Annotated in this window: 55 protein-coding genes (2 of these 55 cut by a window edge); 22 read left to right on the top strand and 33 right to left on the bottom strand. The window is 71.6% G+C overall.

The window, feature by feature from the left end; translation table 11 throughout:
* The 3 genes from ACIBI4_RS23285 to ACIBI4_RS23275 all read left to right on the top strand — a co-directional run.
* Positions 1-928, top strand: partial view of an alpha/beta hydrolase gene (locus ACIBI4_RS23285; protein WP_399205914.1) — the 3' portion only. Its footprint begins 617 nt before the window's first position; only the last 928 of its 1,545 coding nucleotides appear in the window; its start codon lies beyond the left edge, outside the window; its stop codon occupies positions 926-928.
* Between the two features lie 133 nt (positions 929-1,061).
* The gene (locus tag ACIBI4_RS23280) at positions 1,062-2,690 is read left to right on the top strand and encodes an alpha/beta hydrolase (RefSeq protein ID WP_399205913.1); all 1,629 of its coding nucleotides are present in this window, start codon (positions 1,062-1,064) and stop codon (positions 2,688-2,690) included.
* Positions 2,690-4,255, top strand: a complete 1,566-nt coding sequence (locus ACIBI4_RS23275) for an alpha/beta hydrolase (protein ID WP_399205912.1) — start codon at positions 2,690-2,692, stop codon at positions 4,253-4,255. The genes ACIBI4_RS23280 and ACIBI4_RS23275 overlap by 1 nt, the downstream gene beginning before the upstream one ends.
* A 79-nt stretch (positions 4,256-4,334) precedes the next feature.
* Here ACIBI4_RS23275 and moeZ read toward each other — a convergent pair whose 3' ends face one another.
* The 7 genes from moeZ to ACIBI4_RS23240 all read right to left on the bottom strand — a co-directional run bounded on the left by moeZ (position 4,335) and on the right by ACIBI4_RS23240 (position 13,314).
* Entirely contained in the window at positions 4,335-5,513 is a 1,179-nt protein-coding gene (gene moeZ / locus ACIBI4_RS23270; protein WP_399205911.1) for an adenylyltransferase/sulfurtransferase MoeZ, read from the bottom strand.
* A 61-nt stretch (positions 5,514-5,574) separates the two neighbouring features.
* Positions 5,575-6,327 (bottom strand): spherulation-specific family 4 protein, encoded by a 753-nt coding sequence (locus tag ACIBI4_RS23265; protein ID WP_399205910.1) that lies wholly within the window; start codon positions 6,325-6,327, stop codon positions 5,575-5,577.
* A complete protein-coding gene (locus ACIBI4_RS23260) occupies positions 6,315-7,268 on the bottom strand; it encodes an NAD-dependent epimerase/dehydratase family protein (RefSeq protein WP_399205909.1) in 954 nt (317 codons plus the stop codon). Before ACIBI4_RS23260 ends, ACIBI4_RS23265 begins: the two co-directional genes overlap by 13 nt.
* Before the next feature lie 167 nt (positions 7,269-7,435).
* On the bottom strand, positions 7,436-8,716 hold the full coding sequence (locus ACIBI4_RS23255) for a hypothetical protein (protein WP_399205908.1): 1,281 nt from the start codon (positions 8,714-8,716) through the stop codon (positions 7,436-7,438).
* Complete coding sequence (locus tag ACIBI4_RS23250; protein ID WP_399205907.1) at positions 8,713-10,398, bottom strand: DUF3492 domain-containing protein; 1,686 nt, start codon at positions 10,396-10,398, stop codon at positions 8,713-8,715. Before ACIBI4_RS23250 ends, ACIBI4_RS23255 begins: the two co-directional genes overlap by 4 nt.
* 244 nt (positions 10,399-10,642) lie before the next feature.
* Positions 10,643-12,088 carry a DUF3152 domain-containing protein gene (locus ACIBI4_RS23245; protein WP_399205906.1) on the bottom strand — a complete coding sequence of 482 codons (1,446 nt, stop codon included), beginning with the start codon at positions 12,086-12,088 and terminating at the stop codon, positions 10,643-10,645.
* 254 nt (positions 12,089-12,342) lie between these two features.
* Complete coding sequence (locus tag ACIBI4_RS23240) at positions 12,343-13,314, bottom strand: alpha/beta fold hydrolase (RefSeq protein WP_399205905.1); 972 nt, start codon at positions 13,312-13,314, stop codon at positions 12,343-12,345.
* A gap of 147 nt (positions 13,315-13,461) precedes the next feature.
* On the opposite strand from ACIBI4_RS23240, the gene ACIBI4_RS23235 reads away from it, so the two are divergent.
* From ACIBI4_RS23235 to ACIBI4_RS23220, 4 genes are all read left to right on the top strand, one after another.
* Positions 13,462-13,671 carry a hypothetical protein gene (locus ACIBI4_RS23235; protein WP_399205904.1) on the top strand — a complete coding sequence of 70 codons (210 nt, stop codon included), beginning with the start codon at positions 13,462-13,464 and terminating at the stop codon, positions 13,669-13,671.
* Positions 13,672-13,857: 186 nt separating this feature from the next.
* Positions 13,858-14,502 carry a TetR/AcrR family transcriptional regulator gene (locus ACIBI4_RS23230; protein ID WP_399205903.1) on the top strand — a complete coding sequence of 215 codons (645 nt, stop codon included), beginning with the start codon at positions 13,858-13,860 and terminating at the stop codon, positions 14,500-14,502.
* Positions 14,503-14,672: 170 nt separating this feature from the next.
* The gene (locus tag ACIBI4_RS23225; RefSeq protein ID WP_399205902.1) at positions 14,673-14,900 is read left to right on the top strand and encodes a DUF3107 domain-containing protein; all 228 of its coding nucleotides are present in this window, start codon (positions 14,673-14,675) and stop codon (positions 14,898-14,900) included.
* A 194-nt stretch (positions 14,901-15,094) separates the two neighbouring features.
* Positions 15,095-15,355 (top strand): hypothetical protein, encoded by a 261-nt coding sequence (locus ACIBI4_RS23220; RefSeq protein ID WP_399205901.1) that lies wholly within the window; start codon positions 15,095-15,097, stop codon positions 15,353-15,355.
* 13 nt (positions 15,356-15,368) lie between these two features.
* Here the strand turns inward: ACIBI4_RS23220 and ACIBI4_RS23215 are convergent, their stop codons facing one another.
* Positions 15,369-16,136, bottom strand: a complete 768-nt coding sequence (locus tag ACIBI4_RS23215; protein ID WP_399205900.1) for a ferritin-like fold-containing protein — start codon at positions 16,134-16,136, stop codon at positions 15,369-15,371.
* A 538-nt stretch (positions 16,137-16,674) separates the two neighbouring features.
* Between ACIBI4_RS23215 and ACIBI4_RS23210 the strand changes: the two genes are divergently transcribed.
* Entirely contained in the window at positions 16,675-18,363 is a 1,689-nt protein-coding gene (locus tag ACIBI4_RS23210; RefSeq protein WP_399205899.1) for a DEAD/DEAH box helicase, read from the top strand.
* 100 nt (positions 18,364-18,463) lie between these two features.
* On the opposite strand, the gene efeU is transcribed toward ACIBI4_RS23210, so the two are convergent.
* From efeU to efeO, 3 genes are read right to left on the bottom strand one after another with little or no spacing between them, the layout of a single operon-like run.
* Entirely contained in the window at positions 18,464-19,330 is an 867-nt protein-coding gene (gene efeU / locus ACIBI4_RS23205; RefSeq protein WP_399205898.1) for an iron uptake transporter permease EfeU, read from the bottom strand.
* A 3-nt stretch (positions 19,331-19,333) separates the two neighbouring features.
* A complete protein-coding gene (gene efeB / locus ACIBI4_RS23200) occupies positions 19,334-20,617 on the bottom strand; it encodes an iron uptake transporter deferrochelatase/peroxidase subunit (protein ID WP_399205897.1) in 1,284 nt (427 codons plus the stop codon).
* Between the two features lie 9 nt (positions 20,618-20,626).
* Positions 20,627-21,781: an iron uptake system protein EfeO gene (efeO, locus tag ACIBI4_RS23195; protein WP_399205896.1), complete on the bottom strand. Its 1,155-nt coding sequence runs from the start codon at positions 21,779-21,781 to the stop codon at positions 20,627-20,629.
* Positions 21,782-21,946: 165 nt separating this feature from the next.
* On the opposite strand from efeO, the gene ACIBI4_RS23190 reads away from it, so the two are divergent.
* Positions 21,947-22,831: an alpha/beta fold hydrolase gene (locus ACIBI4_RS23190; RefSeq protein ID WP_399205895.1), complete on the top strand. Its 885-nt coding sequence runs from the start codon at positions 21,947-21,949 to the stop codon at positions 22,829-22,831.
* A gap of 26 nt (positions 22,832-22,857) precedes the next feature.
* Here ACIBI4_RS23190 and ACIBI4_RS23185 read toward each other — a convergent pair whose 3' ends face one another.
* Both ACIBI4_RS23185 and ACIBI4_RS23180 read right to left on the bottom strand, forming a co-directional pair.
* Positions 22,858-23,502 carry a PepSY domain-containing protein gene (locus ACIBI4_RS23185; protein ID WP_399205894.1) on the bottom strand — a complete coding sequence of 215 codons (645 nt, stop codon included), beginning with the start codon at positions 23,500-23,502 and terminating at the stop codon, positions 22,858-22,860.
* 145 nt (positions 23,503-23,647) lie between these two features.
* Entirely contained in the window at positions 23,648-24,547 is a 900-nt protein-coding gene (locus tag ACIBI4_RS23180; RefSeq protein WP_399205893.1) for an NYN domain-containing protein, read from the bottom strand.
* A gap of 181 nt (positions 24,548-24,728) precedes the next feature.
* Here ACIBI4_RS23180 and ACIBI4_RS23175 point away from each other — a divergent pair, with 181 nt between their 5' ends.
* The gene (locus ACIBI4_RS23175; protein ID WP_399205891.1) at positions 24,729-24,881 is read left to right on the top strand and encodes a hypothetical protein; all 153 of its coding nucleotides are present in this window, start codon (positions 24,729-24,731) and stop codon (positions 24,879-24,881) included.
* Positions 24,882-24,965: 84 nt separating this feature from the next.
* Here the strand turns inward: ACIBI4_RS23175 and ACIBI4_RS23170 are convergent, their stop codons facing one another.
* The 4 genes from ACIBI4_RS23170 to ACIBI4_RS23155 form a co-directional block, all read right to left on the bottom strand.
* Entirely contained in the window at positions 24,966-25,571 is a 606-nt protein-coding gene (locus tag ACIBI4_RS23170; RefSeq protein ID WP_399205890.1) for a MarC family protein, read from the bottom strand.
* A 52-nt stretch (positions 25,572-25,623) separates the two neighbouring features.
* Positions 25,624-26,487: a PHP domain-containing protein gene (locus ACIBI4_RS23165; RefSeq protein ID WP_399205889.1), complete on the bottom strand. Its 864-nt coding sequence runs from the start codon at positions 26,485-26,487 to the stop codon at positions 25,624-25,626.
* Positions 26,488-26,626: 139 nt separating this feature from the next.
* Complete coding sequence (locus ACIBI4_RS23160; RefSeq protein WP_399205888.1) at positions 26,627-27,268, bottom strand: DUF6758 family protein; 642 nt, start codon at positions 27,266-27,268, stop codon at positions 26,627-26,629.
* Positions 27,269-27,363: 95 nt separating this feature from the next.
* The gene (locus ACIBI4_RS23155; protein WP_399205887.1) at positions 27,364-27,963 is read right to left on the bottom strand and encodes a suppressor of fused domain protein; all 600 of its coding nucleotides are present in this window, start codon (positions 27,961-27,963) and stop codon (positions 27,364-27,366) included.
* A gap of 527 nt (positions 27,964-28,490) precedes the next feature.
* On the opposite strand from ACIBI4_RS23155, the gene ACIBI4_RS23150 reads away from it, so the two are divergent.
* Positions 28,491-29,603: a magnesium and cobalt transport protein CorA gene (locus ACIBI4_RS23150; RefSeq protein WP_399205886.1), complete on the top strand. Its 1,113-nt coding sequence runs from the start codon at positions 28,491-28,493 to the stop codon at positions 29,601-29,603.
* A 47-nt stretch (positions 29,604-29,650) separates the two neighbouring features.
* Positions 29,651-30,163, top strand: coding sequence for a hypothetical protein (locus tag ACIBI4_RS23145; RefSeq protein WP_399205885.1), 513 nt, complete (start codon positions 29,651-29,653; stop codon positions 30,161-30,163).
* Between the two features lie 14 nt (positions 30,164-30,177).
* On the opposite strand, the gene ACIBI4_RS23140 is transcribed toward ACIBI4_RS23145, so the two are convergent.
* Positions 30,178-30,915, bottom strand: a complete 738-nt coding sequence (locus ACIBI4_RS23140) for a hypothetical protein (protein ID WP_399205884.1) — start codon at positions 30,913-30,915, stop codon at positions 30,178-30,180.
* Between the two features lie 176 nt (positions 30,916-31,091).
* Between ACIBI4_RS23140 and ACIBI4_RS23135 the strand changes: the two genes are divergently transcribed.
* From ACIBI4_RS23135 to ACIBI4_RS23125, 3 genes are read left to right on the top strand one after another with little or no spacing between them, the layout of a single operon-like run.
* Entirely contained in the window at positions 31,092-32,384 is a 1,293-nt protein-coding gene (locus ACIBI4_RS23135; RefSeq protein WP_399205883.1) for a magnesium transporter MgtE N-terminal domain-containing protein, read from the top strand.
* Positions 32,381-32,968 carry a DUF1003 domain-containing protein gene (locus ACIBI4_RS23130; RefSeq protein ID WP_399205882.1) on the top strand — a complete coding sequence of 196 codons (588 nt, stop codon included), beginning with the start codon at positions 32,381-32,383 and terminating at the stop codon, positions 32,966-32,968. The genes ACIBI4_RS23135 and ACIBI4_RS23130 overlap by 4 nt, the downstream gene beginning before the upstream one ends.
* Positions 32,969-33,010: 42 nt before the next feature.
* Positions 33,011-34,159, top strand: coding sequence for an Mrp/NBP35 family ATP-binding protein (locus tag ACIBI4_RS23125; RefSeq protein ID WP_399205881.1), 1,149 nt, complete (start codon positions 33,011-33,013; stop codon positions 34,157-34,159).
* Between the two features lie 111 nt (positions 34,160-34,270).
* On the opposite strand, the gene ACIBI4_RS23120 is transcribed toward ACIBI4_RS23125, so the two are convergent.
* The 5 genes from ACIBI4_RS23120 to sigE all read right to left on the bottom strand — a co-directional run bounded on the left by ACIBI4_RS23120 (position 34,271) and on the right by sigE (position 39,551).
* Positions 34,271-34,885 carry a hypothetical protein gene (locus ACIBI4_RS23120; protein ID WP_399205880.1) on the bottom strand — a complete coding sequence of 205 codons (615 nt, stop codon included), beginning with the start codon at positions 34,883-34,885 and terminating at the stop codon, positions 34,271-34,273.
* A gap of 217 nt (positions 34,886-35,102) precedes the next feature.
* Entirely contained in the window at positions 35,103-35,546 is a 444-nt protein-coding gene (locus ACIBI4_RS23115; RefSeq protein WP_399205879.1) for a sec-independent translocase, read from the bottom strand.
* A 158-nt stretch (positions 35,547-35,704) separates the two neighbouring features.
* Positions 35,705-37,726 (bottom strand): trypsin-like peptidase domain-containing protein, encoded by a 2,022-nt coding sequence (locus ACIBI4_RS23110; protein ID WP_399205878.1) that lies wholly within the window; start codon positions 37,724-37,726, stop codon positions 35,705-35,707.
* A gap of 191 nt (positions 37,727-37,917) precedes the next feature.
* The gene (locus ACIBI4_RS23105) at positions 37,918-38,859 is read right to left on the bottom strand and encodes an anti-sigma factor family protein (RefSeq protein WP_399205877.1); all 942 of its coding nucleotides are present in this window, start codon (positions 38,857-38,859) and stop codon (positions 37,918-37,920) included.
* On the bottom strand, positions 38,856-39,551 hold the full coding sequence (sigE, locus tag ACIBI4_RS23100; protein ID WP_399206083.1) for an RNA polymerase sigma factor SigE: 696 nt from the start codon (positions 39,549-39,551) through the stop codon (positions 38,856-38,858). The genes ACIBI4_RS23105 and sigE overlap by 4 nt, the downstream gene beginning before the upstream one ends.
* Before the next feature lie 302 nt (positions 39,552-39,853).
* Between sigE and ACIBI4_RS23095 the strand changes: the two genes are divergently transcribed.
* Positions 39,854-40,513 (top strand): O-methyltransferase, encoded by a 660-nt coding sequence (locus ACIBI4_RS23095; RefSeq protein WP_399206082.1) that lies wholly within the window; start codon positions 39,854-39,856, stop codon positions 40,511-40,513.
* An 81-nt stretch (positions 40,514-40,594) separates the two neighbouring features.
* Here ACIBI4_RS23095 and ACIBI4_RS23090 read toward each other — a convergent pair whose 3' ends face one another.
* Entirely contained in the window at positions 40,595-40,762 is a 168-nt protein-coding gene (locus ACIBI4_RS23090) for a DUF3117 domain-containing protein (RefSeq protein WP_003966491.1), read from the bottom strand.
* Between the two features lie 342 nt (positions 40,763-41,104).
* Here ACIBI4_RS23090 and ACIBI4_RS23085 point away from each other — a divergent pair, with 342 nt between their 5' ends.
* Positions 41,105-41,905, top strand: a complete 801-nt coding sequence (locus ACIBI4_RS23085) for an enoyl-CoA hydratase/isomerase family protein (protein ID WP_399205876.1) — start codon at positions 41,105-41,107, stop codon at positions 41,903-41,905.
* Positions 41,906-41,922: 17 nt separating this feature from the next.
* On the opposite strand, the gene ACIBI4_RS23080 is transcribed toward ACIBI4_RS23085, so the two are convergent.
* Together ACIBI4_RS23080 and ACIBI4_RS23075 are read right to left on the bottom strand one after the other, a co-directional pair.
* Positions 41,923-42,507 carry a DNA-3-methyladenine glycosylase I gene (locus ACIBI4_RS23080; RefSeq protein WP_399205875.1) on the bottom strand — a complete coding sequence of 195 codons (585 nt, stop codon included), beginning with the start codon at positions 42,505-42,507 and terminating at the stop codon, positions 41,923-41,925.
* Complete coding sequence (locus tag ACIBI4_RS23075) at positions 42,504-43,043, bottom strand: DivIVA domain-containing protein (protein WP_399205874.1); 540 nt, start codon at positions 43,041-43,043, stop codon at positions 42,504-42,506. The genes ACIBI4_RS23080 and ACIBI4_RS23075 overlap by 4 nt, the downstream gene beginning before the upstream one ends.
* 106 nt (positions 43,044-43,149) lie before the next feature.
* On the opposite strand from ACIBI4_RS23075, the gene folP reads away from it, so the two are divergent.
* Positions 43,150-44,019 (top strand): dihydropteroate synthase, encoded by an 870-nt coding sequence (folP, locus tag ACIBI4_RS23070; RefSeq protein ID WP_399205873.1) that lies wholly within the window; start codon positions 43,150-43,152, stop codon positions 44,017-44,019.
* Between the two features lie 58 nt (positions 44,020-44,077).
* Here the strand turns inward: folP and ACIBI4_RS23065 are convergent, their stop codons facing one another.
* Both ACIBI4_RS23065 and dapE read right to left on the bottom strand, forming a co-directional pair.
* A complete protein-coding gene (locus ACIBI4_RS23065; RefSeq protein WP_399205872.1) occupies positions 44,078-44,824 on the bottom strand; it encodes a TIGR00730 family Rossman fold protein in 747 nt (248 codons plus the stop codon).
* A 146-nt stretch (positions 44,825-44,970) separates the two neighbouring features.
* Positions 44,971-46,095 carry a succinyl-diaminopimelate desuccinylase gene (gene dapE, locus ACIBI4_RS23060; RefSeq protein WP_399205871.1) on the bottom strand — a complete coding sequence of 375 codons (1,125 nt, stop codon included), beginning with the start codon at positions 46,093-46,095 and terminating at the stop codon, positions 44,971-44,973.
* A gap of 73 nt (positions 46,096-46,168) precedes the next feature.
* Here dapE and ACIBI4_RS23055 point away from each other — a divergent pair, with 73 nt between their 5' ends.
* Positions 46,169-47,092, top strand: a complete 924-nt coding sequence (locus tag ACIBI4_RS23055) for a heavy metal transporter (protein WP_399205870.1) — start codon at positions 46,169-46,171, stop codon at positions 47,090-47,092.
* 371 nt (positions 47,093-47,463) lie between these two features.
* Positions 47,464-47,979: an ATP-binding protein gene (locus tag ACIBI4_RS23050; RefSeq protein WP_399205869.1), complete on the top strand. Its 516-nt coding sequence runs from the start codon at positions 47,464-47,466 to the stop codon at positions 47,977-47,979.
* 94 nt (positions 47,980-48,073) lie between these two features.
* On the opposite strand, the gene dapC is transcribed toward ACIBI4_RS23050, so the two are convergent.
* Positions 48,074-49,201: a succinyldiaminopimelate transaminase gene (gene dapC / locus ACIBI4_RS23045; protein WP_399205868.1), complete on the bottom strand. Its 1,128-nt coding sequence runs from the start codon at positions 49,199-49,201 to the stop codon at positions 48,074-48,076.
* A gap of 99 nt (positions 49,202-49,300) precedes the next feature.
* Positions 49,301-49,621 carry a ferredoxin gene (gene fdxA / locus ACIBI4_RS23040; protein ID WP_018089397.1) on the bottom strand — a complete coding sequence of 107 codons (321 nt, stop codon included), beginning with the start codon at positions 49,619-49,621 and terminating at the stop codon, positions 49,301-49,303.
* 140 nt (positions 49,622-49,761) lie between these two features.
* On the opposite strand from fdxA, the gene ACIBI4_RS23035 reads away from it, so the two are divergent.
* Positions 49,762-50,766, top strand: coding sequence for a GNAT family N-acetyltransferase (locus tag ACIBI4_RS23035; protein WP_399205867.1), 1,005 nt, complete (start codon positions 49,762-49,764; stop codon positions 50,764-50,766).
* Between the two features lie 4 nt (positions 50,767-50,770).
* Positions 50,771-51,598, top strand: a complete 828-nt coding sequence (locus ACIBI4_RS23030) for a transglutaminase-like domain-containing protein (protein ID WP_399205866.1) — start codon at positions 50,771-50,773, stop codon at positions 51,596-51,598.
* Between the two features lie 47 nt (positions 51,599-51,645).
* On the opposite strand, the gene ACIBI4_RS23025 is transcribed toward ACIBI4_RS23030, so the two are convergent.
* From ACIBI4_RS23025 to ACIBI4_RS23015, 3 genes are all read right to left on the bottom strand, one after another.
* Positions 51,646-52,287, bottom strand: a complete 642-nt coding sequence (locus ACIBI4_RS23025; protein WP_399205865.1) for a response regulator transcription factor — start codon at positions 52,285-52,287, stop codon at positions 51,646-51,648.
* 13 nt (positions 52,288-52,300) lie between these two features.
* Entirely contained in the window at positions 52,301-53,395 is a 1,095-nt protein-coding gene (locus ACIBI4_RS23020) for a sensor histidine kinase (RefSeq protein WP_399206081.1), read from the bottom strand.
* Positions 53,396-53,611: 216 nt separating this feature from the next.
* Positions 53,612-55,477 carry the 3' portion of a hypothetical protein gene (locus tag ACIBI4_RS23015; RefSeq protein WP_399205864.1) on the bottom strand. 312 nt of this gene lie beyond the right edge of the window, so only the last 1,866 of its 2,178 coding nucleotides appear in the window; its start codon lies beyond the right edge, outside the window; the stop codon is at positions 53,612-53,614.

The raw sequence follows: 55,477 nt of genomic DNA, 5'->3' as shown, positions 1-55,477 counted from the left end.
CAAGGACATGGACCTGATGCGCCAGGTCCTGGGCGACGACAGGCTGTACTACTTCGGGATCTCGTACGGGACCGAACTGGGCGGTGTGTACGCCCACTTGTTCCCGGACAAGGTGGGCCGTGCCGTCTTCGACGCGGTCGTCGACCCCACCGAGAACCCCGAACAGGGCTCGCTCGGCCAGGCCGCGGGCTTCCAGCTCGCGCTGGAGAACTACGCGAAGGACTGCACCTCGAAGGTCGAGGACTGCCCGGTGGGCGACACCCCGGCGGAGGTCCAGGCGAGGATCGCGAAGCTCCTGAAGGACCTGGACGAGAAGCCGATCCCGGGGCTCGGGCAGCGCGAGCTCACCCAGTCCGCCGCGACCAGCGGGATCGTGCAGACCCTGTACTCGAAGGACTTCTGGGAGTACCTGACGGAAGGGCTGCAGCAGGCGTACGACGGCGACGGCAGGATCCTGCTGACGCTCGCGGACGCGATGAGCGGCCGCAATCCGGACGGCACGTACCGCAACATCCAGGCGGCGAACGTGGCCATCAACTGCGCCGACGAGAAGCCCCGCTACACCGTCGACGACATCAAGGAGAAGCTGCCGCAGTTCCGCAAGGCGTCGCCGCTCTTCGGCGACTCGCTGGCCTGGGGCATGGCCGGCTGCAAGGGCTGGGCGGTGGACGGTGCAGCCGACCACCCGGACGTGAGCGCACCGGACTCCGCGCCGATCGTCGTCATCGGCAACACCGGCGACCCGGCGACGCCCTACGAAGGGGCCCGCAAGATGGTGGAGTCCCTGGGCGAGGGCGTCGGCATCGAGGTGACGTACAAGGGCGAGGGGCACGGCGCGTACGACAGCGGCAACGCGTGTGTACGCGACGCGGTGGACGGCTATCTGCTCGACGGCAAGGAGCCGCGGACGCGGACGGTGTGCTCGTAGGCCGGGCCCACCAAGTCCTCGGCGCCCCCATCGGCGCCACGGACAGGTCACGATCGTCGCCCGACCGCAACCACCCCTGGCATGGGCCCGCCTTTAGGATGACGGCACAGTTGCTCGAGGGGGGACGTCGTACATGGCAAGCACGTCAGGGGACCGGGCCGCAGGGCGGATAGGCACCCGCCCGTCCCAGGGCCGCCCGTCCCACGCACGGCCGACCGTCGTCGCCGTGGCCGCACTCCTCGCCGGCTCGCTCCTCGCGGGCTGCAGTGATGACGGCGGCGGATCCGACAAGGGCGGCGGTGACTCCTCCGCGTCGGCGAGCGCGCCCGCCAAGTCGCCCGGGAAGACGGACGATTCAGGTCTGCCGGCGAAGCTGACCGGCCAGCAGCTCAGCTGGGGCGAGTGCGAAGGCGGCGGCGCGGGCGCCTCCGACAGCGCGTGGAAGTGCGCGACGCTCAAGGTGCCGCTGGACTACGAGAAGCCGGACGGCAAGACGATCGGGGTGGCGCTGATCCGCAGCGTAGCCCGCGACAGCACCAAGCGGATCGGTTCGCTCCTGTTCAACTTCGGCGGTCCTGGCGGCTCCGGCGTCAGTACGCTCCCGGCGGCCGCCCCCGGCTACGGGGCGCTGCAGGAGCGCTACGACCTCGTCGGCTTCGACCCGCGCGGGGTGGAGCGCAGCGGCAAGGTGGAGTGCCGCGACGACGAGGCGACGGAGAAGTCCTTCACCACGATCGACATCACCCCGGACACGGCCGCCGAGGAGAAGGCGTACTTCAAGGACGCCGCCGCGTTCGGCGCGGGCTGCCAGGAGAAGTCCGGCGAGCTCCTCCCGTATGTCTCGACGGCGAACGCCGCGCGCGACATGGATCTGATGCGGATCGTTCTCGGCGACGACAAGCTGCACTATCTCGGTTACTCCTACGGCACCGAACTGGGCGGCACCTACGCCCACTTGTTCCCGCAGCGCGTGGGCCGGCTCGTGCTCGACGCGGTGGTCGACCCGAGCGCGGACATGGTCGGGCACGCCAAGAACCAGACGCGCGGCTTCCAGCGCGCCCTGGAGAACTACCTCAAGGACTCCGGCGAGGACCCCGAGGACGGCACGCAGAAGATCGCCGCGCTCCTGAAGTCCCTCGACCGCAAGCCGCTCCCGGCGGCGGGCGGCCGCGAGCTCAACGAAGGTCTCGGCACCACGGGCATCACCCAGGCCCTGTACTCGGAGAGCATGTGGCCGCAGCTGACGGCCGCGCTGCAGGCCGCCGAGGACGGCGACGGCTCGCCGCTGCTCGCGCTCGCCGACGAGTACAACAACCGTGACGCCTCCGGGCGTTACAGCACCCAGATGCACTCGCAGCGCTCGATCTCCTGCGTCGACACGAACGTGCGGCCGACGCCCGCGCAGGCGAAGAAGCTGCTGCCGGAGTTCCTGGAGATCTCGCCGGTCTTCGGCGGATTCCTCGGCTGGGACGCGGCCGGCTGGTGCCACAAGTGGCCGGTCCCGGGCGAACACAAGACGCCCGAGGTGAGCGCGGAGGGCGCCGCCCCGATCCTGGTGATCGGGACGACGGGTGACTCGGCGACCCCGTTCGAAGGCGCGCGGCGCATGGCCGACGAACTCGGCAAGGGCGTCGGCGTGCACCTCACGTTCAAGGGCGAGGGCCATGGCGCGTACGGCGGCGGCAACCCCTGCGTCGACTCGACCGTCGAGGACTATCTGCTCGACCACAAGGTTCCGCAAGACGGAAAGGTCTGCTCGTAATGCCCCGCAAGTCCCGCACCTCCCCCTCCATACCCGGTCAGTTCCGTGACCCGGCCGCCCCACTGCTCGTGGTCGCGGCCCTGCTGCTCGCCGGCTGCACCACCGGCGGCGGGAGCGACCCGGACGACTCCGCCTCGAGGGGCGGCGGCAAGGGCGTACCGGACACGAGCACCGTCGACTGGACCCGCTGCAAGGCGCCGACCCCGAACCAGGGCATCGGCAAGGCGCCGGGCTCCAAGTGGGAGTGCGGGACGCTTCAGGCGCCGCTCGACCACGAGAAGCCGGACGGCGAGAAGATCAAGATCGCGCTGATCCGCAAGCCCGCCACCGAGCCGGACCGCCGGATCGGCGCGCTCCTGTACAACTTCGGCGGCCCGGGCGGCTCGGGCATCTCGACGCTGCCGCAGGCGGCGGGGGACTACGGGGATCTCAACGAGCGCTATGACCTGGTGAGTTTCGATCCGCGGGCGGTCGGTGAGACGGCGACGGTGCGCTGTGTCGACGACAAGGAGATGGACCGTCTCTCCCAGGAGGACGACGGCCCGCCCGAGACCCCGGCCGAGGAGGCCGAGGACACCGCCGAGTCGCGCGAGCAGATCGAGGCCTGCGAACAGAAGGCCGGCAAGCTCCTTCCGCACGTCGGCACCACGGACACGGCCCGCGACATGGACCTGATCCGCGAGGCGCTCGGCGAGAAGAAGCTCAACTACTTCGGCATCTCGTACGGGACCGAACTGGGCGGCGTGTACGCCCACTTGTTCCCGTCGAAGGTCGGCCGGACGGTCTTCGACGCGGTCGTCGACCCGACGCAGGGGCAGATCGAGAGCGGTCTCGCGCAGGCGAAGGGCTTCCAGCTGGCCCTGGAGAACTACCTGAAGGGCACGGGCAAGGACCCGCAGAAGGGCGCGGCCCAGATCACGGAGCTCCTGGAGAAGGCGGAGGCGCGGCCGCTGTCCACCAGCACCCCGGGCCGCAAGCTGACCCGCGGCCTCGCCGAGACGGGCATCGCGGCCGCGCTCTACAGCGAGGAGACCTGGCCGTATCTGACGCAGGGCCTCCAGGAGGTCGAGAACGCCGGCTCGGGCTCGATCCTGCTGCTCCTCGCCGACGCCTACAGCGGCCGTGACCCGCAGTCCGGCCGCTACAACAACATGGCGCAGGCGAATGCGGCGATCCGCTGCGCCGACTCCAGCGAGCGCTTCGGCTTCGCCGACGTCAAGCGCGCGATGCCCTCGTACGAGAAGGCCTCCCCGGTCTTCGGCGCCTCGATGGTCTGGGGCCTGATGTCCTGCACGGACTGGCCGGTCGACGGGGAGCGCAAGACGCCCGAGGTCTCCGCGAAGGGCGCCCCGCCGATCGTCGTCATCGGCAACACCGGCGACCCCGCGACGCCGGTCGAGGGCGCCGAGAAGATGGCCGAGGCGCTGGGCCCGGACGTCGGGGTGAACGTGACGGTCGACGGCGAGGGCCATGGCACGTACGGCGTGAACGACTGCGCGACCGAAACGGTGGACGCGTTCCTGCTGGACGGCAAGGTGCCGGACGACGGGAAGACCTGCAAGTAGGCGTGGATACGGCAGCGGGGTCCGCCTCTCGGAAGAGGCGGACCCCGCTGTCGTACGTACCGTCCGTGGACGGACTGTCCTAGTAGATCGGCTTCTCGGGCTCGATCTGGTTGACCCAGCCGATCACGCCGCCGCCGACGTGGACCGCGTCGGCGAAGCCCGCGGACTTGAGGACGGCAAGGACTTCCGCACTGCGGACACCCGTCTTGCAATGCAGGACGATCTTCTTGTCCTGCGGCATGTCCTGGAGCGCGGCGCCCATGAGGAACTCGTTCTTCGGGATCAGCTTCGCGCCCGGGATCGAGACGATCTCGTACTCGTTCTGCTCGCGGACGTCGATGATCTCGATGTTCTCGCCCTCGTCGATCCACTCCTTGAGCTGCTTGGGAGTGATCGTCGAGCCGAGGGCCGCCTCCTGGGCCTCGTCGGAGACGACGCCGCAGAAGGCCTCGTAGTCGATGAGCTCGGTGACGGTCGGGTTCTCACCGCAGACCGCGCAGTTCGGGTCCTTGCGGACCTTGACCTGGCGGTACTGCATCTCCAGGGCGTCGTAGATCATCAGGCGGCCGACCAGCGGCTCACCGATGCCCGCGAGGAGCTTGATGGCCTCGTTGACCTGGATCGAACCGATCGAGGCGCACAGGACACCGAGCACGCCGCCCTCGGCGCAGGACGGGACCATGCCCGGCGGGGGCGGCTCCGGGTAGAGGCAGCGGTAGCAGGGGCCGTGCTCGGACCAGAAGACGGACGCCTGGCCGTCGAAGCGGTAGATCGAGCCCCAGACGTACGGCTTGTTGAGCAGCACGCACGCGTCGTTGACGAGGTAGCGCGTGGCGAAGTTGTCCGTGCCGTCGACGATGAGGTCGTACTGGCTGAAGATGTCCATCACGTTCTCGGCCTCGAGCCGCTCTTCGTGAAGGATCACGTTCACATACGGGTTGATGCCCTTGACCGAGTCGCGCGCGGACTCCGCCTTGGAGCGGCCGATGTCCGCCTGGTTGTGGATGATCTGGCGCTGCAGGTTCGACTCGTCGACCTCGTCGAACTCCACGATGCCGAGCGTGCCGACACCTGCGGCGGCCAGGTACATGAGCGCGGGCGAGCCGAGGCCGCCCGCACCGACGGCGAGCACCTTGGCGTTCTTCAGCCGCTTCTGCCCGTCCATCCCGACATCCGGGATGATCAGGTGGCGGGAGTACCTGCGGACCTCGTCGACGGTGAGCTCTGCAGCAGGCTCGACCAAGGGTGGCAGCGACACGGGGACTCCGTAAATCGGTATGCGAACAGTGGTTCTTCCCGTAACGCTGCCACAGCCTTCTTCATTCCGAGACACCCCGTCCGATACGCGAGACGATTTCGTCCCAGTACCCGGGCAGCGCCTCGAAGGGGTCGACCGTGCGGTGCTGGTCCGTGCGGTCCGTGAACCAGATCGTGCCCGCTCCCTGCCAGCGGGCGATGCGCAGGGCCTCCTCCAGGTGACCGAGCGGCATGCCGTGCACGAAGTGGCAGAACTTCTCGGGCTCGTAGTCGGCCGTCCACTCGGCGACCTGCGACCAGCGGTAGTCGCTCCACGAGCCGCTGAAGGTCACCAACTGGTCGGCGTTCTCGGCGTATCCGGGGTGCGGGTGGGCTCCGTGGCCGAAGACCAGGTGGCCGTCGGGCAGGAGCGCCTTGAGGGTGGCGGCGATCCTGCGGGTCTCGGGCAGCGCGGCCCGCTCGGTGGGGGCGCGGTCCGCGTAGAAACCGTCGACCTGGTACCAGTCGAGGTAGCGGTGCGCGTCCGAGACCAGCTCGCCGAAGGAGCGGGCGCCGAAGGCGAGGTCGAGGTGACCGAGGACACGCGTGCCGGCGTTACGGAGCTTTCCGGATGCTTCCAGACAGTGCGGATCGGGACGGGCGCCCGGCCCATTGGCGACATTCAGCACAGTCCAGTGCAGTGGAATGCCGGGACGGGTCAGGGTGGCCCACTCCATGGGGGCCACCAGCGGGTGGGCGTAGCCGGGCACGCCCAGGCCCATGGTCGTGCCCTCGGTCTGCTGCGGTGTACCCGTGGTGGTGATCAGATGCGACATGCCGCCTCCATCCAGATGTCGGCGAGGGACTCTTCGAGGTTGATCCGGGGCCGCCAGCCGAGCCGGTCGCGCGCGGTGCGCACATCGGCCTGCTGCCAGCTGCCGCAGCCGTCCGGGTAGGGGTAGGCCGCGGGTGCCGTATCGGATTCGGTACGGGGGTGGCCGATGGATGGCCGTCCGCCCGGTCCGCCGTCCAGTTCGTGCAGGGCGCCGCCGTATCCGGCGACGCGGGCGAGCACGGCCGCGGCGTCGCGCAGCTTCACGGCCCGCCCGGACCCGATGTTGACGACGCCTTGCGCCGCCGAGAGCGAGGCGGCGTGCACCGCCCTGGCGACATCGCGTACGTCCACGAAGTCGCGCTGCACGCCGAGGCCCGCGAGCTTGAGCTCGCCGTCACCGGCCTGCATGGCGCGGCGCATGGCCTCGGCGAGGCGGCCGAGCGGGGAGCCGGCCGGGGTGCCGGGCCCGGCGGGCGAGAACACCCGCAGCACCACGGCGTCGAGACCGGCGCCGAGCACCAGCTCGGTGGCGGCGAGCTTGCTCACGCCGTACGGGCCGCCGGGCCGCGGAATCGCGTCCTCACCGGTCGAGGACCCCGGCTGGCTCGGCCCGTACTCGGCCGCGCACCCCAGCTGCACCAGCCGGGCCCCGCAGCCGCTCCTGCGTAACGCCTCGCAGACGGTGGCCACGGCGACGGTGTTGTGCCGTGTCAGGTCCCGGGCGCCGCCTCGGGTGGCCCCCGCACAGTTCACCACGACACCGGGATGCACGGCATCGAGAAACCTGGTCAGGGCGCCAGGACTCCCACTCGCGAGATCGAACCGCACATCGGCGTCGTCCCCACGCCCGAGCGCGGTCAGCTGCACGGCCGGATCGGCCAACAGCCGATCAGCCACAAACCGCCCCAGATACCCATTGGCCCCGAGCAACAGAACCCTCATCGCCCGCCTCCACCGTTCCGTTCCTCACACATGCACATCGTTGGTACTCCTCAGGGCTGTTCGGGTTGGGGGAGGTTGGTGGGGTGGGGTGGGGTGGGGCTCGGGTGCGGGAAGCCGGCGGTGGGCTGGTGGGGCCGGCTTGGTGGGCGGGGCCCCCACGACCGGCCTCACCGCACCCCCTCCGCATGCGCCGACGCCCGCGTCATCCGCCGCATCGCATGCACCAGCAGCACCCCCGCCGCACCTCCGCACGCGAGGACCGGAACGGCCCCCGGCCCCCACGCCCCGACGAGGGACGAGACGGGCGCGCCAAGGAAGTCGAAGCCGGGCAGCCGCCCGCCGAGAGAGGTCGCCAGCGCCAGCCCTTCGGCCGCACAGGCTGCGCCCAGCATGAGCGCCCCCGCGTCCGGGAAGCCGTGCACCTCCAGCAACCGCGCGAGCAGCAGCAGCGCCCCGAGCGCGACCGCGGGACCGATCCCCCGCGCTCCCTCCCCCAGCACCGCCCCGGTCGCGAGCAACAGACAGAGCAGCGCCGCGAGGAACACCGCGAACACGCCGCCGAGCAACGGCCGCACCGCGTCAGCGAAGTCGTCGAGCCCCCGGCTCGCCGCGAGCGTCCGCGCGCTCTGCACCGCGAACATCCGCGCGCACCACGCCGCGGGCAGCACGGCGAGCGCGAGCCCGAGCACGGGTGCCGTATGCACCGGCCAGGGCCCTTCGGGCCCGCCGCGGAGAATCCCGGAGAGCAGCCCTTCGCCGAGGAGCGCGTACGCGATCAGACAGCCGGTCCACATCCGCGTGGCCCCGACCTGCCGCCCGAGCACCCGCAGCGGCCCCTGCCGCAGCGCGACCCGGAGCGCGATCCCCACGGCCAGCGCACCGAGCGCCCCCGCGACAAGCTTCCCCGTACCGGAGGTGAGGTCGAGCGCGGCCACCGCCATGGCGCACACCGCGCCGGGCAGCATCGCGAACACGGCCCATCCGACGGGGACTTGGGGCCCGGCCACCGGAGGGGCGGGCACCAGGACGGGCGCCGCTTCCTCGTCGCGCGCGGCCCGTGCGTACATCTCCTCGGCGAGCGAGAACACATCGCGGTGCCGGAACCGCGCCGCCGTACGGTCCGTGACGCCGTGGGCCTCAAGACCGGCGGCGATCTCCAGCGGATCCACGGCCTGTTCGCACAGCTCGCGGTGCCGGTGCATCAGCGCCTTCACGGGGTCGACCCCGCCCCGGCGCCCGCCGGGCCTGCGCGCTTTCCCTTTCACCGCCGACACCTCCGCGGCACGTGAGCCGCCGGACGCATCCGTATGTGAACCCCCGGCTGCGTCCGTACGCGAGCCCGTGAGCGCGGCCCCGGCGAGCACTTCCTCGGACCGTGTGTCCCAACTCCCGGGCGTCACCGGGGTGGTGGGCCCATCCGCCTCCGCGGGCGTACGGTTCTCGCTCACCGCTCCCCCTCGACGACGGCCACGGCCCCCACGGGCTCGTCCTCAACCGGAGGTGAAGCCGGCGCGGCCCATGTGGGCCCCCGCTCGGGCCCGGCGGTCCACCGCCCGGGCACGAACACCTCGGCCGGATTGGCGAACGGCTGCGGCTCCCCGGCCTCGTCCAGCGCCTCCCTCCGTACGGGATGGTGCGAGACGATCTCCAGGTAAATGCTGTGAAATGCCGCGATGTTCTGGTCCACCGTGAAGAGCTCCAGGGCGCGCGCCCGCGCCGCCGCGCCCAGCCGGTCCCGCCGTTCGGGATCCCGCAGCAGCGCCAGGCAGGCATCCGCGAGCGCCCGCGGATTGCGCGGGGGCACCACGAGCCCCGTACCGCCGATGACCTCGACCACCGCGCCGACGTCCGTCGACACCGTGGCCCGGCCGCAGAACATCGCCTCGACCAGGCTGATCGGGAAGCCCTCGACCACGCTGGACAGGACGACGACACTGCCCGCCCCGTACGCATCGGCGAGCTCGGGCACCTCGGGCCCGCCGATCTCCTCGAAGGAGACGGGGTTGTCGCCGACCGCGTGCACCCCCTCCGCCTCGTCGGGGAAGAGCTGCGCCGCGAGCGCCTCGCAATGCGCGAGATACGTGGCCGCCTCGGGCCCGTCCGCCGGGGCGCCGACGATGCGCAGCCGCACCTTCGGCTCCTCCTTGCGGATCTCCGCGAAGGCGTGGAGCAACGCGATGAGGTCCTTCGAGGGCTCGATCCGCCCGACCCACACCAACGTGTCGGGATCGGCGAGTTCGGTCGACTCGCCGACCTCCGCGAAGCGCGAGGACTCCATCCCCGGATACACCGTGCGCAGCTTGGCCCGGTCGGCGCCGCAGCGCTCCTGCCAGCGGCGCGCGTGCGTATTGCCCGGGGTGATCAACTCGGCCTGCCGGTAGACCTCTTCGGCGAGCCGGCCGTGGAAGCCCGCGAGCAGCGCACGCGCGGGCGCGCTCAGCGTGCCCGCGGCCCCCAGGTAATGCGCCCTCAACTGCACTCCGTACTCCGTGACGAGGAGCGGCACGCCGAAGAAGCGCTTCGCCAGCAGCCCCGGCAGCGCCGCCGCGCCCCCCGACGCGGCATGGCACAGGTCGACGGCACCGAGGCCGCCCTCGACCTCCTCGTACCAGTCGAGCGTGAGCGGCCGCAGTGTGCGCTCGATCAGCCCGGCGACGGTCAGCAGATCGGCCACCCGCGCCTGGCGCGCGGCCCGCGGCGCACCGGCCGCGCGGCTCGCCTTCTCCAGGACGCCGACGGCCGCCTCGGAGCGCAGCGCGGCGGCGAGCCCGCCCTCCTCGCGCTCCAGGTCGGCGAGCCCGTAGAGCCCGTTGGCGAAACGGTCCGCCCCGGCGCTCCCCTCGGCACAGACGGCCGCGGCCAGCTCCCCCCAGTGCTCGGCGAAGCGGCGCCGTGCGCGCCTGCCGTACACCACCCCGTCGTCCTCGGCCGTCCACAGCGGAGCCGTGCGCACCCGGTGCACCTGGGGCGGCAGCTGGATCCACCCCTGCTCCTCCTGGTGCGCGCTGCGGCTGAGCGCGAAGATGTCGAACTCATGCCGGTCGAGCCCGCGCACGAGGCGATCGCACCAGAGTCTGGCCTCACCCGTCACATACGGATAGCCACCCTCCGTGAGCAGTCCGATGCGCACGAGTACACCCCCGATCTTCCCTTGACTGGGGCTCCGCGATCCCGTGTGGTCCCGGTGGCCCCCCGCGAAACGAACGTATGCGGATATGCCGGTGGCGCGATGGACGGTTGTCCATCGCGCCACCAGAAGGGGTGAACGGCCGTAACTTTCCTGGCCGGGTAGCGTTTCGTCGCGCTAGGCGCGCAATCGATTACGCATGGTCAGACCCGGCCCATGGCTTGCGCCGCACAACAAGGTGTGCGGCTCAACTCCGGGGGTACGCCCAGGGGTTGGCCCGGCACGAGATGCCGTCGGCCTCCAGGAACTTCGTCTGCTGCTGCATCACGGGCGCGAGCGCCCCGTCGGCGCTGCACGTGACGTGGTTGAAGCCGAGCCGGTGGCCGACCTCGTGATTGATGAGCATCTGCCGGTACGCGAAGATCGCGTCGCCGTACGTCTCGGCGCCCTGCGCCCACCGGTCCGCGTTGATCATCACGCGGTCCGTGGCGGCGGAGTCGCAGGAGACGTTGTCCACCGTCGTGTCCAGACCGGACTTCTTGCACCACTCGGCGGTGGTGCCCCGGCTGGCCAGCGTGATCACGAAGTCCGCGTCCCCGTCGGCGACCCGCTCGAAGGTCCGCTCGCCCTTGTGCGCCCAACTCCGGTCGTCGTTCAGGGTCTTCTGCACGGCCTCGGCGAACAGCCCGCCGTCCAGGCCGAGTCCCTTCTCGACGTCCACGCGGTAGGTCCACTTCCGCCCGGCGCCCGGCGCCTTCGCGGCCCCGCCGACCGCCTCGAACTCGCCGCTCGCCCGCTTCGGCGGCAGGTCGTTCCGCTTGGCCATCTTCTGCTCGTACGTGAGCGGCGTGGGCGCGGACTCCCGCTCGTCGGACCGCGAGGCCTCCGAGGCACCGCCCCGTTCACCGCCCTTGGCGTCGGCGGCCTGCGCCTGCGGGTCCTTGTCGCGCCCGTCGGTGACCTGCCCGGCGACGACCACCGCGAGCACGGTGGTCACGGCGGCGGCCGCGATCCCGGTGAAGGTGCGCCCCTTGGTGTTCTTCTGCGGCGGATCCCGCCGGACGGGCGCGGCCTGCGGCGCCTCGTCCGCGGCCAGCTCGTGCCGGTAGTCGGTGACGGCGGCGTACGGATCACGGGAAGGCCGGCGGGACGCCGGGTCGAAGAGATCCGGGTCGTCGGCGAGGGGATCGAGCCCGTCGGCCCCGTCGAAAGCGGAGACGTACTCCTGACGAGGCCCGGGGATACGGGGCTGGGGGCCGGTCTGCGTGATGCGGGGCTGGGGTCCCGTGTGGGTGACGCGCGGCTGCGGTCCGGTCTGCGTGATCCGAGGCTGCGGTCCCGTCTGGGTGACGCGCGGCTGCGGTCCCGTCTGCGAGATACGAGGCTGCGGCCCGGTCTGAGTGACGCGCGGCTGCGGTCCCGTCTGGGTCACGCGCGGCTGCGGACCCGTCTGCGAGATACGAGGCTGCGGACCCGTCTGCGTCACCCGGGGCAGCGGCCCCGTCGACGTGACGCGCTGCTGCGGGCCGCCGGGTATCGCGCCCCAGCCGCCCCCGCCCTCACGCTGCTGCGGATGCGCCCGCCCCGCGGAGGGCGGTGGGACGCGCGGGGTGCCGTGCGGCGGGGTCATCGCCGGGCGGCCCTGCGGCGGCATCCCGGGCCTGGCCTGCGGCATCCCGCGCGGCGGTGTCATGTCGGGGCGCGCCTGCGGCACGCCTCGCGGCGGGGTCAGGTCGTGACGGGGCGGGCCGGCGGGCCACCCCTGCGCCCCGGCCGGGTATCCCTGCGGCGGCGGCCCATCGGGGCCCGGGCGCCGACGGCGCCCCGTCCCGTCCGCGGATCCCGTGGGGACGACGGGTATCGCCCCGGTGTCCCTCGCATCCCCCGAACCCCTCGCGTCCCCGGCGTTCTTCCCGCCTTTGCGCGCATGCCTGCCCACGGGCCGCCTCAGCTCTCCACCGTCAAGTCGCCTTGCGCGGCGAGCAGTTCACGTACGGCCGTGGCCACCACGTCCGGATACTCCATCATCGCCACATGCCCCGCCTCGGGCAGCGACAGCAGCCGCGAGCCGCGGAACGCGCGGGCGGCCTTGCGTGCCATGCGGTACGAGACCAGCTGGTCCCGCCCGCCGTACACCAGCAGCGTCGGCGCGAGCACCCGCTCGGCCTGGCGCCACAGTCCGTGCTGGCCGCCGAGGGTGTACGCGTCCACGATGCCGCGCGCCGAACGGGCCATCGCGTCCCAGAAGTACGGGAGCTGAAGGCGTCGCTCCATCTCCTGCACCGCGTGCGCGAAGCCCTCGGGGGTGACCCGCCCGGGGTCGCCGTAGCAAAGGGACATCACGCCGCGCGTCCGCATCTCCGGCGTCCAGTCCTTCGTCAGCTTCGCGAAGAGCTGGGCGACGCCCGGCAGCGCGACCAGCGCGGTCGGCATCGCGGTGCGCTGCACCCGGATCTCGGGCAGTGCGGGCGAGACAAGGGTGAGGGTCCGTACGAGATCGGGCCGGACCGCGGCGATCCGGGTGGCGACCGCGCCGCCCATCGAATTGCCGAACAGATGCACCGGCCCGCGGCCGCTCGCGTCGAGCAGCCGGATCACCGCGCGGGCGTGCCCGGTCACCGAGTAGTTGCTGTCGTCCGGCGGCGGCGAGTCGCCGAAGCCGGGCAGATCGACCGCCTCGCAGTCCACGACGTCCTCGAGCAGCGGCATCAGCGCCGACCAGTTCTGCGAGGAGCCGCCGAGCCCGTGCACGAACAGGGCGGGCGGCAGACCGGCACGGACCGGCGGTCTCGAGCGCACCGCGAGCGTCAGCCCCGGAAGGGACACCTGGCGCAGCTTCTCGCCCTCGGCGACCCGCACCGGCAGCGTTTTCGGGGTCGCCGCGGCGGCGACGGCACCGGGCAGCTCGGTCGAAGACATAGAGCGATGTTACGAGACGATCACGCGTTGGATCACGTGTTCGCGGTCACACGATCGCGTAGCGCCCGGAAACGGACTCTCCTACGCTCATGAGGGAAGGGCATTCGCCCTGTCCCCTGCCTTTTCTTCCCAGAGAGGGAGGCAGTCATGACGGTCGACCCCACCGAGCCGGACACCTTCGAGCAGGATCTCGCCCTCGATCCGGATGCCCCGGAGGCCGACGCCGCCGAGCAGCGGACCGAGCTGCGGCAGCACCAGGACGACTCCGCGGAAGGTTTTGATCCCGCGGCCGCAAACGCCGCGGATGTCGCGGAACAGGCCAGGGTGGTGGATCTTGACGAGGAGGACTACCGCTGATTCCCGCTGATTACCACTGACCGGGTGCGGAATGCCGCAGATCATGCGAACAACGGTGAACACCGCTCAACAAGTCGCCGGTCCGTGAAATTCTGCCTCCGCACCGCGCACACCACGGTTACCGAAAAGTACGATGGCGAAGCGGCAGCACACCGCACAAGGAACGTTCATGTATGGGGAGGCGGCGTGACAGCCACCGAGCAGACCGAGGCCGCGGCTCGCCCGCGGGGCACCCGCCTGCCGCGCCGGGCCCGCCGCAACCAGCTTCTGGGCGCGGCCCAGGAAGTCTTCGTTGCGCAGGGTTACCACGCGGCGGCGATGGACGATATCGCCGAGCGCGCGGGTGTCAGCAAGCCGGTGCTCTACCAGCACTTCCCCGGCAAGCTCGACCTCTATCTCGCACTTCTCGACCAGCACTGCGAGTCGCTCCTGACCTCGGTGCGCACCGCGCTGGCGTCCACGACGGACAACAAGCTGCGCGTGGCCGCGACGATGGACGCGTACTTCGCGTACGTACAGGACCAGGGCGGCGCGTTCCGTCTTGTCTTCGAGTCGGACCTCACCAATGAGCCGGCCGTGCGCGAGCGGGTCGAGAAGGTGACGCTGGAGTGCGCCACCGCGATCAGTGAGGTCATCGCCGAGGACACCGGCCTTTCGAAGGACGAGTCGATGCTGCTCGCCGTCGGTCTGGGCGGTTTCGCCCAGGTCGTGGCGCGCTACTGGCTGCACAGCGAGTCCAAGGTCGACCGCGACAAGGCGGTCGGTCTGCTGACGTCGCTGGCGTGGCGGGGTGTGGCGGGCTTCCCGCTGCACGGCACCGACCAGCACTAGGGCCTGTCCGGCGGGGCACCGGTCGCCCTTGGGTGACACGGCCGCGTATTCCTTCCTGATGTTCGCTGCGAGCGTGCACGGCGGCGCGCTGCCGAGTCCCCTCACCGGGCTAATGTTGGCGCGTACGGCGCGGACGCCCGCGCATCACTGACCGTCGGAGGGACAAAGCCGTGGAGGTCAAGATCGGCGTGCAGCACGCGCCGCGCGAGATCGTTCTGGAGAGCGGCCAGACCGCCGCAGAGGTCGAGAAGGCGGTGTCCGAGGCGCTGAGCGGCAAGTCTCAGCTGCTCACTCTCGAGGACGACCACGGCCGCAAGGTCCTGGTGCCGGCCGACCGGCTCGCGTATGTCGAGCTCGGCGAGCCGACCGCCCGCAAGGTGGGTTTCAGCGCGCTCTGATCCGCGCCGCCGAAGATGAACGGGACGGGCCCCGGAGGTGAACTCTCCGGGGCCCGTCCCTTTGGTTCGCGCCGTGTTCGCGCCGTGTTCGCGCAGGGCTCAAGTCGCCTGCCGCGCGGGAGGGTTGCATTCCGCGCACCCCGGGTAGGACCGGCTGTGACCGTTTTGCACCCCGGGCCGCGCAGGAGGACCTCATGATCCTGGAAGCACTCGCCTCCGCTCTGCTGGGGCTCGCGCTCGCCCTCCTCGCGTCCCACCGCCTGCCGAGCCGGCTGCCGTCCCGCCGGCTCGTCCTCGCGACCGGCGCGAGCGGAGCGGTCTTCGGCGCCCTGATCACGCACTCGTCCCTGGGCCCGGGCCACGCACCGGCGACGCTCGGCGGCGCGGTGGTGGTGGCCCTGGCCTCGGTGTCGCTCCTGGTGCGCTCAGGGAAGTTCAGCCCCGCCGGCATCTGAGGCGGAGCCCGCCTTACGCAGCGAGCCCCAGCGCAGCCATCCGCTTCGTGTGCGCCTCGGTGATCCGCGAGAACATCCGCCCGACCTCCGCGAGGTCGAACCCGTCCGCGACCCCGCCCACGAGCATCGTGGAGAGCGCGTCCCGGTCCGCCACGACCCGCTGCGACTGCGACAGGGCCTCGCCCATGAGACGGCGGGCCCACAGTGCGAGACGGCCGCCCACGCGGTGGTCGGCGTCGATCGCGGCGCGCACCTTCTCCACGGCGAACGAGGCGTGGCCCGTGTCGTCGAGGACGGCCAGCACCAGGGCGCGCGTATCGCTGTCGAGGCGGGCCGCGACCTCGCGGTAGAAGTCGGAGGCGATCGAGTCGCCCACGTACGCCTTGACCAGGCCCTCCAGCCAGTCCGACGGGGCCGTCTGCCGGTGGAAGCCGTCGAGCGCGGCGACGAAGGGGTCCATCGCCTCGGTCGGCTCGGCGCCGATCGCGGAGAGCCGGTCGCGCAGCTGCTCGAAGTGGTGGAACTCGGCCGAGGCCATCTTCGCCAGCTCGGCCTTGTCGGCCAGCGTCGGCGCCAGCTTCGCGTCCTCGGCGAGGCGCTCGAACGCGGCGAGCTCACCGTAGGCAAGGGCACCGAGGAGGTCGACGACCGCGGCGCGGTACTGCGGGTCGGCGCTCGCCGTGGCCCAGTCCTGAGCGGCGATTCCGGTGGGAGCCGGGGTCTCGGTGGCCGCGTCCGTGCTGCTGTCAGTCGTCTTGTCAGGCGTCTCCATGAAGCGCACAATAGCCCGCCCGCACCGCCTGGTAAGCCCCTGCTCAACGGCTGTGACCAGCGTGACGTGAGGAATTTGACAGACACGCCTGCGGGTACTCGGGGTACAGTGGTAAAGCGCCCGCTGAGCCGTGGCCGGATTACTGCTGCGTACGAGAGGTACGAAGCGGTTCGGCCGCCTCGACGGGCCATCCGAATGAGGATGCCCGGTCGGTGGCCCGATCGGCTCCGACCCGACAGCCCTCAAGTGCGTACGTGCATGTACGTCCCGGAGGGGCCCCTCAGCGGCATGAGCGCTCGAGCGACGGCTGTGGTCCCGCGCCACCCGGCCTGCGCCTAGCAGCCGGAAGCTACCGGCCGGCCACCGGCGGACTGGACATTTTCCAGGTCCCGCCCGGTCAGACCCCCAGCGTTCGCCTCGTGCCGCGTCTCACAGAAGAGGCAGCACCCTGAACACGCCCACGACTTTCCGAGAGCTCGGGATCCTTCCCGAGACCGCCGAGGCCCTTGAGGCCGTCGGCATCGTCAATCCGTTCCCGATCCAGGAGATGACGCTCCCCGTCGCGCTCTCCGGGACCGACGTCATCGGCCAGGCCAAGACCGGCACGGGCAAGACGCTGGGCTTCGGCCTGCCGCTGCTCGAGCGCGTCACCGTGCCCGCCGACGTCGAGGCCGGCCGCGCCAAGCCCGAGGACCTCACCGAGGCGCCGCAGGCGCTCATCGTCGTCCCGACCCGCGAGCTGTGCACCCAGGTCACCAACGACCTGCTCACCGCGGGCAAGGTGCGCAACGTGCGCGTCCTCGCCATATATGGCGGCCGTGCCTACGAGCCGCAGGTCGAGGCCCTCAAGAAGGGCGTCGACGTGGTCGTCGGCACCCCGGGCCGTCTTCTCGACCTCGCGGGCCAGAAGAAGCTGAACCTGTCGAAGGTGAAGTGCCTGGTCCTCGACGAGGCCGACGAGATGCTCGACCTGGGCTTCCTGCCCGACGTCGAGAAGATCATCAACATGCTTCCGGCGAAGCGCCAGACCATGCTGTTCTCGGCCACCATGCCGGGCGCCGTCATCGGTCTCGCCCGCCGCTACATGTCACAGCCCACGCACATCCGCGCCACGGCGCCGGACGACGAGGGTGCGACCGTCGCGAACATCGCGCAGTTCGTCTACCGCGCGCACAACATGGACAAGCCGGAGATGGTCTCGCGCATCCTGCAGGCCGACGGCCGCGGGCTCGCGATGATCTTCTGCCGTACGAAGCGCACGGCGGCCGACATCGCCGAGCAGCTGGAGAAGCGCGGCTTCGCCTCCGGCGCCGTCCACGGCGACCTGGGCCAGGGCGCCCGCGAGCAGGCGCTGCGCGCGTTCCGCAACGGCAAGGTCGATGTGCTGGTGTGCACCGACGTCGCCGCGCGCGGTATCGACGTCGAGGGCGTCACGCACGTCATCAACTACCAGTCCCCGGAGGAGGAGAAGACCTACCTCCACCGCATCGGCCGCACCGGCCGCGCGGGCAACAAGGGCACCGCGATCACGCTGGTCGACTGGGACGACATCCCGCGCTGGCAGCTGATCAACAAGGCGCTCGAGCTGGACTTCAACGACCCGGCCGAGACGTACTCCTCGTCCCCGCACCTCTTCACCGACCTCGGTATCCCCGAGGGCACGAAGGGTGTTCTGCCGCGCGCCGAGCGCACGCGTGCGGGTCTGGACGCCGAGGAGCTCGAGGACCTGGGCGAGCCGGGCGGCCGTAACGGCCGTGGGCGCGGCCGTGGCGGCAGGACCGCCGAGAAGACCGAGGAGCGCCCGGCCCGTACGCGCACGCCGCGTCAGCGCCGCCGTACCCGCGGCGGTGCCTCCGTGGACGGAGCCGCCGAGGCTCCCGCCGCGACCGAGGGCACGAAGGACGCCGCGGAGTCCGTGGAGGAGTCCGCGGTCCGTACGCCGCGCCGCCGGCGCCGTACCCGTACGGGTGCCGGTGCGTCGGAGGCCGCCGCCGCGCTCGAGACCGCCGAGGTCACCCCGGCCAAGGGCGAGGACTCCGCGGAGGAGGCGGCCGCCAAGCCGCGTCGCCGCCGGACCCGTAAGACCGCCGAGTCCGCTCCGGCGGCCGAGGCCAAGCCCGCGGCCGAGAAGGCCCCGAAGGCCGAGGCGAAGGCCGACGGCGAGGGCGAGGCCAAGCCGCGCCGGCGCCGCACGCGCAAGGCGGCCGCTTCGGCCGAGCAGCCCACCGAGGGCTGAGCACACAGCAGAAGGCCGGTGGCCCGCACTCCTCGTCCGAGGGGTGCGGGCCACCGGCCTTTGCGCGTAGGGCGGTTCAGCCCTGTCCGACCCTGCCGGTTCAGCCCTGTTCGGCCACCGGAGCGTCCTCCGCCTTGGCGGCGGGTGCCGCTGCCTGCGCCGTACGCGACGCCCGTACCGGCATCAGGAACAGCGCCAGCGTCGGGATCAAGTACAGGGCCCAGACGGCGACTTGGAGCACCGTCGGGTCGGGCTGGAAGTTGAAGATGCCCTTGAGCAGCGTGGCGTGCCAGGTGTCCGGCGGGTAACTCTCGCTGATGTCGAAGGCCTTGTCCGCGAGTCCGCCGAGGAAGCGTGCCTCCTGCAGGTCGTGGACGCCGTACGCGAGGATGCCCGCGGCCACGACGACCAGCATGCCGCCGGTCCACTTGAAGAACTTCGCGAGGTTGATGCGCAGGGCACCGCGGTAGAACAGCCAGCCCATGACCACGGAGGTCAGCAGGCCGAGGACCGCGCCGATCAGCGGGTCCCAGCCGCTGTCGGCGGCGTCCACCGCGCTCCACACGATGAGCGCGGTCTCCAGGCCCTCGCGGCCCACGGCGAGGAACGCCGTGAGGACCAGGGCGCCGGTGCCGAGCGCGAGCGCCGAGTCGAGCTTGCCGTGAAGTTCGGCCTTCAGGTGGCGGGCGGTGCGCCGCATCCAGAAGACCATCCAGGTCACCAGGGCGACGGCGACGATCGACAGGCCGCCGCCGATCAGCTCCTTGGCCTCGAACGTGAGGTCCTTCGTACCGAATTGGAGCGTGGCACCGAACGCGAGACTGACGGCGACCGCGATCCCGACCCCGGTCCAGACCGGCGTCAGCGCCTTGCGGTGGTCGGTCTTGACCAGGTACGCGACCAGGATGCAGACGACGAGGGAGGCTTCGAGGCCTTCACGCAGCCCGATCAGATAGTTGGCGAACATCGCTCACGCCTTCCCGGAGCCGGTGAACAGGGCGCTGCCCCACCAGTCGTCGTCACCGCTCACGCCCGGCGGGACGGCGAAGACTGCCGAACCGACGTGCTGGATGTACTCGTTGAGCACGTCGCGCCGGGCCAGCTGCAGCTGCACGGGGATGAACGCGTCGCGTACGTCGCGCTGGTACGCGAGGAAGAACAGGCCCGCGTCCAGGCGGCCGAGGCCGTCCGTGCCGTCGGTGAAGGAGTAGCCGCGGCGCAGCATCATCGCGCCGCCGTTGGAGTCGGGGTGGGCGAGGCGGACGTGGGCGACCTCGGGCATGGCCTTGAGGTTCGGCTCGTCGTGCTCGCGCTTCTTCCCGTACGCGGCGCCTTCGCCCTTCGTCCGGCCGAAGATGTCCTCCTGCTCCTTGAGCGAGGTGCGGTCCCAGGTCTCGATGTTCATCCGGATCCGGCGCGCCACGAGGTAGGAGCCGCCGGTCATCCAGTCCGGGCCGTCCTTCTCGCCGACCCAGACGTGCTTGGCGAGGTTCTTCTTGTCGGTGCCTGCGATGTTCCGGGTACCGTCCTTGAAGCCCATCATGTTGCGCGGGGTCTGCGCGTCGGGCGTCGTGGACGAGGTCTTGCCGAAGCCCAGCTGGGACCAGCGCACGGCGACCTTGCCGAAGCCGATCCGGGCGAGGTTGCGGATGGCATGCACCGCGACCTGCGGGTCGTCGGCGCAGGCCTGGATGCACAGGTCGCCGCCGCCGCGGGCCGCGTCGAGGTTGTCGCCGGGGAACTTCGGCAGGTCGACGAGCGCCTCGGGGCGCCGGTCCTTCAGGCCGAAGCGGCCGTCGAAGAGCGAGGGCCCGAAGCCGACGGTCAGCGTCAGCCGCGAGGGCTTGAGGCCGAGGGCCTCGCCGGTGTCGTCCGGGGGCGCCTCGGCGAGACCGCCGTACGCGCCCTCGCCGACCGGGTGGCCCTGGGTCATGAGGGCGGCGGCCTCGGTCCAGTCCTTGAGGAGCCGGATCAGCGCCTCGCGGTCCTCGGTCTTCACGTCGAACGCGGCGAAGTGCAGCCGGTCCTGGACCGCGGTGGCGATACCGGCCTGGTGCCTGCCGTGGAACGGTACGGCCGCGCCGGCCTCGCCGACGGGCACGGTGTTCTCGCCGCCGTCGAGCGCGAAGGCCGCGCCGCCGGCCGCGGCGGCGCCGAGCGCGAGGCCCGCGCCGCCCCAGCCGAGCAGCGAACGGCGGCTCGGGGCATCCGCCTGAGGGGCATCCGTCTGAGGGGATATGGGCTGGTCAGTCATCTCCGCCCCTTACTTCACGACCGCGGCGGCCAGCTTCGAGAGCGGCTCGGCGAGGGCGTTCACCCCGTCGGAGAGCTCCTTGGTGTCGGCCTTGCTGAGCTTGTCGTAGGACACGAAGTCGTACGACGTCTTGTCCTCGCGGTACTTGTCGAGCAGCGTGTTGAGCGCCTTGAACTGGCGGTCGAGCTCCTTGGTGAGCTCCGCGTCGTTCTTCTCGGCGACCGGCTTGAGCAGCGCGTAGGACTTCTCGGCGCCCTCGACGTTGGCCTTGAAGTCGACGAGGTCGGTGTGCGAGTAGCGCTCCTCCTCGCCGGTGACCTTGCCGGTGGCGACCTCGTCGAGGAGTTCCTTGGCGCCGTTCGCCATCGAAGTGGGCGTGATCTCGGCCTCGTTGACCCGGTCCTGCCAGGCCTCCAGGTCCTTGATCAGGAGGTCGGCGAGTTCCTTGTCGCGGCCGGTGATCTTCTTGTCCTGCCAGAGCGAGCGCTCCAGGCGGTGCCAGCCGGTCCAGTCCTTCTCCAGGTCCTGGCCCTCTTCGAGCCCGTCCTCGCGCAGGTCGACCTTGGGGTCGATGTCGCCGAAGGACTCGGCCACGGGCTCGGTGCGCTCCCAGCCGATACGGGACGGGGCGTAGGCCTTCTTCGCGGCGTCCAGGTCGCCGGCCTTCACGGCCTTGGCGAACGCGCGCGCGAGCGGCAGCGTCTCGTCGGCCTGCTCCTGTACGTACTTGCGGTACTCGGCCACGGCGGCGTCAAGCTTCGGGTCGCGCTTGGCAGTCTTGCCGCCGCCGGTGGCCTTGACCTGCTGGCGGATGCCGTCGCCCTTCATGCCCGGCTTGCAGGCGATCTGGTACGAACCGGCCTTCACCTCGGCGGTGACCTTCTGCTTGGTGCCGGGGCCGATGTTCTCGCGCTCGGTGACGATGCGGTCGTCCGGGTAGAGGACGTAGACCTCGGTGACCTTGGAGCCCTTGTTCTCCACGGCGAGCTCGATGTGCCCGGCCGGGAACTCCTTCTTGTCGACCTCGCAGGTGTCGTCGGTCGCGACGACCGAGATCAGGCCGTCGTCCCCGGCCTTCCCCTCGGACTTCTCCGTGCAGCCGGTGGCCACGACGGCAAGAGTCACGGCGGCGGCGGAGGCGACGGTTATACGGGTGGCGCGCATCAAGGCTCCAGAAGGTCAGGCCGGGCGAGGGTTGGTCAGGCCGGTGAAGCTGCCCGGCCAGGTGAGGCTGCCCTAACTTATCCAAGCCTTATCTCACCGAGACCACGGGCTGGTCAAGGGCAGGTCAAAGCGTTGGAGCCGATCCGCCTCGTCTAGCCTCGACGCATGAGCCGGCCGCCGACGTTCACCCCGCCGCCCTGCGCGCACGCCACCACCTTGAGCACGGATCGCGGGGCGTTCGCCGTGATCGATGCGCGCCCCGAGGGCACCCCGAAGGCCACGGTCCTGCTGCTGCCCGGCTACACCGGCAGCAAGGAGGACTTCATCGCGCTGCACGAGCCGCTGGCCGCCGCCGGGTACCGGAGCGTGGCGGTGGACGGACGGGGGCAGTACGCGTCGTCCGGGCCCGGTTCGGACGGGGAGCCGTATCGCCAAGGCGACGAAGCGACGTACCGGCAGAGCGAGTTGGCGGCGGACGTGCTGGCGCAGCAGGCCGCGCTCGGCGGCGAGCGGGTGCATCTGCTCGGGCACTCGCTCGGCGGTCAGATCGCGCGCGCGGCGGTGCTCACCGACGCCGCGCCGTTCCGCTCCCTGACGCTCATGTCGTCCGGGCCCGCACAGATCTCGCCCTCACAGCAGCAGCGCGTCAAGCTGCTGCTCGACGCGCTGTCCGTGATGGGGATGGCACAGGTGTGGGAGGCGATCCAGGCGCTCGACGCCCCCGAGGAGACCGATACGGACGACGAGCTGCGCGCCCGCTGGCTGCGTCACAGCCCGGCCCAGCTCGCCGCCACCGGACGCCAGTTGATGACCGAACCGGACCGTGTGGCCGAACTCGCCGCCACGGGTCTGCCGCTGCACGTCGTGTCCGGCGAACGGGACGACACCTGGCCCGTACCGCTGCTCGACGCCATGGCGGGGCGGCTCGCCGCGGCCCGCACGGTCATCGCGGGAGCGGAACACTCCCCCAACACCGACCGGCCCGGGCCGACGGCCGCGGCGCTCACCGCCTTCTGGGACGGCCTGCCCGGCCAGGGGCAGGCCCAGTAGGGGATCTCAGCCCTCAGGAGACGCGCTCAGTCGTCGCGGTCGGTCTCCTTGGAGACGACCTCTCCGCTCTTCGCGTCGATGTCCATCTCGTGCTGGACGGTGCCGTCCACGACCTCGACGTCCCAGGTCGGGCGCTGTTCCGTGCCCTCGATCGAGATCTTGGAGACATAGCCGCCACCCGCCTCCTTGAGCGCCCGGCCCGCCGCTTCGTCGAGCGAGACGGTCGCCGCGTCCAGCTTGGCCAGCGGGAACTTCAACCGGTCGCGCTGGTCGTCGGGCATCCGGTCCTCATGGGCGCGTACGACCTTGCCGGTGGTCGCGTCGACGGTGACGTTGTGCGCGCGCGGCTCGGCGGTGACGAGGTCGACCTCCCAGTCCCCGTCCTCGTCGTCGTACTCGGCCTCGGTGACCTTGGCGTCGGGGACTTCCTTCTGTGCGGCCTCGATCGCCTTGTCGTACGTGACCTTCGGGGCGGCCTGCGCGGGTTCGGTCTGCGCGGCGGGCGCGTCGGCCTTCTCCGCGTTCGCGCGCGCGGCCGCCGTGCGCTTCTCGCCCGACTCCGTGCCGCTGTCCGAGGAGCACGCCGAGACCGAGAGCACCAGCGCCCCGGCCAGTGCCCCCGTCGTCCACAGCGTGCGGGTACGGGTCGAAGGTCGGCGGTTGCTGGTCATCAGAGGCGCTCCATCGCGTCGTGGGAATGGCTGCCGCCGACACGGGAGTGCGTCGGCTCCCCCACCATCACACAGGCACCTGAAGTCCGCCTGAAGAGGACAAAACACCCTCGCCCGCCGCCGGCTGCCACATGACCGGCGGGGACTACACCTGCCCCTGAAGGTGGTCCCAGAACCCGTCCCGCAGCGCCCGCCGCAGATCCGCCTGCCCGCGCAGCGAGTACTGGAGCAGCCGCTCGGCCTCGACGAGCAGGTCCTGGTCGACCGGGCCCGGCAGATACGGATGGCCGGGCAGCAGCTCGACCATCTGCTCGCGCCCGCGCGAGCCCAGCCAGGTCGCGGCGATCTGCGCCCCGACGAAACGGACATCGTCGCGCGCGGGCCGCGGGGCCGCCGGGTCGTAGGCGGTGGCGGTGCGCCGGGCCACGTACGGCTTGATGAAGTCGAGGTCGAACGTGCGCTGGCTGTCGACCTCCCACAGGAGCGGCTCGGCCTGGTTGCGCCCGTCGGGCGCCTCGATGCCCCACAGGTGGACGCGCGCGCCGTACCCCTGGGCGGCCTCGACCGCGGAGACAAGGTCCTCGTCGCCGCCGATCAGCGCGGCGTCGCTGATGGCGCGGTGCCGGGCGAGCGACTCCAGATCACTGCGGATCAGCGAGTCGACACCCTTCTGCTGGTTGTTGGCGTTGAGGTTGCCGAGGCGGACCTTGACGTCGGGGAGCTCGGCGATCGACTGCTGCTCGGAGGTGTGGATCCGGCGGCGCGCGCCGTCGTACCAGTAGACGCGGAGCAGCCGGCTGTCCGCGAAGATCGTGCGGGCCTTGTCGATCAGCGCGTCGATCAGGCCCTCGGCGTCGAGGTCGAAGGACCGGCGGTCCTCCGTGCCGGCGACGAGCCGCCCGGCGGCGGCGTACAGATATCCGGCGTCGACGAAGATCGCATGGGTCGACGGGGTCTTCGCCACCTCCGCGAGCATGCGCTGCAGCAGCTCGTTGGTGTGATCGATACGGGTCGACAGGACAGCGGCCAGCTCATCTTCGTTCATAGGGCAGTCATTCTCGGTCCGGTCACGCTGCGAACACAAGCCGTTCCGCTACTCGCGGGTAATTAGCCTGTGAAAAAATTTCCTTAGCGTAGGGAATGTTTGTAGCGTGCAAGCCGTTGGACCCCTACGTAAGACACACAGTTCTCCTCAGGAGGATCACCCGGACGAAGGGAGAAGCCCTATGCGCTTCGAAATCATGCGCCTGGACGATGTCAACGGAACCGCCGTGGACAGCACCGTCGTGGACGCCGCCTCCGTCAACCGGATCGTGCAGCAGGCCGCCGCTCGCGGCCAGCGCATCTATATCCGCCCGGCCACCGCCGCGGACTCATAACACTGACGCAGTACGTACGAGGCCCCCGCGCACGGATGCGCGGGGGCCTTTCGCGTACGCGGGCAGCGGGCAGCCGGCAGCGGGCTAGGAACCCTGGATGACCTGGGTGACACCGTTGATGATCTGCTGCACCGCGATGGCGGAGAGCATCATGCCCGCCAGGCGGGTGACCAGGACGACGCCGCCGTCCTTGATGACACGGATGATCACCAGCGAGTAGCGCATCACGACCCAGAGCACGACGTGCATCGCGACGATCGCGGTCCACACCGAGAACTGCCCCTTGAACCCGTCCGCGTTCTGCACGGCGAGGATCACCGACACGATCGCGCCGGGCCCGGCGAGCAGCGGCATGCCGAGAGGGACGAGGGCGACGTTGACGTCCTTGGTCTGCTTCGGCTCGTCCGTCTTGCCGGTGAGCAGGTCGAGCGCGATGAGCAGCAGGAGCAGTCCGCCCGCGATCATCAGGGCGGGGACGGAGACATGCAGGTAGTCGAGGATCTGATGCCCGACCAGACCGAACACGGCGATCACTCCGAAGGCCACGCACACGGCCTGGAAGGCCATGCGGCGCTGGACCTTGGCAGGACGGCCCGCGGTCAGGGCGAGGAAGATCGGGGTGACCCCGGGCGGGTCCATGATCACGAAAAGGGTCAGGAAGAGGGAGCCGAAAACGGCGACGTCGAACACGGTGATGCCTTGCGGGTGTCGAGGGGGGAAAGGGGACGGGTGCGGCGCGTGGTTACGCGCGCACTCCCCCGGTACCGGGCACGGGGAACGCGCCGGTCGCGCGGCGGATGATCTCGCCGTAGACCTCGGGGTCGGTGGTGTACTCGCCGAGCGAGCAGGTCTTGCGGCTGCCGTGGTAGTCGCTGGAGCCGGTGGCAAGGAGCCCCAGTTCGGCCGCGAGCCCCTTGAGCCGGGCCCGGGTCTCGGGCTCGTGGTCCATGTGGTCGGCCTCGATCCCGTCGAGACCGGCGGCGGCGAGCTCGGCGATGGCCGACTCCGGCACGACCTTGCCGCGCTTGACGGCGAGGGGGTGCGCGAAGACGGTGACGCCGCCGGCCGCCTTGACCAGGCGGATCGCCTCGAACGGGTCGAGCTCGTGCTTCGCGACGTACGCGCGGCCGCCGTCGGCGAGCCAGTCGGCGGTGAAGGCGTCGGAGACGGTCGGCACGACACCGCGCTCGACGAGCGCCTCGGCGATGTGCGGCCGCCCGAGGGAGCCGTCCCCGGCGATACGGGTCACCTGGTCCCACTCGACGTCGACGCCCAGCTCCTGGAGCTTGCCGACCATGGCGCGGGCGCGCGGGACACGGTCGTCACGGACGAGTTCGCGCTCGGCGAGGAGGGCGGGCTCGTCGGCGTCGAAGAGGTACGCGAGGAGGTGGAGGCCGGTGCCATCGAGACGGCACGACAGCTCGGCGCCGGTCACGAGCGTGAGCCCCTCGGGGACCGCAGCGGCCGCCTCCTTGTGCCCCCGCGTGGTGTCGTGATCGGTCAGCGCGACGACGTCCAGACCCTGGGCGCGCGCCTTCCGGACGAGCTCGGCCGGGCTGTCGGTCCCGTCGGAGGCCGTGGAGTGGGTGTGCAGATCGATACGCACGACTACTCCTCACGGCGTCCGGGGCTGGGGTGACGCTCCAGGATAGCGGGCGGTTTGGGGTGCGTTGTCGGGTGCGGGCACAGCGGCCCCGCTCACACCCCGGGAAGCGGCCCGCACGCGCCCCGGGAAGCAGCCCCGCTCACACCCCGAGAATCCGGGGCGACAAGGCCCCGCACGGCAGCAGCTCGACCTCCGCGCCCGCGTCCCGCAGGTCCGTCAGCACCAGCTCGTCGTACATCAGGAGGCCCGACCGTTCGGGCCACACCACGGCCCACAGCCAGAGTCCGCGTGCCTCGCCCGCGAACACCGCCCGGTCCGCGGGTGCGTCGCGGACGTGCCACAGCGGGGTGGGGCGGCCGGCCGCGTGGACCTTGGCGGACGGTGGTCCTGAGACGTCGAGGTGGGGGCCGGGGTCGGGGCCGGGGATGCCGGCGTAGCGGGCGCCGAGGCCGACGCCGAGTTCCTCCGCGACCAGGATCAGCTCGCCGCTGCCGCCGAGCGGACCGGGTCCGGAGCAGGCGACGGCCGTGGCGCGGCCGCCGCTGCGGTCGTCGCCCGCGCACGCCACACCGGTGAACAGCCAGCCGACGGGCAGGGGCCAGGGCATCCAGACCGGGACGTGCGAACGGTGCACGACGACGGAGAGCGCCTCGACGCTCGGCGGGACCACCGGCTGCAGCGGGTGCACGATGCCGTGCACATCACACTGCCAAGCGTCGGCGAAAAGTCCGGGAGCCCGCACCCGGCCACCACACTTCGGGCAACTGGGTTCGCCCCTCATAGCGCTCCACAGTCCTACCCGCCCGCCCCGGCGTCAAGGACGATCACCCGTACGGATCCGGGGAGTTCCACCACGGCCCCCCGGGGAGGGTCCGCTCAGTCCAGCGCCACCGACGCCCGCAGCGGATCCCGTAGGTCCGTCCCGCGCGCCAGCCAGCGCTCCTCCAGGGCCCCGGCCCCGTGCACCCGCTTCCACGCCGCCTCGTTGGGCGTCATCGGGAGCAGCGGCAGGAAGTGGACCGGGTCCATGGGGTCGTCGAGCTCCAAGTCCTCGACGAGACCACCCGGTTCGGCGACGAGTACCGAGGTGAACGGGGCGCCCGGCCACAGCGGCTCGCCCGTGTCGAGCGAGGCACCGGGCGCCACCACGACGCCCTCGACCTGCGGCGAGGCCGCGAGGACCGCGAGCGGCCTGAGCGCCTTGTCGGTGTCGGCGCGCCCGCCCCGTACCGAGAGGATCAGCTCCGCGCGCGGGCCGCGCACCGGGTCCGCGAGCGTCGCCGTGGGGTCCCCCATGGGTGCGGCGGACATGCCGAGCGTCGCGTAGCGGACCACCGCGCCGCCCTCGGCGGAGACGTCGGTGAAACGGAGCACCTCGATACGGTCCGTACCGAGGAAGGTGACCGCCGCGCGCGCGTCCGGTTCGCCCAGCGCCATCCGGAGGCGGGCCTCGACCAGAGCCAGTACATCTGCCATTCCGCGAGCATAGAACGCCACGTCGTACGCCTCGCGGCCGCACGCCTCCGTATAGAAAAAGCAAAGCGGGGCAAGGGACTTCAGTCGGCTGATAGGGTTGGCGGCTGGTCAGGGCAGCGTGTTGACGGCGGCACTCGAGTCGGCACAAGAAGGCCCCGGCAGACGGCTTTCCCCTACGGGGGCCCGGCGCGAGGAGGTGGGACTCATGGATCGAAGTCGACCGTGCAGTACCACCCGTTCTTCCGCCGCGTAGCACCTGCCTTTTACTCGGGGCTTTCCGTACCCCGCCCGCAGTCGGGCAAACTCCGGACCACAAGGCACCAGGCAGCACGACGGAAGAGCGTCTCGGACCCGCACCATCCCGTGCTTGATCTGTCCCAGTGGTGAGAACGCCGGGAGCGAACGCACGGTGCCGCCCGCTTTGCGGATGTCCCGACCGGATTCCTGAGACCGGACTCCCGAGGACGTCCCCATTCCGGGCTGTGCCACCGCCCCGCACCGGCAGTCGCGCCTCGAAGGAGCCTGCCATGTCGATGATCCGTGACCTGCGTGCCGCCGTCCGCCCCCAGCTCCGCAAGACCGCGAGCGGACCGGCGTACGACACGACCCGCGACCCCTCGGCCGTGAGCGCCGTGGTCGACTGCGCCGTCTACCGCGACGGCCGCCGCATCAAGAGCGAGGCCTCGCTCACCCCGCACCAGGCGATGCTGGACGTACGCCGCGCCGGGGGCTTCGCCTGGATCGGGCTGCACGAGCCCACCGAGACCGAATTCTCGGGTATCGCCCAGGAGTTCGGGCTGCACCCGCTCGCCGTGGAGGACGCGGTGCACGCCCACCAGCGGCCGAAGCTGGAGCGCTACGACGACACCCTGTTCACGGTGTTCAAGACCATCCACTACGTGGAACACGCCGAGCTCACCGCGACCAGCGAGGTCGTGGAGACCGGCGAGGTGATGTGCTTCACCGGCAAGGACTTCTTCATCACGGTCCGGCACGGCGGCCAGGGCTCGCTGCGGGGCCTCAGGCACCGGCTGCAGGACGACCCCGAGCTGCTCGCGAAGGGCCCGTCGGCCGTCCTGCACTCGATCGCCGATCATGTGGTGGACGGGTACATCGCCGTCGCCGACGCCGTGCAGACCGACATCGACGAGGTCGAGAGCGAGGTCTTCTCGCCGGACAGCAAGGGCCGGGCGCGCGGCAGCGACGCGGGGCGGATCTACCAGCTCAAGCGCGAGGTCCTGGAGTTCAAGCGGGCCGTCTCGCCGCTGTGCCGACCGCTGCAGCTGCTGAGCGAGCGGCCGATGCGGCTGATCGACCCGGACATCCAGAACTACTTCCGTGACGTGGCCGACCACCTGGCCCGCGTCCAGGAGCAGGTCGTCGGCTTCGACGAGCTGCTCAACTCGATCCTGCAGGCCAACCTCGCGCAGGCGACCGTCACGCAGAACGAGGACATGCGCAAGATCACCTCGTGGGCGGCCATCATCGCCGTGCCCACGATGATCTGCGGGGTGTACGGGATGAACTTCGAGCACATGCCGGAGCTGGAGTGGCGCTACGGCTATCCGATGGTGATGGCCGGGATCGCCGGAATCTGTTTCGTGATCCACCGCACGCTGAAGCGGAACGGCTGGCTCTAGTACGGGCCTTCGGTACGGGCCTCGTACCCCTCGCCTAGGCTGCACCCATGACTGACGCGCTGCTCGACGCCGCCCTCGCCGAGGAGGCCACCAAGAAGTCCGGCCTCATCTGGGTGCAGGGCAGCGGGCCCGCCCGTGCGCTGTGGCACGTATGGACCGAGGGCGCCGCCCATGTCGTCGGGGACGGGTCCGGCGAGCAGCCGCTGCCCGGGCTCGCCGACGGAAGCACCGCGCAGGTCACCGTGCGCAGCAAGGACAAGGGCGGACGGATCGTGGGCTGGCGCGCCAAGGTGGTGGAGCTGGCGCCGCGTTCCGAGGCCTGGGAGACGGCCGTCGCCGAGCTCAAGGGCAAGCGGCTGAACGCGCCGGACAGCGAGCAGCTGACCGAGCGGTGGGCGCGCGAGAGTCGGGTGCTGCGCCTGGAGTGGCTGGGCACGGACGCGTCGCTGCCGGACGGTTCGCTGGCCGCGGCGCCGCTGCCCTCGCCGCACACGACGCGGCGCGAGATCCCGGCGGCGCTGCCGCGGCTGCTGTTCAAGCGGCGGGCGAAGCGCCAGTAGGGGTCCCGCGGAGGTCAGGAACCCGACTTCGGGAGCTGCTCGCCGAAGTCGACGACATCGCTCTTCGCGGGCGCCTCGACCGTCACGCTCTGGCCCCACTCGCTGAGCTTCAGCGTGCCCGCGCCGCCCGCCCGCACCAGGCGCAGCGGATACGGTTCGCCTTCCAGCGAGACGTCGATCGTGCCGCCTCTGGCCGCGGCGAGCTGGATCGTGCGCACCTTGCCGACCTCGGTGCGGTCGCCCTTGGTGAGCTTGCCGGGCAGGTCGAGCAGCATGTCGAGCAGATCGCCCTTGTCGGTGTAGACACGCAGGCGCTTGTACAGCGGGTCGTCCTCGGGAACCTTCACGTACTTGTCGGAGAGCTTCGAGGACTTGGCGGGCTTGTCGCCTTCCTTGAGCAGCGCGGCGTCGGCCTGCAGATAGACGTCGTCGCCGACGCGCAGCAGCCGGAAGCTCACGCCGTCGTCGGTGATCTCGCCGGTGCCGCCGTCGGAGTTCAGCTTCATGTCGATCTTGTACGGCTGGCCCTTGACCACCAGATCGGCGTCGACCGTCACCGAGGCCACACTGTCGGCGGCCGCCCGCGACTGGGTGTGGATCTTCGCGGCGCTCAGCTTGGCCATCCCGTTGGTGCCCGCGTCGGGGTCCTCGGAACTGCAGCCGGTCAGTCCCGCGCCGGTCGCGAACAGCCCCGCGCTCAGCGCGCCGACTACGGCCATGCGGCGGGCCCGCCCCGGGTGGTTCGCGGTCACGTGAGCCAGTGCCTCTCGTCCATGTTTCTCAGCAGTACGGCAGAGTACCCGGGTCCCCCGACGCGCTCGCAGACAGCCTTGCGGACGCCCCACCAGGGCGTTTCCAAACGGGGCGTACTAGCCTGAAGGCCCTATTGCAAGACAGTGGGCCGACGGGCCCCCGAGGAGGAGACCGTATGGCGTCCGGCACCCCTCGGATCTTCGTCTCGCATCTGTCGGACGCGGCTGTCTTCGACCCCAACGGCGACCAGGTCGGACGGGTCCGTGACCTCGTGGCGAACCTCCGCGTGGGCAACCGCCCGCCGACCCTGCTCGGCCTCGTCGTCGAACTCTCCACGCGCCGCCGGATCTTCCTGCCCATGACCCGTGTCACCGGTATCCAGGCGGGCCAGGTCATCACGACGGGCGTACTGAACGTACGGCGCTTCGAGCAGCGGCCCACCGAACGCCTGGTCCTCGGCGAGCTGCTCGACCGCCGCGTACGCCTTGTCGATTCCGGCGAGGAGGTCACGGTCCTCGATGTGTCGATGCAGCAGCTGCCGGCCCGCCGTGACTGGGAGATCGACCGGGTCTACGTACGCAAGGGCAAGGCCGGAACGTTCCGGCGGGCCAAGGGCGAGACGCTGACCGTCGAGTGGTCGGCGGTCACCGGGTTCACCCTGGAGGAGCAGGGGCAGGGCGCCGAGTCGCTGCTCGCCACGTTCGAGCAGCTGCGCGCCGCCGACCTCGCGAACGTGCTGCACCACCTGTCCTCGAAGCGCCGGATCGAGGTGGCCGCGGCCCTCGACGACGACCGGCTCGCGGACGTCCTCGAAGAACTGCCCGAGGACGACCAGATCGAGATCCTCGGCAAGCTCCAGGAGGACCGCGCGGCCGACGTCCTGGAGGCCATGGACCCCGACGACGCGGCCGACCTGCTCGCCGAGCTGCCCGAGGACGAGCAGGAGAAGCTGCTCGAACTGATGCAGCCCGAGGAGGCCGCGGACGTACGGCGTCTGATGGCGTACGAGGAGCGCACGGCGGGCGGTCTGATGACGACCGAGCCGATCGTGCTGCAGCCGGACGCGACGGTCGCGGACGCACTGGCGCGGGTCCGCAACCCCGACCTCTCCCCCGCGCTCGCCGCCCAGGTCTACGTGTGCCGCCCGCCGGACCAGACGCCGACCGGCAAGTACCTGGGCACGATCCACTTCCAGCGGCTGCTGCGCGACCCTCCGTTCACGCTGGTCGGCACGATGCTCGACAAGGATCTGCAGACCCTGTCGCCGGACACCTCGCTGCCCGCGGTGACCAGCTTCTTCGCCACGTACGACATGGTGGCGGCGCCCGTCGTCGACGACAGCGGGGCGCTGCTCGGCGCCGTCACGGTCGACGACGTGCTCGACCATCTGCTGCCGGACGACTGGCGTGAGACGGAGTTCCACGCGGACGAGGTACGTCCCGTTCGGGGAGGTGGGACCCGTCCATGAGTGACTACGGACTGAGCGAGCGCGGCGAGCCGGCCGTGAAGGAGCGGGCCCTGGCCCGCGCCCGCGTACGGCTGGACCAGCCGCGGCCGCCGCGGCGGCGCTTCGTGCCCGAGGTGGACCCGGACGCGTTCGGGCGGTTCTCGGAGAGGATCGCGCGCTTCCTCGGCACGGGCACGTTTCTGGTGTGGATGACCATCCTGATCCTCGCCTGGGTCATCTGGAACATCCTGGCCCCGGGCCATCTGCGCTTCGACGAGTACCCCTTCATCTTCCTGACCCTGATGCTCTCGCTGCAGGCCTCGTACGCCGCTCCCCTGATCCTTCTCGCGCAGAACCGGCAGGACGACCGCGACCGCGTCAACCTCGAACAGGACCGCAAGCAGAACGAGCGCTCCATCGCGGACACCGAGTATCTGACCCGCGAGATCGCCGCCCTGCGGATCGGCCTCGGCGAGGTGGCCACCCGCGACTGGATCCGCTCGGAACTGCAGGATCTCGTCAAGGAGATGGAGGAGCGCCAGGCGCACGAGCGTCAGGTATTCCCGCTGTCGTCGCCGCACAGGCGTGACGAAGACGACCGCTGAGGAGGGATCCGGAGTGTCACCCGGTCGCCGTACCATCTCCGTATGGCTACCGACACGTATCCGACCGAGGAAGCCCTGCGCGAGGCGCTCTCCACGGTCAATGACCCCGAGATCAACCGGCCGATCACCGAGCTCGGCATGGTCAAATCGGTGGAGGTCTCGCCCGACGGCGCGGTAGCCGTCACGGTCTATCTGACGGTCTCCGGCTGCCCGATGCGCGACACCATCACGTCGCGGGTCACCGAGGCGGTGCAGGGCGTCGAGGGCGTCACCTCCGTCGAGGTCACCCTCGATGTGATGAGCGACGAGCAGCGCAAGGAGCTGGCCACGGCCCTGCGCGGCGGCACCGCCGAGCGCGAGGTCCCCTTCGCCAAGCCCGGCTCCCTGACCCGTGTCTATGCGGTGGCGTCCGGCAAGGGCGGCGTCGGCAAGTCCTCGGTGACGGTGAACCTCGCGGCCGCGATGGCCGCCGACGGCCTCAAGGTCGGTGTCGTGGACGCCGACATCTACGGCCACTCGGTGCCGCGCATGCTGGGTGCGGACGGCCGTCCCACCCAGGTCGAGAACATGATCATGCCGCCGTCGGCGAACGGCGTGAAGGTGATCTCCATCGGCATGTTCACGCCGGGCAACGCACCGGTCGTGTGGCGCGGCCCGATGCTGCACCGTGCCCTCCAGCAGTTCCTCGCGGACGTCTACTGGGGCGACCTCGACGTGCTGCTGCTCGACCTCCCGCCGGGCACCGGCGACATCGCGATCTCCGTGGCCCAGCTGGTGCCCAACGCCGAGATCCTCGTCGTCACCACCCCGCAGCAGGCCGCCGCCGAGGTGGCCGAGCGCGCGGGCTCGATCGCGGTGCAGACGCACCAGAAGATCGTCGGCGTCGTCGAGAACATGTCGGGCCTGCCGTGCCCGCACTGCGACGAGATGATCGACGTCTTCGGCACCGGCGGCGGACAGCTCGTCGCCGAGGGCCTCACCAAGACCACGGGCGCCACCGTGCCGGTTCTCGGCGCGATCCCGATCGACGTCCGGCTGCGCGAGGGCGGCGACGACGGCAAGCCGGTCGTCCTCTCCGACCCCGACTCCCCCGCGGGCGCGGCCCTGCGCTCCATCGCCGGCAAGCTCGGCGGGCGCCAGCGCGGTCTGTCCGGCATGTCGCTGGGGATCACGCCGCGCAACAAGTTCTGAGGCTTTCGGTCGTACGCGGATGGGGCGCCCTTCACGGTGAAGGGCGCCCCATCCGCGTATCCGCGTGGCGTGACCGGCTCGGCGTGGCGTGCTCGGCTCGGCGTGGCGTGCTCAGCCCTCGTACGCCGCCAGGTCCTTGATCATCGAGAAGCCGAGGCCGTACGCGCTCATCCCGCGGCCGTACGCGCCCAGGTGGACGCCCTGGCCGGTGGAGCCCGCGAGCACCCAGCCGAACTCGGACTCGCGGTAGTGGAAGGGCTGCGGGACCCCGTCCACGGGCAGCGAGAGCGTGGACCAGTCGCTGCCCGCGAGATCGTCGGCGAGCACCCAGGCCGTCTCGGTCTGCTGGTCCAGCCAGTCGTCGCGCAGGGAGTGGTCCATCTGCGTCGGCCAGGTGAAGCTCAGCAGGCCGACACCGGCCAGCCAGGCGGCCGAGGAGACCGAGGTCGCCTCCAGGAGGCCGGTGCCGTCGGGGCTGCGGCGGTCGGGGTTCGACGCGACGCTCACCACGACCGCGAAGCGCTCGCGGTCGGCGCTCATGTCGGCGCGGACGGCGGGTTCGTCACCGTGGCCGAGCGAACCGTGCTCGACGGCGCCGTCCGCCGCGGTGCCGACCTGCATCAGCCGGCGTGGGCCCGTGAAGGCCTCGTCGAGCCCGTACCAGGGGAACGGCGCGAGCAGATAGCCGTCGACCGTGCGCGCCCCGCTCCGACTCGTCGTCTCCATCTACCGGCCGCCTCCTTCGTCCTGTTCGGTCCGGTCGCGGCCCGCCCCCCTCGGGCGTCCTGAGTCCGGACAACACCTGAGGAGAATAGCCATACGGCTCGATCGGGGCGGTTTCCGGCTCCGGAACGGACAGGTCGCGTCGGCGGTGCGGGCAGGCCGGAACGGCTCGGCGATCAGGCCGGAACGGCTCGGCGATCAGGTCGGGACAGCTCGGCGATCAGGTCGCGTCGGCGTCGAACGGCGGGCGCTCGGGCTGGGCCGCGGGCTTCTTCTCCAGGTCCGGGCTCTTGGAGAGACTGGGCTTGGAACCGGTGCCCGAGGAGCTTTCGCTCTCGCGGCCGTTCACCGAGTCCGCGACCTCGGCCATTTCCTTCTTGAGGTCGAAGCCGTTGCGGATGTCGTCGATCCCGAGGTCGTCGCCGTGCTGGTCGAGCTGCTTGCGGATGAACTTCTTCGGGTTCAGGTCGTCGAACTCGAAGTCCTTGAACTCCGGACCCAGCTCTTCCCGGATGTCCTGCTTCGCGCTGTCGGAGAACGCGCGGATCTTCCGGATGAAGGAGGAGACGTCCTGGATGACCTTGGGGAGCTTGTCCGGACCGAAGATGAGCAGGGCAAGGATCACGAGCGCCATGAGCTCGGGAATGCCTATGTCGTTGAACACCTGTCGCTCCTTGCCCTCTCCGCAGCCCGGTGGCAGGTGGTCCGTGACCGTGTTCCGGGCAGGTCCACGGTACCCGGCTCTTCCGGCGACCGGAACGTACCGGTCGCCGGAAGCGGCGATCAATCGTCGGACGTTTCGGTGAACAGCCGGGGTGCGGCTCAGTCGCCCGCCTCGCCCAGCGTCAGCGAGACCTTGCGCTCCTTGTCGTCGCGCTCGATGGTCAACTCCAGACGGTCGCCGGGCTCGTGGGAGCGGATCTTCACGATCAGCTCCTCGCCCGAATGGATCTTCTGGCCGTCGACCTCGGTGATCACGTCGCCGGGCTTGATGCCCGCCTTGGCCCCGGGACCACCGGGCTTGACCGCGGGGCTGCCGCCCGCGGCCTCCTCCGCGACCCGGGCGCCGTCGCCGAGGAACTCCGTGTCGAGGGTGACCTCGATCACCGGGTGCGTGGCCTTGCCCTCGTTGATCAGCTGCTCGGCGACGCGCTTGCCCTGGTTGATCGGTATCGCGAAGCCGAGGCCGATGGAGCCGGCCTGGCCACCGTCCGCGTCGCCGCCGTTGCCGGCCGAGCGGATCGCGCTGTTGATGCCGATGACGCGGGCCTTGGAGTCGACGAGCGGGCCGCCCGAATTGCCGGGGTTGATGGGCGCGTCGGTCTGCAGCGCGTTCACATACGAGACATCGCTGCCGTCGGCCTCGCCGCCCGCGGTGATCGGGCGCTCCTTGGCGCTGATGATCCCGGAGGTGACGGTGTTGGAGAGGTCGAAGGGGGCGCCGATCGCCACGACCGGGTCGCCCACCTCGACGTTGTCGGAGTTGCCGAGCGGCAGCGGCTTGAGGCCCTTGACCCCGCTGACCTTGACCACCGCGAGGTCGTACCCCGCGTCGCGGCCGACGATCTTGGCGCTCGCGGTCTCGCCGCCGCTGAACGTCACGGAGATCTTGCCGTCGGAACCGCCCGGGTCCACGACGTGGTTGTTGGTGAGGATGTGGCCCTTGCGGTCGAGCACGAAGCCCGTGCCGGTGCCCTCCCCGCCGCCACCGCTGACGTGCAGGGTCACCACGCTGGGCAGCGCGCTCGCGGCGATCCCGGCGACGCTGTCGGGGGCACGGTCCCGTGACTCCTCGCCCGACTGGCCGAGTTCGACCTCGCCCACGCCGCCGTTGCGCTCGATGTACGCGCCGACGCCGCCGCCGATCCCGCCGGTGACGAGCGCGAGGGCGACGGCCCCGAGCACGAGCAGCCCCTTGCGGGACTTCTTCCGGGGCGCCTCACCGATGCCGGCGGACGGCAGCAGGGGCTGCTGCGGGGAGCGCCATGGGTCGTACGTGGCCCAGGGGCCGTTGCCGTTGGGTGCGGCCGGGTTGCCCGGGGCCGGGGCGGCCTGGCCGGCGCCGGCCGGAGGCTGCTGGGCGCCGGGGGTCTCGTGCGGGGCGGCCTGCGCGTGCGACGGGGCGGCCTGCCCCGGAGCGCCGGGCTGCTGCGGGATGTGCACGCCGTGGGGCTGGGTGACGTGCGGCTGGGCGGCGTGCGGCTGCGGGGCGCCTTGCGGCGGCTGGGCGCCGTGGGCTGGCGCACCCTGCGTCGGATGCGGGGCAACGGGCGTGCCCGGGGCCGGAGTTGGGGGCACCTGAGCCTGCGGTGCCGGAGCGGGGTGAGCCGGGGCCGGGTGAGCCGGAGGTATGGGCGCACCCCCGGATATCGCCTGCCCACTCTGCGGATACGTAGCGGACGCACCGTGTCCCGCCACGGCGGCCGGCGGCAGCGGAGTGCCCTGCGCGGGGGTGGCGACCGGGTGCTGGACGGGCGGTGCGGGCGCCCAGGGGCCGGGGCCCCCGTACGGCGGCGTGCTGTAGGGGTCGGGCTCGTGCAGCGGGCTGGGCCGCTCGGCCGGGACGGAGTCCGTGGGCACGGCGTCGTGCGGTGACGTCGGAGCGTCCGTCGCGTCGGCGGCGCCGACTCCCGTACCCGTAAAGCCGTTTGAAGGCTCGTGCGGTGCGGCGTCGGGACCGGCCGCGGTGCCGGATCCGGTGGCGGCGGCCATCGGTGCGCTCAGCGGATAGTCCCCGTCGAAAGCGTCGCCGCCGGAAGCTCCCGCGGCCGGCGCGGGTCCCTCGGAGCTCCGGGGCCTGCTCCACCACTTCGCCTTCGGCCCGGTGGGCTTCCCGTCGTCCATCCCTCTCCCCACGCAGCGCTCGGCGTCTCGTTCCCACGCCCTTGCCGTCGGCCTGCCGGACCCGCCCGGACACCGTCCCGCGTGTCCGGTCCCGCCCCGCCTGGCACGACTCCTTCAGGGGATACCCGCCGTCGGCGAATCGGCCCCCACGGGATTCAACCAGGTCCCCACGGGGGCGGACAGCATCAGGGTCAGCGGGCGGGCAGCGAAAGTCCCGCAGATGGGGACGGGCTGGGCGCGCCGCTCGGGCCCGCCGTGGCGGAGCCCTGCACGGCGGAGCTCTTCGCGGCCGGGAGCAGCGGCGAGTACGGCACGGTGGCCGCGACGGGACGTATGAGGGGGGGCAGGGCAGCGGAACGGTTCATGATCGGCGAGGCGAGCGGCAGCTGACGCTGCAGCCCCGGGGCGGACACCGCGGTGGCGGCGACCGGCGCGGGCAGCCGGCCCGCGGCCTGCGCACCGGCGCTCTGCGCGCCGCCGCGACGGCGGTTGGTCTCGGCGGCGGTGGCCGTGCCCGAACCCTGGGTGCGCAGCGGCGAGGCGTTGGCGCCGCGGGCCTCGGCCCGGTCGGCGGCCGCTCCCGCGGGCATCCCGGTGGACACCCCGCCGAGCGCGATGGCCGCGAGGGACACCGCACCGGCCGCCGCGAACGCGAACCGCCGGCTGCGCGAGGCCGCGGCCGCGCGCTCGGCGCCGCCGCGTCCGACCTCGTGGATACGGAAGCCGCCGCCGGGCAGCAGTCCGCCGCGGCCGCCGGACGGCGCGTACGAGAAGGTGCCCGCGCCGATCCCGAAGCCGTCGTCACCCATGCCGAACACCCCGTCGGCGCGCGGGCGCCCGAAGGGGTCGGGCTTGTCGCCACCGGGGCCGCCGGGGCTGCCCGGGTCGGAGAGACCCTGCAGCCGGGCGAGGAAACTCTCGGACGGCGGGGGCGGTGCGGCCTCCGCGAAAACGGACTTCAGGCGGCGCTGTGCCTCGGCCTCGGACTTGCACTTGGCACACGTGGCGAGATGGGCGAGGACCCGGTCGCGGGTGTCATGGCCCAGCTCGCCGTCCACCAGGGCGGCGAGCCGGTCTCCCAGATGCTGCTCGGCGAGCTGCCTCTCGGCAGGGTTGAGCCGTGATCCACTCACGCGGTCGCGCCCCCTCCCTCCGGATCCGGGCCACCGACGAACGCGAGCGAGCGACGCTCGGCGCGCGCCTCGGGCGACCGGTGCTGCAGGGCCTTGCGGAGCTGGGAACGGCCGCGGTGGATGCGGCTGCGCACGGTGCCGAGCTTCACGCCGAGCGTGGCGGCGATCTCCTCGTACGAGAGACCTTCGATGTCGCAGAGGACGACCGCGGCGCGGAACTCGGGCGCCAGGGTGTCGAGGGCCTGCTGCACGTCCGCATCGAAGTGCGTGTCGTTGAAGACCTGCTGGGGGCCGAGCTCGCGGCTGGGCAGGCGCTCCGCCGCGTCGTCCCCGAGGGCGTCGAAGCGGATGCGCTGGCGGCGGCGGACCATGTCCAGGAACAGATTGGTCGTGATGCGGTGCAGCCAGCCCTCGAAGGTGCCCGGCGAATAGGTGGAGAGCGAGCGGAAGACGCGCACGAATACTTCCTGCGTCAGGTCCTCGGCGTCGTGCTGGTTGCCCGTCAGACGGTAGGCGAGGCGGTAGACGCGGCCGCTGTGCGTGCTGACGATCTCCTCCCAGCTGGGCGGAGTCCACGCCTGGGATTCCGCATCGGCGGCAAAGGTCGCGGTCTGTGCGGAAACGGCGGAGTGGTCAGCAGTGTCGGTCACGGATTTCGGCTCGCCCGCCGACCTGAGGAAGCGGCGCCTGATTCGCGCCATCGTTCCGCGGTCACCGGTCGTAGCCGCACCTCCCCTGTCGGCTCTGGTGGTGTCCAGTGGAGCCCCTACCATAGCCACCTCGCCTGTTAGCTCAGGATAAGAGTCTTTACGAGAATTTGAAGATCGCGGGCCGTCTCTCCCCGGCCGTTCGTGCGCTTCGTCCCCCTGGTCCATTTCATTCCCCCCGTATTGCGGCGCCAGAACTCACCGAGGGGCCCCTCACCCCTGCATATCCGTTACAACGCCCGGTCCCATCAGCAGGTTCCCGGCCCAACGGATACAGTCACGCGCAGATAAGCACGGGGAGACAGGAGAGGGTCATTACCGGCAACCGGCAGCCGACTTCGGCATTCGCCGACGCCTACGTCACGGAGGACGAGGCGCTGCTCTGGGCGCGTCAGCGCGCCCGTGAGGCAGGGCTGCGCGCGGTGTCGCCCGCGACGGGTTCGGCGCTGCGGATGCTGGCCGCGACGGTCGGTGCGAAGGCGGTGGCCGAGATCGGCACCGGCACCGGGGTGTCCGGAATCCATCTCCTGGGCGGCATGCGCGCCGACGGCGTGCTGACCACCGTCGATCCGGAGCCGGAGCGGCAGCAGTTCGCCCGCACCGCGTTCCGCGCGGCCGGCTTCGCGAGCAACCGCGCCCGTTTCATCCCGGGCCGCGCGCTCGACGTCCTGCCGCGGCTCGCGGACAGCGGATACGACCTCGTCTTCTGCGACGGGGACCGCACGGAGTCCCTCGACTACCTAGCTGAATCGTTGCGCCTGCTCAGGCCGGGCGGTCTCGTGGCCTTCGAAGGGGTCTTCGCTGAGGGCCGCACGGTCGACTCGGGACCGCAGCCGATCGAGGTCCTGCGTCTGCGCGAACTGCTGCGCACCGTGCGGGAGAGCGGCGGCCTCGTGCCGTCGGTCCTGCCGGTGGGCGACGGCCTGCTGTGCGCCGTGAAGCGCTGAGCCCGGGCGGCCCCCGGACACAACACCGCCCCGGCACTTGTTAGTGTGCCGGGGCGGTGAAAGTGGTGTGCGGACGTTGCGTCAGCCGACGACCTTCTTCAGGGCGTCGCCGAGTGCATCGGCCTCATCGGGAGTCAGCTCGACGACAAGCCGACCGCCGCCTTCGAGCGGAACGCGCATGACGATGCCCCGCCCCTCCTTGGTCACCTCGAGCGGGCCGTCGCCCGTCCGCGGCTTCATGGCCGCCATGCTCGTTCCCCTTCCTGAAACCAGCTCACGCAGCCGACAACCCAGGTGTCACCGGCATCGAACACATTGCTTCCAAGCCATTATCCCGCATCGCAGGACCCGATGACCAACATCAGTCGGCATCGCTTGCGCAACGCGCTTGAGCAAAACCACTCAATTCGGCGATGTGACTGCGATACTGCTCGGCTTCACGGGCCTCGGCAGACGTGAATTCTTTGACGTACGTCACATGCCGGTACCCGTACCCGCGGTGATCCGTCTGGGCCATGCTGTCCCATGACGCATGTCCTGTGACGATGCGTACACGCAGACCTGTTCATACGTGACGAGGGGACGAGCTCCATGGCCGACACCGTGCTCTACGAGGTGAGCGACGGGCTCGCGACGATCACCCTGAACCGTCCCGAGGCGATGAACGCCATGAACACCGAGGCGAAGGTCGCGCTGCGGGACGCGGTGCAGGCCGCGGCCGCGGACGCCGGCGTACGGGCGGTGCTCCTGACCGCGACCGGGCGGGCGTTCTGCGTCGGGCAGGACCTCAAGGAGCACATCGGTTCGCTGACCGAGGACCGCGCGTCGGGCAGCGGGCAGACGATGTCGACGGTGCGTGAGCACTACAACCCGGTCATGCGGGCCCTCACCGAGATGCAGAAGCCGGTCGTGGCCGGGGTGAACGGTGTCGCGGCGGGTGCGGGCTTCGGGTTCGCGCTCGCGGCGGACTACCGGGTCGTCGCGGAGACCGCGTCGTTCAACACGTCCTTCGCGGGTGTCGCCCTGACCGCCGACTCGGGCGTCTCGTGGACGCTGCCGCGCATCGTCGGGCCCGGGCGCGCCGCGGACCTGCTGTTCTTCCCTCGCACGGTCAAGGCGCAGGAGGCGTACGAGCTGGGGATCGCGAACCGTCTCGTCCCCGCGGAGTCGCTGGCCGCCGAGGCCGAGTCGGTGGCCCGCACGCTGGCCGCCGGTCCGACGGTCGCCTACGCGGCGCTGAAGGAGTCCCTCGCGTACGGCGCGTCGCACTCCCTGGCCGAGACGCTGGAGAAGGAGGAGGAGCTCCAGACGCGGGCCGGGGCGTCCGAGGACCACGCGATCGCGGTGAAGGCGTTCATCGCGAAGGAGAAGCCGGTCTACCTGGGGCGCTGAGGACGTGGGGCGCGGGCTCAGGACCTGTCCCGCGCCACGCAGACCTCCAGATGGTCGTTGACCAGGCCGCAGGCCTGCATCAGCGCATAGGCCGTGGTCGGGCCCACGAAGCGCAGGCCCCGCTTCTTCAGCGCCTTCGACAGGGCTGTCGACTCGTCCGTGATCGCCGGTACGTCGCCGATCGTGCGCGGCGCCTTGCGGCCTGCCGGGTCCGGGGCGAACGACCAGATCAGGCCGTCCAGTTCGCCCTCGGGCCACTGTGTGAGGAGCTTCGCGTTGGCCAGCGTCGCCTCGATCTTGGCGCGGTTGCGGATGATGCCCTCGTCGGCGAGGAGCCGCTCGGCGTCCGCCGCCGTGTAGGCGGCCACCTTGTCGATCAGGAAGCCGTCGAAGGCGCGCCGGAAGTTCTCCCGGCGGCGCAGGATCGTGATCCACGACAGGCCCGACTGGAAGGCCTCCAGGCAGAGCCGCTCGAAGAGCGCGTCGTCGCCGTGGACCGGCCGGCCCCACTCCTCGTCGTGGTACGCCACGTACTCGTCCGCCGAGAGGGCCCAGGGGCAGCGCAGCGCGCCGTCCGGGCCCGGCTGTGCCGCGCCGGTCAATGCTTCGGCCCTTCCGGGGAGTCGGGGCCGCCGGACGGCGGGCTCCAGGGATCGAACTCGTCGTCGTCCGTGTCCGGGCGCGCCGCGCCGGGCTCCTCCGGGGAGGTCCAGGCGTCCGGCTCCGGGGTCTCGGGCGCGGACCACCCGTCCTGCGCCGGCGGCTCGGGCTCGGCGGGCGGCTCGGCCACGGGCGTCGCGGCGGGGATCTTGTCGAACAGGCCCGCCGCTCCGGAGGCCGTGGCCTGCGCCCCGGCCAGCGTGCGCTCCAGATCGGCGATCCGGGCGTCCCGCTCCGCGAGTTCGGCGCCGAGCCGGGACAGGGCGTCGTCGACCTCGGCCATCCGGTAGCCGCGTACGGCCACGGGCAGCCGCAGCTCCTCCACGTCGGCGCGGGCGAGCGGCCGGTCCGCGGGCAGCGGGTCGACGAGGTACTGCGGCGGCGCCTCGGACAGCACCCCGTCCTCGGAGCCGCCGAGCACGGCGAGCGAGACCGCGGCGACGACCACGGCCAACGCGATGAGCAGGAACCAGAACACGCTCACTCCCCGGAGCAGAAAACGTCAGGCTCCGATCGTGCCATGAGCGGCCGGGAGTTAAGGTCGCAGGCGACCGATGCGGGGCAGGAGAGCAAGGAGTACGACGATGACCGGTCCACTGCGGCTCGGGCGGCGCGAGTTCGGGCCGTACGAACCGGTGATCATGGCGATCGTCAACCGGACGCCCGACTCGTTCTACGACCAGGGCGCCACGTTCCGCGACGAACCCGCGCTCGCCCGGGTCGAGCAGGCCGTCGCCGAGGGTGCGGAGATCATCGACATCGGCGGGGTGAAGGCCGGTCCCGGCGAGGAGGTCACGGCCGAGGAGGAGGCGCGGCGCACGGTCGGCTTCGTCGCCGAGGTCCGCCGGCGCTTCCCCGACGTGATCATCAGCGTCGACACCTGGCGGCACGAGGTCGGGGAGGCGGTCTGCGAGGCCGGCGCCGATCTGCTCAACGACGCGTGGGGCGGGGTCGATCCGAAACTCGCCGAGGTGGCGGCGCGCTACAAGGTGGGGCTCGTCTGCACGCACGCGGGCGGCGCCGAGCCGCGGACCAGGCCGCACCGGATCGCGTACGAGGATGTGATGGCCGACATCCTGAAGGTGACCGTCGGCCTCGCGGAGCGCGCGGCCGGGCTCGGGGTGCCGCGGGAGTCGATCCTCATCGACCCGGGGCACGACTTCGGCAAGAACACCCGGCACAGCCTGGAGGCCACGCGCCGGCTCGGTGAGATGACGGACACGGGCTGGCCCGTCCTCGTCTCGCTGTCGAACAAGGACTTCGTCGGCGAGACGCTCGACAAGCCGGTCAAGGAGCGGGTGATCGGGACCCTGGCGACGACGGCGGTGTCGGCGTGGCTGGGCGCGCAGGTCTACCGCGTGCACGAGGTGGCCGAGACCCGTCAGGTGCTCGACATGGTGGCGACGATCGCCGGCCACCGGCCCCCGGCGGTGGCCCGCCGAGGGCTGGCGTAGGCGGCGGACCCGGGTCTCCCGGGTCCTGTCCGCCGGACAGGGGTTCGGACTTACTCGTCTAGCGGCCCGTCTCCTTCGTCACCAACGCCACCGCTTCCTCCACGCTGTCCGTCACGTGGAACAGGAGCAGGTCCTTCTCGGAGGCCTTGCCCTGGGCGATCACCGTGTCGCGGAGCCAGTCGACGAGTCCGCCCCAGTACTCCGTGCCGAAGAGCACGATCGGGAACTTCGTGACCTTGCGGGTCTGTACGAGGGTGAGCGCCTCGAAGAGCTCGTCGAGCGTGCCGAGGCCGCCGGGGAGCACCACGAAGCCCTGCGCGTACTTCACGAACATCGTCTTGCGGACGAAGAAGTAGCGGAAGTTGACCCCGATGTCGACGTGCTGGTTGAGCCCCTGCTCGAAGGGGAGCTCGATGCCGAGGCCGACGGAGATGCCCTTGGCGTCCCGCGCGCCCTTGTTCGCGGCCTCCATCGCGCCGGGGCCGCCGCCGGTGATCACGGCGAAGCCCGCCTGGACGAGGGCGCGGCCGATGGCGATGCCCGCGTCGTACTCGGGGGTGTCGGGCCGCGTGCGGGCCGAGCCGAACACGCTGATGGCGCTGGGGAGTTCGGCGAGGGCGCCGAAGCCCTCCACGAACTCCGACTGGATGCGCATCACCCGCCAGGGGTCGGTGTGCACCCACTCCGAGTCGCCCTCGGAGTCGAGCAGACGCTGATCGGTCGTGCCGGGCGTGATCTGATCGCGTCGCCGCACCACCGGTCCGAGGTACTGCTCCTCCGGCGGACCCGCTTCCGGATTACCCATACCGTTCTCCTTCCGCTGCACGGACCTCACGGTCGCGCCTGTTCAGCGTAGGTCGAAGGAGGTGGCCGGGGGCGGAATTACGGGCGGGGGCGCGGTGTCAGGAAGACGCCGCGGAGGTACGGGGCCGGGGGCGCGCCCGGCCGCCGTTACGCGGTGAGCCAGGCGCGGAGGGCCTTCTCGCCCTCCAGGATCTTCGCCGTGTCCACGCGCTCGTCCACCTTGTGGGCGTAGATCGGATTGCCGGGGCCGTAGTTCACGGCCGGTACGCCCAGGGCGCTGAAGCGGGCCACGTCCGTCCAGCCGAACTTGGGGCGCGGCTCGCCGCCGACGGCCTCGGCGAAGGCGGCCGCGACCGGGTGGGTGAGGCCGGGGCGTGCGCCGCCCGAGTGGTCGTCGACCACGAACTCGTCGACGTCGCAGTCCGCGAAGAAGTCCCGGACGAACGCGAGGGCGTCGTCCGTCGAACGGTCCGGGGCGTAACGGAAGTTGACCACAAGTGTCGCCTCGTCGGGGATCACGTTGCCCGCGACGCCGCCCTCCACGCGGACCGCGTTGAGCCCTTCGTGGAACTGCAGCCCGTCGACGACCGGCTTGCGCGGCTCGTACGCGGCGAGTGCGGCCAGCGCCTTGGAGGCGCGGTGGATGGCGTTGCTGCCCATCCAGGCGCGCGCGGAGTGCGCGCGCTCCCCCTTGAACTTCAGGAAGACCCGCAGCGTGCCCTGGCAGCCGCCCTCGACGAGGCCCTCGGTGCCTTCGAGCAGGATCGCGAAGTCGCCCGCGAGCCAGTCGGGGTGGGCCTCGGCGACCTTGCCCAGGCCGTTGAGGTGGGCGGCGACCTCCTCGTTGTCGTAGAACACGAAGGTCAGGTCGCGGTTGGGGGCGGGCACGGTGCGCGCGATGCGCAACTGAACGGCGACGCCCGCCTTCATGTCACTGGTGCCGCAGCCCCACAGCGTCCCGTCCTCGTCGAGCCGCGACGGCACGTTGTCCGCGATCGGCACGGTGTCGATGTGTCCCGCGAGGATGACGCGCTCGCCGTGGCCGAGCTGCGTACGGGCCACGATGTTGTTGCCGAAGCGGTCGACCGTCAGATGCGGCAGCGCCCGCAGCGCCGTCTCGACCGCGTCCGCGAGCGGCTTCTCGGAGCCGCTCGGCGACGCGAAGTCGACGAGCTGCGCGGTGAGCTTCGCCGCGTCGAGATCCAGGTCGAGCGAGGTCGGCTGGACGTACGGCTGCTGCTGCGGGGCGGGCGTGGTCTGCTGATCGGCCATGGTGGCGAGCCTAACGTCACGGTCCGGCGAGGACGGTGCCCGTCTGCCCCTCGGACTCCAGTACGGTGGGCGCGTGCCTGAGCCGTCACCCGCCGTCGCAGGCCGTGGCCGTCTGCTGAGGACCGGCGCGGCTCTCGCCGTGCTGCTCGGTCTCGCCGGCTATCTCGTCGTGCAGTACGAGGGCGGGGGCAAGCCCGCGCCGAGGTGCACGGTGCTCGGGGAGGGCGGCGCCTCGTACGAGATGACGTACGAGCAGGCGGAGAACGCGGCGACGATCTCCGCGGTCGGCACCTCGCGCGGGATGCCCGAGCGGGCCGTGACCATCGCGCTCGCGACCGCGCTGCAGGAGTCCGGGCTGCGCAACATCGGCCACGGCGACCGCGATTCGGTCGGCCTCTTCCAGCAGCGGCCCTCGCAGGGCTGGGGCACGGTCGAGCAGATCATGGACCCGGTGTACTCGGCGGGGAAGTTCTACGAGCACCTCAAGGATGTGCCCGGCTACTCGCGGCTGCCGCTGACGGTCGCCGCGCAGAAGGTGCAGCGCAGCGGTTTCCCGCAGGCGTACGCGAAGCACGAACCGGACGCGGCGCTGCTGTCGGCCACGCTCACCGGGCGGGCCGCGGGCGCGCTGAAGTGCGAGGGCCCGACGGCCGCGCAGGCCGGTGACCCGGCGAAGGTGCGCGCGGCCCTGGAGCGGGACTTCGGGCGCGACGTGCTGCCGCGCACGGAGGCGGCGGGCGCGGAGGTCACGGGCGATACGAAGGCCGCCGAGGCGAAGCGCACGGTGAGCGTGCCGGTGACCGCGGACCGCCAGGACGCCGGGCGGCGCGGCTGGGAGCTCGCGCAGTGGGCGGTGGCGCACGCGTCGGTGCTGCGCCTGGAGCGGGTGGCGTACGACGGGCGCGAGTGGGTCGCGGGCGAGCACGGCGGGACGTGGCGCGAGGCGGACCGGGGCGGCGCGGGCGGCACCGAGGTGCTGATCGTCACCGCTGCCTGAGCGGGGCGCGCACACTCGGCGCGCGGCGGCTTCGCAGCTGCGAAACGTCAGCGGTCAGACGTACGGCCGTTCACCCGTCCGAGTTAGCGCGACGGCGTACGCGCGACCGTAGGACCAGATTCTCTACGTACTTTCCCCGGTCTCGAAATCCCTTGCGGGACAAGGGAAGTGACGCTTCGGCACACCCGCGCGAACGGCCGATTTTGCCCGGGTTTCGACAGAGACGATGATGCGACGCATTACCAACTCTTTACGTTGCCGAACCGCAACCTTCGCGGACTTCGAGCGGTAGTCACGGCGTCCGTACGCCGGATCCGCAGGCCGGAAACGGCAGGACAGACCACCGAACGTCCCCGTCCAGAAGGAGCATCATGTCCCTCCCCCTGACCCGTCGGATCGCCCGTGCCGCGCTGCTCACCGCAGCGGGAGCGGCCTCCGCGGTCGGTGCGGCCGGCTCCGCGAGCGCCGCCGGTCTGCCGGCCGCCCCCGACCTGGGCGGGCTCACCGCCCTGGACGGCGCCGGCCTCGGCAACACGGTCGACGGTGCGGCGCAGAACGTCACGGAGCTCGCGGGCGACACCGGCTCCAAGGCCGTCAAGAAGGCCGTCCCGACCGCGGGCAAGGCCGTCGGCAAGGCGGGCAAGACCGCCACGCCGGCCGTGCAGAAGGCCGCCGGTGATGTCGCGGGCGGCACCGGCAAGGCGCTCGGTGACAGCGCCAAGACCGCGACCTCGGACGGCCTGCCGGTCGTCGGCAGCGGACTGCCCACCGACGCCCTGACCGAGAAGGGCCTGACGACCGGTGGTCTGCCCACCGACAGCCTGCCGGTCGCGGGCGGCGGACTGCCCACCGAGGGTCTGATGGGCGGCCTGCCGATCGGCGGCTGACCCACAGGCGCCCGCCACACGAAAGGGGCCCGGGATCACATCCCGGGCCCCTTCGGCGTGTTCGGTGCGCGGCCGGCCGTCGGCCGGTCCGGCGTCAGCCCGCGGCCGTCAGCCGCCGTACGGCCGCCTCGACCCGCTCGTCCGTCGCCGTGAACGCCACACGGACGAAGCGCTCGCCCGCGGTCCCGTAGAAGTCGCCGGGCGCGACGAGGATGCCCAGCCCCGCGAGGTGGGCCACGGTGTCCCAGCAGTTCTCGTCGCGGGTCGCCCACAGGTAGAGGCTGGCCTCGCTGTGCTCGATCCGGAAGCCGTGCGCGACCAGCGCGTCCCGCAGGGCGTCGCGGCGGGCCGCGTACCGGGCGCGCTGCTCGGCCACGTGCGCGTCGTCGCCGAGCGCGACGGCGGCCGCGGCCTGGACGGGCGCGGCGGTCATCATGCCGCCGTGCTTGCGGATCTGCAGCAGATCGTGGAGCAGGCCCTCGTCGCCCGCGAGGAACGCGAAGCGGTAGCCCGCCAGGTTGGAACGCTTGGAGAGGGAGTGCACCGCGACGAGGCCCTCGTACGAGCCGCCGCAGACCTCGGGGTGCAGCACGCTGACCGGCTCCGCGTCCCAGCCGAGCTCCAGGTAGCACTCGTCGGAGACGACGAGGACGCCGTGCTCGCGGGCCCAGGCCACGATCCGGATCAGTTCGTCCTTGGCGAGGACGCGGCCGGTCGGGTTGGAGGGCGAGTTGAGCCAAAGGAGCTTGAGGTTCGTGGGGTCGAGGTCCGAGCCCGCGGCGTCAGCCGCAAATGTCTCGGTGTCGTATGCCACGTAGTCGGCGCGCGCGAGACGGGCGCCCACCTCATACGTCGGGTACGCGAGGCGCGGGTAGGCCACGACGTCGCCGGGGCCGAGGCCCAGCTGGGTCGGCAGCCACGCGACGAGCTCCTTGGAGCCGACCGTCGGCAGGACGTTGCGGTGGGTGAACCCGCGGGCGCCGAGCCGCCGTTCGCACCAGGACACGAGCGCGTCCCGCAGCTCCGGCGTGCCCCAGACCGTCGGATAGCCCGGCGAGTCCGCGGCGGCCACCAGGGCTTTCTGGATCAGGTCGGGGACCGGGTCCACCGGGGTGCCGACCGAAAGGTCGACGATGCCGTCCGCGTGCGCGGCGGCGGTGGCCTTGTACGGCTCCAGCTTGTCCCAGGGGAACACGGGCAGGCGCTCGGAGACTGCGCTCACAGGGTGCTCACTTTCTCATCCGTACGAAAACACCTCGGTCCCGTACGGCAGGGACGCTGCCGTACGGGACCGTGAAGGCGCTGATACCGCGTACGCCGCTTACTGGTTCTGCGGCGGCAGCGCGGCGATGAAGGGGTGGTCGCGCTCGATCAGGCCGAGCTTGCTGGCGCCGCCCGGGGAGCCGAGCTCGTCGAAGAACTCGACGTTCGCCTTGTAGTAGTCCTTCCACTCCTCAGGAGTGTCGTCCTCGTAGAAGATCGCCTCGACCGGGCAGACCGGCTCGCAGGCACCACAGTCGACACATTCATCCGGGTGGATGTACAAGGACCGGGAGCCCTCATAGATGCAGTCGACCGGGCACTCCTCGATGCACGCCTTGTCCTTGACGTCGACACAAGGCTGCGCGATGACGTAAGTCACGCTGTCGTTCCTCCTCGATAGGGCGCTGGCGGGCCGCTCGGGCCTCCGCCACCTGGCGCGCGGGAGCGCGGCGTCGTCGATGCCCGCACCTAGTATCTCCGTTCCGGGGCATGATCCGAACAGGAGGGGCGGACTGAGCTGTGGAAATCATCGGTGGCGGTCTCATGGAAATCCGCATCAACCGCTCTGACGTGGGCAAACGGGTCTCGGTCCGGGCGCTCACGGAGACCGGGACACCGGGTGAGAAGTTCACCGACACGGTGGGCGTTCTCACATCATGGAACGATGATGTGCTGCTGATCACACGCCGGGACGGTACGCCGGTCCACATCGCGGAATCGGCGCTGGTCGCGGGCAAGGTCGTGCCGCCCGCGCCGGCCCGCAGGCGCGGGCCCGCCGCCTCCTTCGCGGAGCTGGCGCGGGTGACCTCGCGCGGCTGGCAGCCCGTCGAGAGCGAGGCGCTCGGGGAGTGGGAGCTGCGGTACGCGGACGGGTTCACCCGGCGGGCCAACTCCGTGCTGGCCCTCGGTGACCCCGGGGTGCCGCTCGACGAGGCGCTGAGCGTCGTACGGGCCTGGTACGCGGAGCGCGGGCTGCACGCGGACATCCAGACGTCGACCGGCGCCGAGGGCACGCACGAGCTGCTGTGCGCGCAGCTGGAGGAGCGCGGCTGGGCGCAGCACACGCCCGCACAGGTGTGGATCGGCGCGCTGGCGCCGCTGGACGACGCGGACGCGGACGTGTCCGCCGTTCATCTCTCGCGGACCTGCGACGAGGACTGGATGCGCCGCTATCAGCGCTTCGGCGAGGGCACTCCCGCGGTGCTCAAGGTGCTGCACAACGGGCCCTCGGTGTGGTTCGCGTCGGTGCCTTCGGCCGACGGGTCGCCTGCGGCGATCGGGCGGTGTGTGATCGACGGGCGCTGGGCCGGGTTCATGGCGGTCGAGGTCGCCCCGGAGCACCGGCGCAAGGGGCTCGCCACGGCCGTCATGACGGCGCTCGCCCGGCAGGCGCTCGGCGAGGGGGCGTCGGCGGGCTGGCTGCAGGTCGAGTCCGGCAACGAGGCAGCGCAGGCGATGTACGGGCGGATGGGCTTCGCGCCGCATCACCACTACCACTTCCACCGCGCGCCCGACGCGGGCTGACGCGATGAGCAGCCCCGACTGGCGCGGCCAGTTCGCCGAGGAGGCCCGGGCCGAGCGCCCGGACCTCGCGCTCCTGTGCCTGCTGATCGGGGCGGAGGCGGAGGGTGCCGCGGACACCTCCGCGCTGGACGCGGCCCAGATCGAACTGGACCGGCTCGCGGGGCTGCTGCCGTACCGGCCGGGCGGGCCGCGGGAGTGGGCGGCCGCGGTGGGTGAACTGCTCGGTGAGCGCTGCGGGTTCCACGGGGTGCCCGCGGACTACCAGCGGCTCGACTCGTCGCTGCTGCACGCGGTGCTGCGGCGGCGGCGCGGGCTGCCGATCCTGCTCTCCGTGGTGTGGCTCGAGGTGGCCCGGCGGGCCGGGGCGCCCGTGTACGGGGTCGCGCTGCCCGGGCACTTCACGGTGGGCTTCGGCGAGCCCGGGGACGAGCCGCTGCTCGCCGACCCCTTCGACGGGGGCCGGGTCCTGAGCACCGGCGACGCCTCGCTGCTCGTGGCCGGTGCGACCGGGGCGCCGCTCGACCCGTCGATGCTGCGGCCCGCGTCGGCGCTGGAGATCGTGCTGCGGATCCTCAACAACATCCGGGCGTGGGCGGCGGCGCGGCCGGAGCAGTCGGCTGTCGCGCTGTGGGCGGTCGAGCTGTCGCTGCTGCTGCCGTCGCACCCGGCGCGGCTGCGGTACGAGCGGGCTCAAGTGCTGGTGGGGCGGGGAGAGTTCGTACGGGGTGCGGTGGAGCTCGAGGCGTACGCGGAGGTGCTCGACGCGGTGGAGAGGGGAGCCGCGGAGCAGGTGCGGGGGGAGGCTCGGGCGGCTCGGGCGCGGTTGAACTGAGGGGGCGTGTCACACGCCGGCCGGGCTGAGGTGAGCTGGAGCCTGAGCTAGAGCCACCCCTTCTCCCGGGCGATCCGTACCGCCTCCGCCCTGTTGCGGGCCGCCAGTTTCTGGATGGCCGTCGAGAGGTAGTTGCGGACCGTGCCCTGGGAGAGGTGGAGGCGGGTGGCCAGGTCGGCGTTGGTGGCGCCGTCGGCCGCCTCGCGCAGGACGTCGCGTTCGCGGTCCGTCAGGGGGTCGGCTCCCCCGGCGAGGGCCGCTGCCGCGAGGACCGGGTCGATGACCTTCTCGCCCGCGAGCACCTTGCGTACCGCATCGGCGAGCTGGGCCGCCGGGGCGTCCTTGACCAGGAAGGCCGAGGCGCCGGACTCCATCGCGCGGCGCAGATAGCCCGGGCGGCCGAAGGTCGTGAGGATCACGATCCTCAACGCCGGGAACTGCTCGCTCAGCCGGGACGCCGCCTCCAGGCCCGTCGCGCCCGGCATCTCGATGTCGAGCAGCGCCACGTCGGGGCCGTGCGCACGGACCGCGTCCACCACCTCGTCGCCGCGGGCGACTTGGGCGACCACCTCGATATCGGGTTCGAGCCCGAGCAGCGCCGCGAGCGCCTCGCGGACCATGGACTGGTCCTCGGCGAGGAGGACGCGGATGAGCGGTGCGGTGGCGTCGGTGGGGGTCGCGTCGGTCATGGGGCGGATCCTGTCATGGGGCCTGCGGGCCGGGGGCGCCCTCCCCCGCCGAGGCGGCAGGCACCCGTGCCACCAGCCTGAACCCCTTGCGTCCCGGCCCCGACTCCAGCGTGCCGCCGACCGCGGCGAGGCGCTCGGTGAGGCCCGTGAGGCCGTTGCCGGGGGTGCCGGCGCCGCCGGTGCCGTTGTCCTCGACGGTCAGCTCGCAGTGCGGTGCGTGGACGGCCAGCGTGACAGTGCAGCGGGTCGCGCCGGAGTGGCGTACGACGTTGGTGACGGCCTCGCGCAGCGCCCAGGCCAGGACCTCCTCGGCGGCGGTGGGCAGATCGGGGGCCGCGGACGGCACGTTCGCCGTGACGCCCGCGGCCGTCAACGCCGTGCGCGCGCCCGCCAGTTCGCCGGCGAGGGTCGCGCGGCGGTAGCCCGTGACCGCCTCGCGGACGTCGACGAGGGCCTGGCGGCTGACGCGTTCGATGTCGGCGACCTGCTCGGCGGCCTTGCCGGGGTGGGCGGGGAGCATCCGGCCCGCGAGTTCGCTCTTCAGCGTGATCAGGGAGAGCGAGTGGCCGAGGAGGTCGTGCAGGTCGCGTGCCAGGCGCAGCCGTTCCTGGTTGGCGGCGAGTTCGGCGACCGTGGCGCGGGCCTCGCGGAGCTCGATCGTGGTGCGCACGAGCTGGCGCACGCCGCACATCGCGAAGCCGATCATCAGGGTCAGCAGGCCGAGGGACCCGATGACCTCGCCGAGCGGCAGGGTGCGCAGTCCGAGCGCGATCTGGGTCGCCGTGGCGCACGGGATCGTCCAGCGCGCGTAGCGGAACGGCAGCACCGCGCCCATGGCCACGGTGACGTACACGAAGAGCCCGAGCCAGTCCTCCCCGAGGCCGTACGCGAGCACCACGCCGAGCCCGTACAGGACGAGCAGGGAGAGGCCGGGGGCCGTCCAGGAGGCGAAGTCGGACGTGAAGCGGAAGACGAGCGCGAGGTACACGACGACGAAGGCCGCGAGGCCGAGCCAGCCGAGGACGGTCGCCGGGGTGGTGTGGTGGCCGCCCGCGAGGTCCTGGACCGGGGAGGCGAGGAAGACGAGCCAGATCCCGATCCACACCATCTTGGAGAGGGCGACGGCGCGGCTGCTCGGCGGGCGGCCGATGGGGAGTTCGACGTCGGGGGTCACGCGGTCCGCCGGCCCTTCCGGTGATCGGTCATGGGGTGCCCATGGGGTGCTCCTGTGGTGCTCATGGGTGCCATGCAGGGTCGCACACGGACAGAAGCCCGGCACGAGGTCGGTCGTGCCGGGCTTCTGAGCTGCGGAAGAGGCCGTGGATCAGGTGGGGTCGGTCTCGATCGTCACGATCCGCTCGGCCGCCGTCTTGCCGCGCAGGGCCTGGCGTACGGCGCCGATGACGTCCTTCTCGTTGACCGCGGTCTTCTTGCCGTTGGCCCGCGTGATCTGGACGCCGTCGAAGGTGCTGCCGTAGAGGCTCTTGAGGACCTTCTCGTCGTAGTACTCGGTGAGCTGGCCGTCGGGCGTGGCCACCACCGTGACGAACTTGAAGATCGACTTCTCCGGCGAGAACTGCACCAGCGCGCCGCTCTCGGTCTTCACCGTGATCATCCCGGACATCGCGGGCGTCGCGAACTCCTGCATCATCCGGTCGACTTCGGCCTTGGAGACCTTCGGCTCGGCGGTGGAGACCGGCAGTTCGACCGGGGCGCGCTCGCCCGTCTCGACCTGTTCGCGGTACGCCGCCTCGATGGCCGCGACCGAACCCTGCTCGTTGATCTTCTTGCCGCCCTTGCCGTACACGGGCGTCGCCTTGCCCGGCGAGAGCGTGATGCCGCCCTCTCCCGACGCGGTGTCGCCCGAGATGCGCTGCAGGGCGTCGGTGAGCTTCTCGACGTCGACCGGCATCTCCGCCTCGATCTCGCGCTCGCCGCCGAACAGCGAGCCGATCACGGAGACGGGGTTGTAGTCGCTGCCGGCCGCCGCGCGCACGGTGGCCTGGGTGTCGAGCGAGAGGCCGGCCTGCTCGGGTTCGAGCGTGACCTCCTTGCCGTTGACCGTGAGCTGCAGCGCCTCGGTGGTGCGCTTGCCGAGTGCGGCGTCCAGCTTCTTGACCGCGTCGTCACGGGTGCCGCCGCCGATGTCGACGCCGAGCACCGTGGTGCCCTTGGGCACGTCGGAGTGGTTCATCAGGAGCCCGGCGCCGTACGCGATGCCGAACAGGCCGATGACGCCGCTCGCCACGAGGACCAGCTTGTTGCGGCCCTTCTTCGCGGGCCGCGCGCTCGCCGCGGACTGCTGCGGCGCGCTCGGCGAAGGGGTGCTCGCCCCGGCCGGCGGACCCTGCGGGGGGAACGTGCCGGGCATGGCGCCTCCCCTGCTCGAAGAGCTTGGGGAAGGGTCCTGGTACGGGGGCACGACGGGGATGCCGCCGTTGAGGGTGTCGCCGGAGACCTGGCGGGGCGCCGGGCCCGAGGTCACGCCCGGGGTGGGCAGGGGCGCGGGACCCGGGGCGGGCTTCTGCGGGGTGAGGACGGCGGTGTCGTCGCTCAGCCGCGGGCCCGCGCCGTCCGGGCCGCCGTCCTGGAGGAAGGAGGGCGCGGCCGGGGCTCCCTGGCGGAAGGCCGCGGGCGGCGCCGCGCCGGTGGCCGGGCCCGTGGTGGGTCCCGCGGGCGGGACCATCGGGCCCTTGCCGTTCGGACCGCCGAGCGGGCTGCCGGGGGGCGGGCCGCTCGGGCGGGGGCCATTCGGGCGCTGACCGCTCGGGCTCGGACCGCCCGGGCCCGACGGCGAACTCGTGGGCGTGGTGGGTCCGGTGGGCGCGGCACCGCCGCCGAGGTCGCTCAGGGCGCTCTTCGGACGGGCGGGCGCGGCCTGGCTCCCGGGCGGAGTGGGCTTGCGGTACGGCAGGTCGCCGCGCGGCGGCGCGGACGGCTCGCCCGCGGGCGCGGAGGGGCCACCGGAGGGCGCGCCCGGGCCACCGCCGGTGCCGCTCGCCGCGTTTGCTCCGCTCGCCCCGTTCGCTCCGGGACCGGTCGGTGCCGGGGCACCCGACGGGCCCTTCGCGCCGCCTGTCTTCCGCGGCGCGAACCAGTCGCTGGTCTTCTCGTCGCCCTTGCCGTCACCGGGCGCCTGAGCGGCGGGCGGCTCGGGGGCGGGCTCCGGCGCGGGCACGGGGTGGGCCCG

Origin of the sequence: Streptomyces sp. NPDC050418, from assembly GCF_044458745.1 — a bacterium.
Taxonomy (GTDB): domain Bacteria; phylum Actinomycetota; class Actinomycetes; order Streptomycetales; family Streptomycetaceae; genus Streptomyces.
The sequence above is the reverse complement of the archived record's forward strand: the minus strand, read 5'-3'. Positions and strand labels throughout refer to the sequence as shown.

What these genes read in the sequence shown, in the direction of transcription:
- ACIBI4_RS23280 (WP_399205913.1), top strand. Translation starts at nt 1,062, where the DNA reads ATGGCAAGCACGTCAGGGGACCGGGCCGCAGGGCGGATAGGCACCCGC.
- ACIBI4_RS23275 (WP_399205912.1), top strand. Translation starts at nt 2,690, where the DNA reads ATGCCCCGCAAGTCCCGCACCTCCCCCTCCATACCCGGTCAGTTCCGT.
- ACIBI4_RS23265 (WP_399205910.1), bottom strand. Translation starts at nt 6,327, where the DNA reads ATGTCGCATCTGATCACCACCACGGGTACACCGCAGCAGACCGAGGGC.
- ACIBI4_RS23260 (WP_399205909.1), bottom strand. Translation starts at nt 7,268, where the DNA reads ATGAGGGTTCTGTTGCTCGGGGCCAATGGGTATCTGGGGCGGTTTGTG.
- ACIBI4_RS23245 (WP_399205906.1), bottom strand. Translation starts at nt 12,088, where the DNA reads ATGACACCGCCGCGCGGGATGCCGCAGGCCAGGCCCGGGATGCCGCCG.
- ACIBI4_RS23240 (WP_399205905.1), bottom strand. Translation starts at nt 13,314, where the DNA reads ATGTCTTCGACCGAGCTGCCCGGTGCCGTCGCCGCCGCGGCGACCCCG.
- ACIBI4_RS23235 (WP_399205904.1), top strand. Translation starts at nt 13,462, where the DNA reads ATGACGGTCGACCCCACCGAGCCGGACACCTTCGAGCAGGATCTCGCC.
- ACIBI4_RS23220 (WP_399205901.1), top strand. Translation starts at nt 15,095, where the DNA reads ATGATCCTGGAAGCACTCGCCTCCGCTCTGCTGGGGCTCGCGCTCGCC.
- ACIBI4_RS23210 (WP_399205899.1), top strand. Translation starts at nt 16,675, where the DNA reads ATGACGCTCCCCGTCGCGCTCTCCGGGACCGACGTCATCGGCCAGGCC.
- efeU (WP_399205898.1), bottom strand. Translation starts at nt 19,330, where the DNA reads ATGTTCGCCAACTATCTGATCGGGCTGCGTGAAGGCCTCGAAGCCTCC.
- efeB (WP_399205897.1), bottom strand. Translation starts at nt 20,617, where the DNA reads ATGACTGACCAGCCCATATCCCCTCAGACGGATGCCCCTCAGGCGGAT.
- efeO (WP_399205896.1), bottom strand. Translation starts at nt 21,781, where the DNA reads ATGCGCGCCACCCGTATAACCGTCGCCTCCGCCGCCGCCGTGACTCTT.
- ACIBI4_RS23190 (WP_399205895.1), top strand. Translation starts at nt 21,947, where the DNA reads ATGAGCCGGCCGCCGACGTTCACCCCGCCGCCCTGCGCGCACGCCACC.
- ACIBI4_RS23185 (WP_399205894.1), bottom strand. Translation starts at nt 23,502, where the DNA reads ATGACCAGCAACCGCCGACCTTCGACCCGTACCCGCACGCTGTGGACG.
- ACIBI4_RS23180 (WP_399205893.1), bottom strand. Translation starts at nt 24,547, where the DNA reads ATGAACGAAGATGAGCTGGCCGCTGTCCTGTCGACCCGTATCGATCAC.
- ACIBI4_RS23175 (WP_399205891.1), top strand. Translation starts at nt 24,729, where the DNA reads ATGCGCTTCGAAATCATGCGCCTGGACGATGTCAACGGAACCGCCGTG.
- ACIBI4_RS23160 (WP_399205888.1), bottom strand. Translation starts at nt 27,268, where the DNA reads ATGAGGGGCGAACCCAGTTGCCCGAAGTGTGGTGGCCGGGTGCGGGCT.
- ACIBI4_RS23155 (WP_399205887.1), bottom strand. Translation starts at nt 27,963, where the DNA reads ATGGCAGATGTACTGGCTCTGGTCGAGGCCCGCCTCCGGATGGCGCTG.
- ACIBI4_RS23150 (WP_399205886.1), top strand. Translation starts at nt 28,491, where the DNA reads ATGTCGATGATCCGTGACCTGCGTGCCGCCGTCCGCCCCCAGCTCCGC.
- ACIBI4_RS23145 (WP_399205885.1), top strand. Translation starts at nt 29,651, where the DNA reads ATGACTGACGCGCTGCTCGACGCCGCCCTCGCCGAGGAGGCCACCAAG.
- ACIBI4_RS23135 (WP_399205883.1), top strand. Translation starts at nt 31,092, where the DNA reads ATGGCGTCCGGCACCCCTCGGATCTTCGTCTCGCATCTGTCGGACGCG.
- ACIBI4_RS23130 (WP_399205882.1), top strand. Translation starts at nt 32,381, where the DNA reads ATGAGTGACTACGGACTGAGCGAGCGCGGCGAGCCGGCCGTGAAGGAG.
- ACIBI4_RS23125 (WP_399205881.1), top strand. Translation starts at nt 33,011, where the DNA reads ATGGCTACCGACACGTATCCGACCGAGGAAGCCCTGCGCGAGGCGCTC.
- ACIBI4_RS23120 (WP_399205880.1), bottom strand. Translation starts at nt 34,885, where the DNA reads ATGGAGACGACGAGTCGGAGCGGGGCGCGCACGGTCGACGGCTATCTG.
- ACIBI4_RS23110 (WP_399205878.1), bottom strand. Translation starts at nt 37,726, where the DNA reads ATGGACGACGGGAAGCCCACCGGGCCGAAGGCGAAGTGGTGGAGCAGG.
- ACIBI4_RS23090 (WP_003966491.1), bottom strand. Translation starts at nt 40,762, where the DNA reads ATGGCGGCCATGAAGCCGCGGACGGGCGACGGCCCGCTCGAGGTGACC.
- ACIBI4_RS23085 (WP_399205876.1), top strand. Translation starts at nt 41,105, where the DNA reads ATGGCCGACACCGTGCTCTACGAGGTGAGCGACGGGCTCGCGACGATC.
- folP (WP_399205873.1), top strand. Translation starts at nt 43,150, where the DNA reads ATGACCGGTCCACTGCGGCTCGGGCGGCGCGAGTTCGGGCCGTACGAA.
- ACIBI4_RS23065 (WP_399205872.1), bottom strand. Translation starts at nt 44,824, where the DNA reads ATGGGTAATCCGGAAGCGGGTCCGCCGGAGGAGCAGTACCTCGGACCG.
- dapE (WP_399205871.1), bottom strand. Translation starts at nt 46,095, where the DNA reads ATGGCCGATCAGCAGACCACGCCCGCCCCGCAGCAGCAGCCGTACGTC.
- ACIBI4_RS23050 (WP_399205869.1), top strand. Translation starts at nt 47,464, where the DNA reads ATGTCCCTCCCCCTGACCCGTCGGATCGCCCGTGCCGCGCTGCTCACC.
- ACIBI4_RS23030 (WP_399205866.1), top strand. Translation starts at nt 50,771, where the DNA reads ATGAGCAGCCCCGACTGGCGCGGCCAGTTCGCCGAGGAGGCCCGGGCC.
- ACIBI4_RS23025 (WP_399205865.1), bottom strand. Translation starts at nt 52,287, where the DNA reads ATGACCGACGCGACCCCCACCGACGCCACCGCACCGCTCATCCGCGTC.
- ACIBI4_RS23020 (WP_399206081.1), bottom strand. Translation starts at nt 53,395, where the DNA reads ATGGTGTGGATCGGGATCTGGCTCGTCTTCCTCGCCTCCCCGGTCCAG.